Raw genomic sequence first — 57671 nt, 5'->3', positions numbered from 1 at the left:
TCCTGGCGGGCGGACCGCACCTGGAGGAGGCGTACCACGTCGCCGAGGGCGTGCTGCCGCTGCTGCGGAGCAGGCTCGCGGGCGCGGGTCGGTGACGCCGGGTGCGTAGACTGATCGGCGGCTTACGACCGGGAGACTGCTGATGGCGACGAGCGCGGCCCCGCCGGGCGCGCAGGCGGTGCAGCGCGCGCTCGGCGTGCTCCAGTGCTTCCGCCACCGCGGCCCGGAGCTGGGCGTCACCGACATCGCCAAGGCCATGGACCTGCCGATCAGCACCGCGCACCGGCTGGTGCTCACGCTGGTGGCGGCCGGTTTCCTGGAGCGCGACCCGGCCACCGCGCGGTACCGGCTCGGCACGAGCGTGGCGGAGTTGGGGCAGCTGCACTACTTCCAGCACGGCCTGCACCGGTTGGAGCCGGTGCTCGCCCGGCTCGCGCGTGCCACCAAGGCGTCCGCCAGCATCGCGGTGCGCAGCGGGCACGACGCGCTGGTGCTGATCGGCGGCACGGTCGGCGCGGAGTCGTCGGACGGCATCCGCGCGCCGCTGCACTCCACCGCCATGGGCAAGGTGCTGCTGGCGTGGGCGCCGCCGGGTGAGGACGACCTGGCGGCGCTGCCCGAGCTGGTCCGGCCGACCGAGCGGACCATCGGCAACCGCGCCGAGCTGCGTGCCGAGCTGGACCGGGTGCGCGTGGCGGGTTACGCGCTCAACGACGGGGAGAGCGAGCCCGGCGTCCGGTCGGTCTCGGTGCCGGTGCTGGACGCCGACGGCTTCAGCTACGCGGCGCTCACGCTGCGCGCCACGCCGGACGTGATCACCGACGACCACGTCCGCTGGTTCGTCGACCAGGCGTTGACCCGGGTGGACCGGGTCGCCGCCCTGCTGCTCCCCCCGCGGTAGCGGCCGACCGGTGGCCCCGCGGTAACAGCCCGAGCCGGGTGACCGGTTCGCGTCCGACCGCTCCCGGGCAACGCCGGCCCGACCGGGTGGCCCGGTTCGCCATCCGGCCGCTCACCCACAACAACAGCCCGACCCGGTCGGCCGGTTCGCCATCCGGCCGCTTACCCACAACAACAGCCCGACCCGGTCGGCCGGTTCGCCATCCGGCCGCTCACCCACAACAACAGCCCGACCCGGTCGGCCGGTTCGCCATCCGGCCGCCTGCCCACAACGACAGCCCGACTCGGGTGGCCCGGTTCGCCACCCGGTCGCTCCCCCGCGGTGCCAACCGCGTTTCCCACCCGGCGCGCCGTGCGCCGGGCTTCCACCGAACTCGCATGGAGGTTCACGATGTCCGTCCGCGTGGGGTACTTCCCGCACAACAACTCGCTGTTCGTGTTGCGGCACACCGGCATCCTGGAGCGCAGGCTGCCGGACGTCACGTGGGTCGACCTGCGGACCCTGCCGCAGGGCGAGCAGCCCGACCCCAGGTCGGGCCTGCCGACCGTCCACAGCGACCAGTTGTTCGCCGACGGCGGCTACGACGTGATCGGCACCGGGTTCACGCCGCCGATCACCGCGCTCGGCGCGGGGCGCGACGTGGTCTACCTCGGCGTGTCCGGCCCGCGGACCGAGAACGGCAGGCTGGTGGTGCGGGCCGACTCGCCGATCCGGGAGGTCGCCGACCTCCGCGGTCGCCGGGTCGGCATCGCGCACGGTTCCTGGCAGACCACGCTGCTGCTGTTCGCCCTCGACCAGGTCGGGCTGACGTGGGCGGACGTCGAGCCGGTCAACACGGGCGCCGACGCGGCACAGCTGTTCCTCGACGGTGCGATCGACGCGTGGACCGGTTCCTACCCCGAGCTGGACCGGGTCGAGGCGGAGACCGGGGTGCGCACGCTCGTCCGGACCGAGGGCCTGTTCAGCCACCCGTCGCTGTGGTTCACCCGGCGCGATTTCGCCGAGAACCACCGGGCGGAGCTGGCGGCGGTCGTCGAGTCCTTGCAGGAGTCCGACCGGTGGATCACCGAGAACCCCCGCGCCGCCGCGGAGTTCTTCGTGGCCGACGCGGAGTCCCGGGGCGTGGCCGCCGACCTGGACGCGTGGGAGCGCGCGCTGCGCAACCGGCCGTTCGGCGTGCACCCGGTGGACGAGGCGTTCCTCGCGGAGCAGCAGCGCGCGGCCGACCTGCTCGCCGCCAACGGCCTGCTGCCCCGCGCGGTCGACGTCCGCGGCGCCGTGCTGCCGTGGGTCGACGACCTGGTGGCGGGCACCGTCCCCGCGTGAACCGGTCGTCCCGGGGGCGCGGACCACCACGCCCCCGGGACGGCGCTCAGCGGAGCTTGCGGAAGAACGTCCGGAGGTCTTCCACCAGGGCCTCCGGGTCCTCCATCGACAGGAAGTGCCCGCCGCGGTCGAGTTCGGTCCAGTGCACGACGTCGTGGTCGCGTTCCGCCCATCGGCGGATCGTCACGTCGCGAGCGGACACGAGCACACCGGTCGGGGCTCCGCGACGGGGTTCGGCCGCCCAGTCGCCCGCGGAGATCTCCTCGTAGTACACCTGCGCGGCGGACGCGGCCGTGCCGGTCAGCCAGTACAGCGAGACCTCGGTGAGGATGCGGTCGCGGTCGACGCTGTCCTCGGGCAGGCCCTCCTCGGGGTCGGTGAGTTCCTTGAACTTCTCCACCACCCACGCCAACTGGCCGACCGGCGAGTCGTGCAACCCGTAGGCCACGGTCTGGGGCCGCTTGGAGTTGCACTGGAGGTAACCGTCGTTGAAGTTCCGCATCGCCTCCCACCGCCGCTGCTCGACCTCCGAGAGGCCGTCCAGCTCACCCTCCTCACCGACCGGGAACGCGATCATCGCGTTGACGTGCACGCCGATGACGTGGTCGAGGTCCTGCCTGCCCAGCTCGGGGGCGACCCACGAACCGGTGTCGTAGCCGTGCACGCCGTAGCGGTCGTACCCGAGGCGGGACATCAGGGTCGCCAGCAGGCCGGCCATCCGCGCCGCGCCCATGCCCGGTCCGGCCAGGGGCGTGGAGAACCCGAACCCGGGCAGGGACGGGATCACCAGGTGGAACGCGTCGGCCGGGTCGCCGCCGCGGGAACGCGGGTCGGTCAGCGGACCGATCACGTCCAGGAAGTCCACCACCCCGCCGGGCCAGCCGTGCAGCAGGACCAGCGGCGTGGCGTCGGGTTCCGGCGAGCGCACGTGCAGGAAGTGGAGGTTCTGCCCGTCGACGGTGGTGGTGAACTGCGGGTGGGCGTTGAGCGCCGCCTCCTGCGCACGCCAGTCGTAACCGGTGCGCCAGTGCTCGGCGAGGTCACGCAGGTAGTCGACCGGCACTCCCCGGCTCCAGCCGACGCCCGGCAGCTCGGCGGGCCAGCGGGTGCGGGCCAGTCGGTCGTGGAGGTCGTCGAGGTCGGTCTGGGGGATGTCGATGCGGAACGGGCGGATGTCGGTCATGCCGAAGACGCTAGGAGCCTCCTAGGACAGGTCTGTTCCTAAGCGCCGGCACACTGGTCGGCGTGCTGGAGACCTCGGCGAGACTGCTGAAGCTGCTGTCCCTGCTCCAGGCGCGCCGGGACTGGTCGGGCCCCGAACTCGCCACGCGCCTCGGGGTCACCACCCGCACGGTGCGCCGGGACGTGGAACGCCTGCGGGAACTCGGGTACCCGGTGCACGCCGTCCAGGGCGTCGCGGGCTACCGGCTGGGCGCGGGCGCGGCGCTGCCGCCGCTGCTGCTGGACGACGAGGAGGCGGTGGCCGTCGCGGTCGGGCTGCGCACGGCGGCGGGCGGTTCGGTCGCGGGGGTGGAGGAGCCATCGCTGCGGGCGTTGGCCAAGCTGGAGCAGGTGCTGCCGTCCCGCGTCCGGCACCGGGTCAACACGCTGCACACCGCCACCGTCCGCGCGGGTGCGCCACCCGGCCCGCAGGTGTCGCCGGACGTGCTCGTGGCCCTCGCCGACGCCTGCCGACGCCGGGAGCGCCTGCGCTTCGACTACCGGAGCCCGCGTGGCGCCGGCACGACCCGCCTGGTCGAACCGGACCGGCTGGTCAACTTCGGCCGGCACTGGTACCTGGTGGCGTTCGACACCGACCGCGACGACTGGCGCACGTTCCGCGTGGACCGGCTGACGCCCCGTACGCCGACCGGACCGCGCTTCACGCCACGGCAACCGCCTTACGACGACGTGGCGACCTACCTGGCGCACCAGCTCTCGATGCGCACGTGGCCGTGCCAGGCCACCGTGGTGCTGCACGAACCCGTAGAGGCCGTCGAGCACCGCGTGTGGCCCGGCATGGGCACGTTGGAACCCGTGGACGCCGATAGCTGCCTGCTGCACGTCGGCGCGGACGACCCGGCCGCCCTCGTCTGGATGATCACGTCGGTCGACGCCGACTTCACCCTGGTCGCCGGGCCGCCCGAGCTGGGCGCCGCGTTCCGGGCCCAGGCCGAGCGCTGCCTCCGCGCGGTGGACGTCAGTCGCGCTTGAACACCCGGCGGCCGGCGAACCACGTCTCGGTCACCGCGGTCCGGTGCACGTCCGAGACCGGACCCTCGAACGGGTCGCGGTCCAGCACGACGAAGTCGGCGGACTTGCCCGGGGTCAGGGAGCCGGTCACGTCGTCCACGCCCATCGCGCGAGCGCCGGAGAGGGTGAACGCCTCCACGGCCTCGGCGAGCGTGATCGCCTGCTCGGGCCACAGCGCGCCGGGGTGCGTGCCCGCCGGGTCCTGCCGCGTCACCAGGCCCTGGATGCCCTCCCAGGCGTTCGGCGACTCGCTCACCGGCCAGTCCGAACCACCCGCGACCAGGGCGCCGCTGTCGAGCAGTGCCCGGTTCGGCTGCATCCGGGCCGCGCGCTCGGCGGGCAGCACGTTCGCGATGGCCGCGGGGATGACGCCGGGCACCCACAGGAACGGCGAGATGTCCGCGGCCACGCCGAGTTCGGCGAACCGCGCCAGGTCGTCCGGGTGCACGAACTGGCCGTGCGCCACCTGGAACCGGGTCGCGGTGTGGCCCTCGGCACGCAGCTTCGCCACCGCGTCCAGGGTCGCGCGGACCGCGGCGTCGCCGGTGCAGTGGACCTTGGCGGACAGCCCCGCCTCGGCGGCGGCGCGCAGCCGGTCCTCCAGCTCGGCGGGCGGCATGGTCGGGGTGCCGTGGAAGCACGCCCCGTGCACGTCGTCGGGCAGGTAGGGGTCCAGGAACGCCGCCGTGCGGGTCGGCGGCACGCCGTCCAGGAAGATCTTCACGAAATCCGGCCGGTGGTGCGTGCCGCGGTACTTCCCGCCCAGTTCCAGCAGTGCCGGGCCGATCGGGTCGAAACCGAAGATCGGGTCGTTGACCAGCAGCGACGTCACGACCCAGGCGTCCAGCTCACCCGCGTCGTCGAGGCTCTTGAGCGCGTTGAGGATGTCGACCGACACGCCGGCGTCCTGGAACGCGGTGATGCCGTACGAGTGCAGGACGCCGATGGCGTGCCGCGACGCCTGCGCGTGCTGCTCCGCGGTGAGCCGGTGGCTCTCCCCCACGGCCCGCGCGACCTGCACGCCCGCGGCCTCCAGCAGGACACCGGTCGGTGCGCCGGTGACCGGGTCGCGGACGATCTCGCCACCCGCCGGGTCCGGGGTCGCGGCGGTGACGCCGGCCAGTTCCAGCGCCCGGCTGCTGACCCACCGGTTGTGCCTGCTGTCGTCGGCGAGCATGACCGGCCGCCCACCCGCCGCCGCGTCCAGCGCGTGCCGGGCGGACTCCCGCGACAGCGTCTCCACCAGGGTCGACGCCCACGCGCCGCCGATGACCCACTCGTCGGGTCCCAGACCACGCGACCGCTCGCGGACCGCGTCGAGGATCGCCTCGAACCCGGCGTCGCCGCCGAAGGTCAGCTCGAACAACGCCGCCCGCCCGGCGAGGGCGTGGTGGTTGTGCACGTCCACGAGGCCGGGCATGACGAACGCGCCGCCCATGTCGCGGACCTCGGTGTCCGGTCCGCGCTCGACCTCTTCGAGCGCGACCACCTTGCCGTCCGCGACGGCCAGCGCCGTCGCCCGGGGGCGGGTGCGGTCGACCGTGTGGACGGTCGCGTTGGTGAGGATCAGGTCGACTGCCAAGGTGCGGTCACTTCCCGGTCAAGTCGTGGGCGCCACCGCGCGCGGCGGCACCGGGCAGCCGTGCGCGCACGCCGGAGACGGGCTGGCGGAGCGCGGAGGGCGTGGTCCGGTGATCTGCTGCGCGACACCCGGACATGCGGCTCCTCACTCCCCGACGCAGGCAGTCTCGACACGCCCCGGTCTTGGCGGAACGGGGCGACGAGTGGCTGTGCGGCGCCGGACAAGAAGAATGCGCTGACGGCCAACCGGCGGTACCGGCGGTACCGCCGGCGCGCGGCTCGATCGGCACGGCGGGCGACCCGGTGTCGCGAAGCGCGCCCGGTGCGAATCGACCAGCACGGCGCGGGCGGTCCCGCCGGCGCGGAGCGCGGCCCGGCAGACGCTAAGACACCCGACCGGGCTCGTTCGAACGGCCGTTCGGGATGCGGAGAACGGAGCAACCCGATCGCGTAGGCTCCACCGGCCACCGCGAACCCGAGGAGTGCTCACATGGCCAAGGCCGCCGATCCGGCACGTGCCGAGTTGGACGCCCGCAACCGCTGGAACAGCCTCGACGCCCCGCCGCCGCCCGTGGACGACGGGACCGGGCGGAAGGTCGCCCTCCAGCCGAGCGCCCGGCTGCGGGAGATCGAGCGGCGGGCGCGGATCATCACGGCGTCCACCAGCCTGGCCGAGGCGGTGTGCGCGTTGCTGGCTTCGGCCGGGGTCGAGGCCGAGGTGGACCAGGTGCGTGCCGAGCCCGGGTCCGACGAGCAGGTGATGGCCGTGCGCTCCGGACACCGGGTGGTGCCGGTCCGGCCCGCCACGACGCCGCTGCGCGTGTGGGACGTGGCACCGGGTGACACCACGATCGACCTCGCCGGGGACGCCGCGGTGGTGGACGTCGCGCTCGACTCCGACGGGTGGGCGTCGGCCCGGGCCGTCGCCGACGCCCTGGCCCCGGTGATCGGGTCGCCGGCCACCTGATTCCGGGCGACCATGAATCCACCCTCGTGCCCGGGTGGAGGTGACCGACGTGGCGGCGGAGCCCGTGCTGGGGATCGACGCGCTGCCGCGGCTGTCCCCGATGCTGGCGAGCACGGGGCCGGTGCCGTCGGGACCGGGCCTGGCGGTGGAGTTCAAGTGGGACGGCTACCGCGCGCTGGCCTACTGCGCCGGGCACGCCATCCGCCTGCAAAGCCGCAACGACCTGCCGCTGATCGGCGCCTACCCGGAGGTCGGGGTGCTGCCCGACCTCTTGGCCGGGCGCGCCGCGGTCCTCGACGGCGAGGTGGTCGCCCTGGACGACCGGGGCCGACCGGACTTCGGGTTGCTGCAACAACGCTCAGCGCCGCTCGCCCGGCCCACCCGCGTCGCCTACTTCGTGTTCGACCTGCTGCACCTCGACCACCGCTCGCTGCTCACCGCGCCCTACACCGAGCGCCGCGCCCTGCTCACCGCGCTCGCCCTGCCCGGCGAGCACGCCGTCCAGGTGCCGCCCTACTGGCTGGACACGAGCCCCGACACCCTCCTGCACGTGGCGGACCAGCACGGGCTGGAGGGGATCATGGTGAAGCGGGCGTCCTCGCGTTACGAACCCGGCCGCCGCTCGCCGGCGTGGACCAAGGTCCCGCTGCGACGCACGCAGGACGTGGTCATCGGCGGGTGGCTGCCCGGCCAGGGCAGGCGCGCGGGTGTCCTCGGCTCGCTGCTGATGGGCGTGTACGAGGACGACGCCCTCCGGTACGTCGGCAACGTGGGCACCGGCACGGGGTGGACCGAGCGGTTCCTGGTCGACCTGACCGACCGGTTGCGGCGGCTGGCGGGCGGCAACCCGTTCGACGACGCCGTGCCCACCGCGTACGCCCGCCGCGCGCACTGGGTCCGGCCGGAACTCGTGGGCGCCGTGCACTACCGCGCGTGGACGAGCGACAACCGGCTCCGCCAGCCGTCGTTCCACGGCCTGCGACCCGACATCGACCCCGCGTCCGTGCGGCGGGCGTGAAAAAGCCCCTCGACCCAGGGGGTCGAGGGGCGCGGTCGGCTCAGATGACGCGGACGCCGGCCGCCTTCGGGCCCTTGGGGCCCTGCTCGATCTCGAACTCGACGCGCTGGTTGTCCTCCAGGCTGCGGTAGCCCGCGGCGTCGATGTCGGAGTAGTGCACGAAGAGGTCGGGGCCGTCCTCGCGGGAGATGAAGCCGAAGCCCTTCTCCTGGTTGAACCACTTCACGGTGCCCTGGGTCATGTTCCTGTTCCTCACTGGGGCTGGGTACGACCGCCGCGGACGCGGCGACCGGGTCGGTTCCAGACGGCGACTTCTCCAGCTTGTCCGGCAAGGCAAAGAAAACGGCACCCGCAACATCGTTCCACGCGCGTGGTCGACACCCGCGCGTACTTGGACGACCACACCGCACAACGACGCCGCGGGCCGAATCGTTCCCCGGCCGGGCGGCGGGTGCGCCAGATCACCCGATCAGGGTTCCCCCACCACCACGCGCCAGGTGACAGCGGGACGGCTGAAAGCCCTCACGTGGCGGCGAGTGCGCAAGATCACCCGATCAAGGTGCCGCCCACACCACGCGCCACAGTGGCGGCGAGACGGCAGAAAGCCGTCACGTGCGGGCGGTGGTCGCCCTCGCGGCGCGCGATCACGGCCTGGCTCAGCCCGGCCTCTGGTACGTCCAGGAACCTCAGCGGCGCACCGGGGGCCGGGGTCTGCGTCCGCGCGATCTCCGAGCACATCGCGATCACGCCGGGGTTGTGCGCGATGGTCTGCGCGATCTCGGGCACGGACCACGCCTCGGTGACGAACTGCGCGGGCGCGAGACCGTTGCGGAAGTCGTTGAGCAGCCAGTGGTCGCTCACGGCGGTCGGCGTGCGCGCGGGCCGCGCGGCGAGGATCGGCAGCGGCAGGATGTCCTCCAGCGCCACGGAACCGGCGTCGGCCAGCGCGTGCCGCTCGTGCACGACCACGACGCGGCGCTCCTCGTACAGCACGTGCCAGGCGTGCTGCGCGGGGTCGAGCGGCAGGCGGGTGAACGCCACGTCCACCTCGTCGCGGGTCAGCGCGGTGTAGGCGGCGGCGACCGGCAGCTCCGCGCGGAAGTGCAGGCGCACCTCGGGGAACGCCGCCGAGTAGGCCGCCAGGATGGACTGGGTCAACGCGCCCGCGGCGGCGTAGATCATGCCCACGCGGAGGTCGCCGGCGGCCTCGCGGGCGGCTTCCCGCGCGGCGCGGACACCGTCGTTGACGATCGTCATCGCGCGGGTGGCCGGTTCGAGCAGCGCGCGCCCGGCCGCGGTCAGGCGCGGACCGCCCGGCCGCCGGTCGAACAGCGGGTGCCCGATGGACCGCTCCAACGCGCGGATCTGCTGGCTGAGCGTGGGTTGGCTGATGTGCAGGCGGGCCGCCGCCCGGGTGAAGCCGTTCTCCTCGACAACGGCCAGGAAATAGCGCAGATGGCGCAGCTCCACCATGATCGCCCCCTACCCGGGCCACCGTTCCGCACCCGACAGTAGCGCTCGGGAGCGGGTAATAGTTTCGGCCTATCGGGGCATCGCGGCCGCGTCTTGGACGGCGGCCCCGGTTTCGGCGGACACTGGGCACGTCCTCGAAGTCCCGCTCGGCTCGACGCCACCGCCCGCTTTTCCCGCGGGCAGCGGGCACCCCGGTCCGCGGGACCGGATCGGGCGTGCTCCGCGGGGGTGGCACGGGTTCCGGCGGGCGTGCGGGGTCCGCCGGAATCCCGTGCGCGACCGGGGTTCGAGGCCGGTCACCGCACCGCGTTCGACGCCACCCGCTTTCCCGCGCGGCGTCGCGGGTTCGCCGGTTTCCCCCTCCCGCCGGATGACGTGTCCGGTGAACACACCGGAATATTGTTCGCATTTACCGCCGGCCACGCGGCACAACCGCCGTTCGGCCGTTCGCCTTCCACGTTCGCGCAACCTGTCACCGGCCGACAGTTCCCGAACGATGACAAGAGCCGCCGACCTCGTTAGCGTCGTTGTCATGTCAGGTCGCGTCTCCACTCATCGCCGTCCGCTCCACCCGCGTCGGGTCCGCGTGGTCCGGAGCGGTTCGACCCGGGGGACCGGCGGGTCCGCGCCGCTCCGGCGCGCCGACCGGGCATGATCGGGAGCACGCCCCGGAAGGCGTGGCGATTACCGCGAAGGGTGTGCGCGGAGACGACATGGCGGATGCTCCCGCCCGGTGGGCCGAGGTGACCGGCCCGGCCGGGTTCCCGCTCGCGGTCGAGCTGCTCGGGCCGGTGCGGGCGCGGCGGGACGGTGTGGAGGTCGACGTCGGCGCCGCCCGGCGGTCCGCGGTGTTCGCGATGCTCGCGACGCGGGCCGGGCAGGCGGTGTCCCGGGCGGAACTGATCACGGGCGTGTGGGGCGACGCGCCACCCGCCACGGCCGAGGCCGGGTTGTACAGCTACGTGTCCGGGCTGCGACGCGCACTGGAACCCCGGCGGTCACCGCGATCGGCGGACGGCCTCCTGGTATCCACCGGCGGCGGCTACTCGCTGCGGATCGACCCCGCGTCGCTGGACGTGCACCGGTTCGAGCAGCACCGCGCACGAGCGCGGGCGTTGGCCGACACCGATGTCATCGGCGCGTTGCACGAGCTGGAGCACGCGCTCGCGCTGTGGCGCGGCGAAGCGCTGGCCGGGGTGCCGGGTCCGTTCGCCGAGGCGCAGCGGGCGCGGTGGGGCGAGCTGCGGTTGGCCACCGTCGAGCAGCGCGCCGGGCTCGCGCTGGCCGCGGGCCGCGGCGCCGGGCTGGTGGACGAGCTGACCGCGTTGATCGGCGAGCACCCGGTGCGGGAGGGGCTGCACGCCCTGCTGGTCACCGCGCTGCACCGGGAGGGGCGGCAGGGCGAGGCGTTGGGGGCCTACCGCGCGGCGGAACGCGTGCTGGCGGACGAGATGGGCATCGAACCCGGTCCCGCGCTGCGCCGCGCGCACCGCGAGGTGCTGGAACCGGTCGCGGCGCGGGCGCGGCGGACGCCGCCGGCCGAGGTGGTGGGCACCGGTTTCGTCGGGCGCGCGGAGGAGCTGGGCGTGCTGCGCGACGCGGTCGCCGACGTGGCGGCCGGACGTGGCGGCGCCGTGTGGTTGGCCGGCGAGCCGGGCATCGGGAAGTCCGCGCTGCTGGCCGCGGGGCTCGCGGGCGCGGCGGACGCCGGGTGCCGGGTGGCCTGGGCCGCCGGCGACGAGCTGGGCGGGCGGCTGCCGCTGCGGGTCGTGCTCGACGCCCTGGACGTGATCGGCGGGCACGCCGACCACCTGGTGGACCGGGCGGCGCTGGCGAACGAGTGGCCGCGTGCCGTGGACCGCCTGGCCGAGCACGTGGCCGCGGTGTGCGCGGACGGGCCGCTGATCCTCGTGGTGGACGGCGTGCAGTGGGCCGACGAGGCGAGCGTCCGGTTCTGGCAGGGGTTGCTGCGGCTGCCCGCCCGGCTGCCGCTGTTGCTGGTCGCCGCGGCACGCCCGGTGCCGCGCCGGGCGGACGTGGCGCGGGTGCGGCGCGCGGTGGCCGACACCGGTGGCCGGGTGGTGGAGCTGGGCGCGTTGCCGCCCGCCGACGTGGCGGCGCTGGTGACCGGCCTGATCGGCGCGCCACCCGGACCCGACCTGCGTGCGCTGTGCGCCAAGGCGGGCGGGAACCCGCGCTACACCAAGGAATTGGTGGACGCGTTGCTGCGGGACGGCCGGATCGAGTTCCGCGACTGCGTGGCCGTGGTCGACGGCCTGCTCGACCGCGACTGCGTGCGGACGGTGCCGCCGACCCTGCTGCCCGCGTTGACCAAGTGGCTGGGCTTCCTGTCGCCGGAGGCGACCGGCGTGCTGCGGTGGGCGTCGCTGCTGGGCGACGAGTTCTCCCTGGGCGACGCCGCGACCGTCGCGGGCAAGCTGGTCTCGGACCTGGTGACGGCGGTGGACGAGGCCGCGGCGGCGGGTGTGCTGGCCGACGCGGGCGCCCGGTTCACGTTCCGGTACCCGCTGCTGCGGCACGCGTTGTACCAGGGGATGCCGGCCGCCGTCCGCACCGCGCTGCACCGCCAGGCCGCGCAGTCGCTCGCCGAGGCGGGCGCGCCGGTCGACGTGGTGGCGCGGCAGCTCGCGGCGGCGCCGACCGCCGTGGACACGTGGGCGGCGGACTGGCTGGTCGCGCACGCGCGCGTGCTGGCGGAACGCGCGCCGGACCTCGCCGCCGGGCTGCTGCGGACCGTCATCGACCACCCGTCGGTGGCCGCGGCGACCCGGGAACGGCTCGCGGCGCGGTTGGCGGACCTGCTGTTCCGGCTCGGCAGGCGGCCCGACGCCGAGGCCGGGTACGTGCTGGCCCGGTCCGACGACCCGGAGCTGACGGCCGAGATGCGGTGGATGCTGCGTTACCTGCGGCACGCGAAGGGCGGCCCGACGGCCGCGACGGCGTTGCGGGCGGCCGTGTCCGAGGAGGACGTGCCCGCCGTGTGGCGGGCACGGGTGGCGGCGTTGCTGTCCACCCCGCCGCACGCCTCGGGCGAGGAGGCGGAGCGGATGGCCCGGCTCGCGTTGCGCCACGCCGAGGAGGCGGACGACGCCTACGCGTCGGCACACGCGTGGCGGGCGCTGTGGCTGGCGCACGCCACGCGCCTGGACCACGACGGCGCGCTGGTGTGCGTCGACCGCGGCCTGTCCGCCGTGGCCGACCGCGCCGACCTGCGTGACTGGCACGCCCGGTTGACCGCCGACAAGGCCGCCACGCTGCGGCACCTCGACCGGCTCGCCGACGCCGACGCCGTGCTGCGCGCGGGTCTCGCGGCGGACGACGGGTCGGAGGCGCTGCGCACGGCCGCCGCCACGCACGACTACTGGCTGGGCCGGTGGGACGCCGTGACGGGCTGCGCCGCCGCGCTGGTCGCCGCCCGCCGGGGCGAGGTCGGCGGCATCCCGGTCATCGGGCGCGCTCCCGCCGACGGCCACTGCTACGTGTTCGTCGCCGAGGCGCTGCGCGCGGAGGCGGCCGGGCAGCCGGAGCGGGCGCTGGCCCTGGCGCAGCGGCTGCTGCCGACACCCCGGACCGCGGGCAGGCACCAGTGGCTGCCGCTGCTCACCCGGCTGGCGCTGGGCGCCGGGCGGCGCGACCTCGCGGTGCGCGTCGCCGCGATGGGCGCGGCCGACGCCGAGCTGGAGCGGCGGCCCGGCGGTGCCGCCGCCGCCGCGCTGCGCTGCCTCGGGCTGGTCGACGGCGACCCGGACCCCGTGCTGGCCGCCGCGCGGCGCTACCGCGAGGTCGGCCGCCCCGTGGAACTCGCCGAGGCGCTGGAGGACGCCGCCGCGCTGCTCGCCGCACGCGGGCGGCTCACCGCCGCGCGGACCGCGTTGGAGGAGGCGGTGGCGGGTTACCACCGGCTCGGCGCGGTGCTCGACACCGATCGGGCCCTTCACCGGGCCGCGTCGCAGGAGGGCAGAACGGGATGACGGCCTCGGCACCACCGCTCCGGGTCGCGCTGCTGGGCCAGGTGCGGGCCTGGGCGGGTGAGCGGGAGGTCGCGCTGGGCTCGGCCCGCCAGCGCGGTGTGTTCGCCGTGCTGGCGCTGCGGCCGGGCGCGGTGGTGCGCCGCGACGAGCTGATCCGCGCCGTGTGGGGCGACGACGCGCCGGCCACCGCCGAGGGCAGCGTCTACACGTACGTCTCGGTGCTGCGCAAGGCGTTGGAGCCGGAACGGCCCCGCGGCGTGCCGTCCCGCCTGCTGGAGTCGGCCGGGTCCGGCTACCGGTTGGTCATGGACGCGACCGCGTCGGACGTGGCCGCGTTCGAGGAGCTGCGGCAGCAGGCGCGGCGGCAGCTCGACAGCGGCGTGCCGGAGGAGGCCGTCCGGTCGCTGGACGAGGCTTTGGCGTTGTGGCACGGCACCCCGCTGGCCGGGCTGGACGGCCCGTTCGCGCGGGCTTACCGGGCTCGGCTCGGCGACGCGCGCAGCGCGGCCCGCGAGCTGCGGGCCGAGGCCGCGCTGGCGACCGGCGCGCACCGCGACGTGATCGCCGAGCTGGGCGCGCTGGTGACCGAGGAACCGCTGCGGGAGCACGCCCGCGAGCTGCTGATGTCGGCACTGCACCGGGCGGGCCGGGGCGCCGAGGCGCTGGAGGTGTTCCGCGAGGCCCGGCGCGTGCTGCGGGACGAACTCGACGTGGAACCCGGTCCCGGCCTGCGTGCCGCGCACGAGCGGGTGCTGGGCACGCGGCCCGAACCCCGCCGGGAGGCCGTGCGGGTGTCGGCACCGCCCGTCGCCGTGCCGGTCGAACCCGTGTTGTTCGGCCGCGCCGACGAGATCGGCGTCGTGCGGGAGCTGATCGCCGACCTCACCGCCGGCCGGGGCGGCGCGCTGTGGGTCGAGGGCGAGATGGGCATCGGCAAGTCGACCCTGCTGGACGTGGCGCTGGCCCGCGCCGCCGCCGCGGGCTTCCCGGTGGCGCACGCCGTGGCCGACGAGCTGAGCCCCCGGTTCCCGCTGCGGCCGGCGCTGGACTGCCTGGGCGTGGACGTGCGCTCGCCCGATCCGCGGCGCGCGGAGGCCGCGCGGGAGCTGCGGGACCGGCGGCCCGCGTCCGGCTCGGTGTTCGCCGGCGCCGACCCGACCGCGCAGGCCGTCGACCGGCTGGTGGCGCTGGTGGAGGAGCTGTGCGGTGACGGGCCGCTGGTGCTGGCGCTGGACGACGTCCAGTGGGCCGACGAGGACAGCGTGGAGCTGTGGCGGCGGCTCGTCGCGAGCACCCGCCGGCTGCCGCTGCTGCTGATCGCCGCGGCTCGGCCGGTGCCGCGCCACGGCGGTGTGACGCGGTTGCGGCGGGACGTGGAGCGCGGCGGCGTGGTGCTCGACCTCGCCCCGCTGAGCGACGCCGCGGTGGCGGGCGTGGTGGCCGCGCTGGTGGGCGGCGAGCCCGGTCCGGTGCTGCGCCGGATCGCGACGTGGGCGGGCGGCAACCCGCTGTACGCGCGGGAGGTCGCCGAGACCCTGGTGCGCGAGCGGGCCATCCGGTACGACACGGGGCTGGCGGACGTGTCGCCCGACGTCCTGGACCGCACGCCGCCGTCGTTGGTGTCGGCGGTGGCCGACCGGCTGGACTTCGTGTCCGCGCCGACCCGCGAGGTGTTGCGGTTCGCGGCGCTGCTCGGCGGTGAGTTCGCCGTCGGCGACCTGTCGCTGGTGCTCGACCGGCCGGTGCCCGCCCTGCTGCCGGCGTTCACGGAGGCCATCGCTGCGGGCGTGCTGCGTGACGCCGGGCCACGCGTCGCCTTCCGCCACCCGGTGCTGCGGCAGGCGTTGTACGAGAGGACACCGCCGCCGGTGCGCACCGCGCTGCACCGGCAGGCGGCGCAGGCGCTCGCGCGGGTCGACGCGCCCGCCGAGCGCGTGGCCGGGCAGTTGCTGGCCATCTCGGACGAGATCGGCGCGTGGGCGGTGCCGTGGCTGGTGGCACGCGCGCCCACGCTGGTGCACCGGGCGCCGCTGGTGGCGGTCGAGCTGCTGCACCGCTGCATCCGCTCGGCCGACGGCCAGGACGACCGGTACCCGGTGCTGACCGCCTACCTGGGCACCGCGTTGTTCCGGATCGGGCACGACGCCGAGGCCGAGGAGCAGACCCGGCGCGCCCTGCCCCGGCTGCGCGACCCGGACCGGATCGCCGAGGCGCGCTGGACGCTGGCGTACGTGCCGTTCCGCGCTTCCCGCCCGCGTGACGCGTTGGAAGCGCTGGACGAAGCGCTCGCCGACCCGGTGCTCACCGACACCTGGCGGGCGCGGCTGCTGTCGTTGCGCGCGCTGGTGCAGCGGGCGGGCGTGGGCGAGCTGGACGCGTCGGCGGCGAGCGCGCGCCTGGCCATCGAGGCGGGGCGGCGCGCGGGCGACCCGTTCGCCATCGGCCAGGCGCTGGAGGTGCTGTGGCAGGTCGACGTCGTGCGGCGGGACTACGTGCGTGCCGTCGGCTACCTCGACCAGGCGCTGGAGGTCGTCGGCACCGACCAGGGCTTCACCGACCTGCGGCTGGTGCTTTTGGACAACCGGGTGTTCACCCTCCAGTGCCTGGACCGGCTGACCGAGGCGACGGACACGCTGCGCCAGGCGTTCGCCGTGGCCGGTCCGGGCACACCGGTGGCGGGCCTGCACCTCGGCGCGGCCGTGCACCAGTTCTGGCTGGGTGGTTGGGACGAGGCGGTGGGGCGGCTGGATCAGCTGCTCGCGGACGACCCGGAGCTGACCGGGTTCGGGTTGCGCGAGGGCGGTCCGGTGCTGCTGCACGGCGTGGCCGCGTTGATCGCGGTGCACCGCGATGACGACGTCCGGCTCCGGGCGCACCTCGCGGCCGGCGGCGAGCTGCCCCTGGTGACGGTGGCGTACCTGGAGAACTGCGATTTCCTGCTGGCGGCGCAGGCGACGGCCGCCGCGCGCGCGGGCGACCACCCGGGCGCGGTGCGGTTGCTCGGCGGGATGCTGGACGCCGCGCGTGCCGTGGAGACGACGCTGCGCCACCAGTGGTTGCCCGAGCTGGTGCGCATGGCGCTGCACTGCGGCGACCGCGCCGCGGCCCGCGACGCGGTCGAGGCGTGCGAGGAGGAGGCCGGTCGGGAGACCTCGGTGGCACGGGCCGCGGCGGCGGCGCGGCGCTGCCGGTGCCTGTTCGACGAAGACCCGGACGGGCTGCTCGACGTGGCCGCCCACTACCGGTCGGTCGGCCGCACCTACGAGTTGGCGCAGACCCTGGAGGACGGCGCGGTGCTGCTGGAGCGGCGGGGTCGCGGCGCGGAGGCGGCGGACACCCGGCGGGAGGCGGTCGCGCTCTACCGCGGGCTCGGCGCCGCGTGGGACGTCCGCCGCATCACCGGCGGCTGACGCACCGGGCGGCGGAGGAGCCGCGCTCCCCCGCCGCCCGCCCCCGGTCCCCGGGCGACCCCCTGCGCCGCCCCGTCCCGGTCCGCCCGGCCCTCGCCCGGCCGGCCCGCGTCCCGTCGACCCGCACCCGGCCGGTCCACACTCGACGCACCCGCGCCCGACCGGCCCGCTGCCAACGGTTCGGACGATCCACCGACCGGCCCCCGACCGGTCGGTCCACGTCCCACGGCCCGCGTCACCGCTCGGACGCCCCCTCCGCCTCGTCGGCGGACACCGCCTCGATCACGCCGCGGTCCGACATCGTCCACTCCGCCGTCACGGGCGCGGGCCGGACCCGCGAGCGGCGGGCACGCACCACCAGGTCCACCACGTGCCGCAGCCGCGCCGCGTCGGCGGTCGGCGCGGCCACCTCAGATCACGCCCTTGCGCAACGCGTAGGCGACGGCGTGCGGCCGGTTGCGCAGGTTGAGCCGGCTGGTGATCCCGTAGAACACGTTCTTGATGGTCCGCTCCGAGTAGCACAGCGTGGAGGCGATCTCGGCGGTGTCCAGCCCGTCCGCCATCAGCCGCAGCACCTCGACCTCGCGGTTGGTGAGCTTGCCGCGCTCCGACGCGGGCGCCACCAGCTGCCGCTGCAACCTCCGCACGTGGTCGAGGAGTTCGGCCACCATGTTCGGCGGCATCACGCCGCCACCGGACGCGGCGGCGAGCACGGCGCGCAGCACCCGGTCCCCCGTCGCGCCCGCCCGCGGCAGGATCGCCACCGCGCGGCACTCCACGGCGGTCAGCACGTCCGCCTCGCCGATCTCGTCGAGCACCAGCACCACGGGTACCCGAACCTGCGCCGCCAGCCCGCGCAACCGGGCGGCGACCTCCTCGCCCAACCTGCTCACCGCCACCACCGCGACCTCGGCCTCGGCCCAGCGGTCCGGACCGACCAGGGCGACCTCGGGCCGCGCCCCGAGGAAACTGGTCAGACCCGCCATGCTGAGCTGATCCGCGGCTTGGACGACGACCCGAACTCGCTTGTCCACCACTGCCTCCCACAGTCCCGGATTGCACATCCGAGTGTGCGAGGCGCGGCTTCACGTCTTCTCAAACGCGTCTACAGCGGTTCTTCAGAAGACCTTCAGAGCCGGTTCAAGCGAACCGTGGCGAGGGTGCTGCCAGCAAACTCCGACGTCGGCGCGCGGTCAAGACCGCCATCCGCGCCGAAGCCGCTCCAGTACCGGTGCGCCGCGGCCAGCACGTCCACCAGGCCGCGGGTCGGCCGCCAGGCGGGGTAGTGCCGGCGGAAGCGGCGGGTGTCGGTGAGCCACCACCGGCCGTCCGCATAACCGGGTTCCGGGTCGTACTCGAACCGCACCTCGCGACCGGTCAGGTGCTCGTACTCGCCGATGACCTCCAGCACCGAGTGGCCGCGGTCCCGGCCGCCACCGGCGTGGTAGACCTCGCCGGGGCGCGGCGCGCGGTAGAAGTGCCAGATCATCTCCACCAGGTCGGCCGCGTCCAGCACGTCCCGCACCTGCTTGCCGCCGTGGCCGCGGATGGCGAACGGCGTGCCGCGCACGGCGTCCCGCACGAGCCGCGACACGAACCCGTGCCGGCCGGGCGGGGCGTGCTCGGCGGAGGTCAGCGGGCCGGAGCGGAACACGCCGACCGCGAGGCCGTGCCGCCGACCGTGGTCCTGCGCGGCGAGATCGGCCGCGAGCAGGGACAGCGCCGGGAGCGACCGGTCCGCGCGACCGAGCGGGACCGACTCGTCCACGCCGTGGTCGTGCCACCGGTGCACCGGGTCCAGCTCCCAGCGGGTGGGGGCTTCCACCAGCGGCAACCCGCGCGACAGGTCGCCGTAGACGTCGATCGCGGAGTCCAGCGCGAACACCGCGTCCGGGCAGTGCGCCCGGACCGCCTCCAGCAGGGCGACCGTGGTGTGCGCGGCGGGGTCGAACGCGCCCGGCGGACCGGCGGTGGGATGGGCGGGGTGCGCGGCCGTGTGGACGACCAGTCGCACATCCGCGCCGTACTCGGCCAACGCCCGGGACACCGCTTCGGGATCACGCAAGTCCACCGGGTGGTGGTGGACGCCGTTCGGCGTGCCACGACGCGGTGGGCCGCCGAGCCCGACCACGAGGTCGAACCGGGTCGACAGCACCCGCACGGCCGCGCCGCCGACCACTCCGGCCGGTCCGGTGACCACGGCGATGTCCATGTCGCCTCCTCCGCTCGCTTCGTCGTACACCTCGATGGTGTGCCTGCCGCAGGTGTCCGGGGAGGCGCGCGGGCCACCGGTGCCCGACTTGCCGCCCGCGGTGCCCGGACGGTCAGGGGCGGCGGAAGAACTCGACCTCGCCCAGCGCGACGTGCCTGCCCTCCGCCAGCCCCGCGGCGGTGCGCACGGTGAAGCGGATCTCCACCACGTCGCTGATGCCGGTGTCGGTGCGTTGCGGGCCGGGTCGGTCCTCAAGGTGCAGGGTGAGCGCGCGCGTGCCGCCGTCCGCCGTGGTGACCAGGACGTCGACCGTGGTCGGGCGCGCCTGGCCGGCGAAGCCCTCCTCCTCGGCGGACGCGCCCGTGTGCACGACCAGCGACAGCAGCCGGAACGGCGCGGCGAACGCGAACCGCACCTCGTCGCCGACGGCCGGCGCGCCCCAGTACCGGTTGGACAGCCCGTCCGCCGCGGAGGTCGCCGGGTGACCGGGGACCTCGGCGTTGGCGGTGACGCCCGCGGGTGCGACGGGTGCGGCCGTGGCCAACCGGTCCCTCAGGTCCTCCCACAGCTCCAACGCCTTCGGGTGGAACAACCACGCCGCGACCACGAGGACGACGACCGCCAGCAGGGCCGCCAACCGGCGCAGCCACCGCGAGCGGTCGCCCCGCCACCGCCACCGGCCCCGCCGCGCGGCCGGCGTCGCGGTCCCGTCCGGGTGCAGCGGGGTGGCGCAGCGGCGGCAGAACCTCCGGTCCGGCGGGTTCGTGGTGCCGCAGTTCGGGCACGGCGGCCCGACCACCGACACGTCGGCGCCGGTGGTCGGCAACGGCCGCTTCGCGTCCGGCCGACCGGGCGTCACCGGCCCGAGGTACCCGGCAGCCCGGTCCCCCGCCGCTCCACCCACCTGGCGGGGCCCGCCGGCCGACCGCTCGTCACGCCGACCCGCCGCGTCGAGGGGTGCCCCGGGCGGGCCAGGCGGGTCGACCGCACCCGCTCCCCGCGGCTCGTCGACAACGCCCGCCGCCGCGGACGGCCCGACCGCGCCGGGCGGGTCCGGCGGCCACCCGCTCTCCTCCACCGGCGGTCCACCAGTCGCACCACGCGGTCCCGGCGACCACCCGCCCTCCCGCACTGGCGGCTCATCGACCGCGCCACGCGAGCCCGGCTCCTCCACGCGTGGTCCACCGGCCGCGTCCACGTCACGCGACGACCGCTCCGCCACCGGCGCGGGCGGTGCGGGTCGAGCGCCCCACCCCAGGTAGTTGCCGCAGTTGCCGCAGAAGTCGTCGGAGGCGTCCACCGCCGCGCCGCACTGCGGGCACGACCGGGCCGTCACGGCTCCTCCCCGGACCGCACCTCCACGGTGAACCGGAGGTGCACCGGGCACACCGCGGCCACCAGCGCCGCCACGCGGTCCGGGTCGACGGGCCCGGAGCCGGGCCGCACGCGCACCACCACCTCCTCCACCGGCGAGCCGGGCAGCTCGGTGTCCGGCGTGGTCGACCACCGGACCCCCGCGCCGTCCGACACCTCCGCCCGCACGCCGAGCGCCAGCTCCAGCCGCTCCACCAGACCCCGCGCGGTGCCGCGGCGTTGGTGCAGCGCCACGGTCCGGCGCACGACCTCCCGCCGCCGCGCCACCGGCCACGCCGGGTCGACCTCCGCCGACACCCAGGACGCCAACCACACCACGAAGTCCTCCGGCGCGAGCGCCGGGTCCAGGTACGCGGGCAGGTTGTCCAAAGTGGACAGGATCGCGGACAGCACGGCGTCCAGCCCGCCGGTGAACCGCTGCGCCAGGTCGTCCGCGGCGTACAGGCCGGGCAGCATCCCGCCGAGCGGGTGGGTGCTCGGCAGCTCGGGCAGCGCGGCCCGGCTCATCGCGCGCCGACCGCGACCTGGTGCTGGTGCGAGAACACCAGCGCGTTCGGGGCGAGTTCGAGGTGTTCCACCGGTGTGCCGCGGGCCCCGGTCAACGGGTTGGCCGGGAACAACCGGACCTCCTCCACCAGCGTCACGCCCGGAACCCGTTGCAGCACCGCGAACACCTCCCCGAACTGGACCGACCGCCCGAACTCCCAACCGGTGCCGTCCGGACCGCCGCGCAGCGGGTTGAGGTACCGGTACAACGCGTCCAACGCCTCCTGGTGCACGCGGTTGCCGTCGGGCGCCGCGGAAACCAGCCGGGCCACCACCGTGATCCCCTGGTAGCGCGGCGGTTCCACGACCAGCCGCGCACCGATCATCCGACGCTCGTCCAGCCGGCGCGCCACCGTCGCCAGCACGTCCTCGGACGGCATCAACTGCTCGAACCGCAACCGGTCGCCCTCGTCGGCGACCGCGTCGGGCACCACCAGCACCCGCGCGCCGCCCGCTTCGCCGGTCACCGGCAGGCAACGCACCCTCGCCAGCGACGGCACGGCCTGCCGCGCGATCAGCTCGTGGTCCTCGGCGGTCACCGCGCGCTCCCACACCCGGAGTTGGTGCGGCACCCGGACCTTCGCCTCGTCCACCGTCTCCGCGTCGACGCCGCCGATCGCGGCCTCCCGGTTCTCCACCGACGACACGTACGGCTCGGAGCTGCGCAGCACGGAAATCGCGCCACGCGCCACGTTGCCCGCCCGACCGCCGCCCGTCCGGTAACGGGGCACGCGGATCGCCGCGCCCTTCGCCGGCACGGCGCCGTAGCGGCGCAGCGAACCGTCGGGTTCCCGCACCGCGGGCGGGAACTGGAACTCGCCGGCGCTCGCGTCCAGCACCACGTGCCGGTCGTCGGGACCGGACGAGCCGAAGTCCTCCACCGCGGTCCAGTCCACCCACCCTGCGCCGTCGGACACCTGCACCACCACCGGCTCGCCGTCGGCCAGCACCGGCGCGGTGGGCAGCCGGAACCGCTGGCCCGGCACACCAGCCGACACGCCCAGCAGGACGTCGTCCTCCACCTCGGCGTGCTCGACCGCCGTGGTGCCGCCGATGGTGAACGCCTCGGCCTCGCGCACGGTCGGCGACTCGCTGTAGAACGGCTGACCGGCCAGCGGTTCGGTCACCCGGCACCGCAGCCAGCCCGCGCGCTGCCCGGCGACGACGGACGCGGTGTGCCCGGCGGGCACGTGCAGCACGACCTCACCGGGCCGGTTCAGGCCGCCCGTGGTGTCCTCGTCCGTGGCGCACTCGACCCACGCGTGGCCGTCCCACGCCTCCCACACCAGCGGCGGCTGGCGCGGGTCGACGCCGATGCCCTCCACCTGGCTGTCCAGCCGCAGCACCACGGCGCACCGCGGCACGGCCGCGGACAGGCCGAACAGGGTGGCGTCGCCGGGCGCGGGCGCGGCCTGGAAGCACGCCACGTCCTTGCCCGCCTCCAGGTCCCTGGTGCGGTCCGCGTAATCGCCGCGCGCGGACGCCGTGACCAGGCGGGTCAACGACGACGGCACGATCGGCAGCTCGTCGGCGGTCGCGAACACCACCGGCTCGTCGGTGTCGCCACCACCCGTGGCGACCTCGGTGCCCGCGGGCAGCAGCACGGTCTCCGGCTGCGGCGCGGACAACCAGAACGTGACGTCCGCCCGTGCCGCCGTCGGCGGGAACAGCCGAACGCCCAACAGGTCCAGGAACGCCAGGTAGTTCTTCTCCGGCACGCGGTTCAGCCGGTACACCAGCTGGTCCACCATGTGCGCGAACGTCTCGATGAGGGTGACGCCGGGGTCGGACACGTTGTGGTCCGTCCACTCCGGACAGCTCTGCTGGACGTACCGCTTGGCCTCGTCCACGAGCTGCTGGAAGCGGCGGTCGTCCAGGTCGGGCGCGGGCAGCACCATCAGTTTCCGCCCCCTTCCTCGGAGGGGATCGTGTAGAACGGGAACACCAGGTTGCGCTGGTCGTTGGTGGCGCGGACGGTGTAGTGGACGTCGATGTAGAGCGTGCCGACCTCCACGGAGTCGAACGCCACCACCACGTCGGTCGTCTCGATCCGTGGTTCCCAGCGGTCCAGCGCGATGCGCACCTCGCGGGCGATGTCGCCCGCCGTCGCGTGGTCGGCCGACGCGAACACGTGCTCGTGGATGCCGCACCCGAACTCGGGCCGCATCGGGCGCTCGCCGGGCGCGGTGCCCAGGATCAGGCGGATCGCCTGCTGGATCTCCACGTCCCGGTCCACCATCGCGATACCACCGGTCGGGCCCACCCGCAGCGGGAAGCCCCAGCCGCGGCCGATGAAGTCGGGGTTCACCGCAGCCCCCCGATGAGCACCGTCTTCGCGCCGAGCACGATGGTGGCCTGGCAGACCGCGCGGTCGCCGACGACCGCCGCCGGCACGCCACCGATGAACACCGAAGGCGGTGGCACGGGTCGGGGCAGCACCACGTTCGACGGTCCCAGCAACGGGTCCGGTGGCTTGACGCAGGCGTGCACGCACCCGATCACGGCGGCGGGCGCGTTCTCGATGAGGACCGTCACCACCTTGGCCGCCAGCGCGGGTTGCGGCGGGGGCGCGATCGAACCCCCGTGGGACGTCTTGTCGCCGATCCGGGCGGCGAAGGCCATGTCGTGTCTCCTCCGGTAGTCGGGTGGCGTCAGTTGAGCCGGATGAGCCGGCCCTTGACCTGGACCACCCCGTTGCGGGCGTCGAGCGTGATACCGGTCCGGTCGACCACCAGCGAGCTGAGCACCCGCCGCCCGCCGGGGCCGCGCACGTTCAGCTCCAGCCGGCCGCGGGTCTCGTTCACCTTGACCTCCAACTGCTGGTCGCCGCTGGCCAGCCGGACGCCGGAGTTGCCGGTCGCGTCCCACAGTTCGAGCCGGTTCCCCTTGCGGGACACCAGGGAACGGCGGTTCACCCGGCCGCTGCGGCGGTCCACCAGCGCCCGGTCGTGCCGCGCGGGCTGGTCGACGCCGTTGTAGAGCCCGCCGAGCACGTAGGGCCGGTCCAGGCTGCCCTGCTCGAACCCGACCAGCACCTCGTCGTTGACGTCGGGGCTGATCACCCCGCCGCCGCCGACGCCGCCGAACTGGACCGTGCGCACCCAGTCGGTGACGTACTTGTCGTCCAGCCACGGGAACTTGAGCTTCACCCAGCCCCGCTGGCCGCCCTCCTCCTTGATGTCGGTGACGATCCCCGTCGCCAGCCCCGGCATCCTGGTCGGCGGCGAGCCGACACCGACCAGCCCGGTCAGCGAGCGGTCGGGCGACGCGCTGACCACCACCGTCGTCCGGTAGCCGACCTCCTGGTCGAGCACGTGGCTGACGGACGTCGCCGTGTACCGGCCGCTGAACGCGGGACCCGCGTTGCCCAGCGCGATCGGGACACCCGCCCGCAGCCTCGGATCGCCCAGCGCGACGGCCTCCAGCTCGGCGAAGCCCGCGCTGATCGACGCCTCCAGCGATTGCGCCGCCGCCATCGCCTCGGCCTGCGTGCCGTACGGCACGTCCGTCACCAGGTTCCTCGTCTTCGTGCGGAAAGCCTGGCTCGCCGTCAGCGAGGACACGCCCGGGATGGCGGTCTTGCTGCGGGTGTTGTTCCGCACCGCCACCACGGCCTTCTTGCGGGACACGTCCCAGCCGCGCACCTGCACGCCGTTCGCCTGCTCGGCACTGCTCAACGCCGCCCGCACGGCGACCAGGTTGCTGCCGAACTGGAGCAGCGTCGGGTTCTTCTCCGGTGACGACGCGGGCGACGGTGCTTTCGCGGCGGGTTGGAGCTTGGTGAACTCCAGCCGCCCGCGTTCGTCGACCCGCACCACCGCACCGTGTTCCCGGGCCAGCACCTGGAGGAAGTCCCAGTCCGACACACCGGGCTGGCTGAGGTGCTTGTAGGTGATCCGCGACGTCTCCACCCGGCCGACGGTCAACCCCGCGTTCCGGGCGACCTTGGCGATCACGGCGGACGCCGTCATGTTCTGGAACGCCTCCACCCGGCGGCCCCGGAACAGCCGGTGCGCCTTGCTCATCGCCCGCACCACGGTGTACGTGCCGGTGCCGTCGACCTCCATCTCCAGCCCCGTCACCTCGCCGTCGAACAACCGCTCCGGGGACGACGAACCCACCGACACCACGGACACCTTCAACGGCGAGCCGATGGTGATCCCCGTTTCCTCCAAGAACTTCTTCTTGTCGTCCAGGTAGGTGACGACCGCCGTGTCGGGCAGACCGACGCTCTCGTCCACCACGCAACTGGCCATCCGCGTGACCCACTTCGCGGGGATCGGGCGGTTGGCGACGACGATCGCGCTGGCGGCGACCGAGCGGACGGCGTTCATCGGGTTCCCCTTCGGCGGTGCGACATCGTCATCGGGAGTCCTGCTCGGCGTCCTCGGCGCCGCTCGCGCCGGGCAGCAGCAGTTCCGCGCCCGGCGTCAGCACCATCGGGTCGTCGATCCCGTTGGCCTCGGCGATGACCCGCCACGCGTTCGGGTCGCCGTACTCGCGCCAGGCGAGCTGCGGCAGGCTGTCGCCCGCCACGACGCGGTGCGCCCGCCGCGCCTCGCGGGAACCGGAGGTCGGGTTCTGCCCGGCCGTCTCGACACCCGCCTCCTCGATCGACAGCGAGCACGTCGCGCGCAGCGGTTTCCCGTCCACGTCGAACAAGGAGTACGCGACGGAGAGGCTGGACAGCACGCCGTCGAACGACACCGACTTGGCGGTGCCCCACTCGAACCGGACCCACGGGCTCGCGGGTTTCTTGTTGCCGATGCTCTTCTTCGTGGGCACGCACGCCACCATCAGCTTCTCCACGTTCTGCTCCACCGAGTTGTCGTGGGTCGCGGTGGCGTCCAGGAAGACGTCCACGCTGAGCGTCCGCGGGCCGCTGCCGACGAACTCGGGCAGGGAGGTGCTGCTCGCCATCCGCGCGGGCAGGCGGCGCCACTCCACGGACTTCTGGAGCGCCAGCGTGCCGGGGTTGAACTGGAACGCGACGGTCGACATCTTCGCCCCCGGCTTGCCGCCGACCTCCGTGGGCGGCTCCATGATCACCAGGCGGGCCTTGACCAGGCTCGCGCCGGGTTTGCGTGCCACGACGTGCTCCCCTTCCGCGTCAGGACGCCGCGAGCCCCTCGTGGGAGAACTCCAGCGTCTCCACGGCGGCCTGCGACTGGCTCGGGTCGAACGACGGGCCCTGCCAGCGGATCGGCAGCACGCCCAGCACCTGCCACCGCACGATCGGCGTCAGGTCGGGTGCCAGGGCGACGATCTCGCCGTCCTTGCGCTCGGCCCGCTGGACGACCTCGCCGAACCACTTGAGCACCTTCGCCGAGTCGGCGGTGACGGGCCGGGTCATGGTGATGTTGGACCAGGTGATCCGCGAGGGGAGCTGCCAGGTGAACCCGTTGTTGCCGCCCTCGGCGAACTGCTCGACCTCCATCTGCGCGCCCAGTCCCTCGCAGGTGTGGAACGCGCCCAGGTCGTTGCCCGCCACGGAGAGCTGGAAGAAGACGCTGCTGGCGAAGACGTCGTCGGTCATCGGTGTGCTCCTGTCGTGCCGGTGTCAGCGGCGTCGGTCGTGCAGCCGCCCGGCCCGCTCCCGCCCGCCACGCAGTTCGGCACGCAGCAGTCGGGCGATCGGTTCGAACAGCCTCCGGGCGAGGTTGTCCAACTCGGCCGGTCGGAGGTCTCTGATGAACTGCTCCGCGTCCACGGGCGCGGTGTGCTCCTGGTCGGTGTGCTGGTCGGTGGTCGCGGGTTCGGGCGACGGTGGCCCGGGGTCCGGGACGGGTGCGCTCGACGGGCCTGCGGCGGCGGTGCGGGCGGGGCCGATCCGTTGCACGGTCGGGTTGTCGATGCGGAAGTCCTGGCGCTTGGTGGTGGGGGGAGGGTTGATGGGCAGCGGCGGCGTGCTGACGCGTGGGGAGACCGGCCGGACCACCCGGTGAGCCGGGGTGCCCGGATCGTTGGCGGGATGGGGCGAGGGGTCCGCCACCGGTGCCACTCGCCGTGCTACCACCGGAGGGCTGCCCGCCGTCGCCACCGGGGTGCCGGCTCGCGCCACCGACGACACGGCATCCTTCGCCACCACCGCGGTGCCTTCACGCGGCGGACGCCCGAAAACACTTCCTCGCGGCGTCGGGGCTGATGCACTTCCTCGACGCGTCACTGCCGGGGTGGGCGGGCGCTGCACCGCCGTGCCCCCTTCCGGCGTACTGCTGCCGGCGCTGGACGGCCAGCGCGGCCGGACCACCGGGGTTCTCTGCACGGGTGCCTTGTGGGGTGTTGGGTGGGGAAAGTTCAGCTGTGGGGTCAGTGGCCGGTTTCCCAGCAGGGGCACGATCCTGCCTATCGGGCGAGCGCTCTCGGATCGGGGCTCCAAAGGTACGACGACCGGGGCCTGGCGGGGCTGTTCGACCTGCGGTACCGGTTTGGGCGCGGATGCGTTCTCACGGACGGCCGTGGCGGGCATTGCCGGGAGTTGCTGTCCCAATGTCAATCGTGGGGCGGGCGGCGTGGTGCTTCGCGTGGGCTTTCGCTGCACTGCTTTCCCGCCGCTTGGGCCACCGTCCGGCGGGATGGCGGTCGCGGGCATCCGCGCCAGGGGTTCGCCCAGCAGCGGTGAGGAAGTTCTCCGCGCCGCGGGTGCGTCGTGCTGCGCGGTTGCACCCCTCGTGGCGACCGCGGTTTCGGCCGAGCTTGGAGGTGGCTGGTCGGTGTGGACCTCTGCCGAGCGCGCGACGACAACCGGCGTGGCGCTCCGCGCGACGGGCACCCGGCGAACCGGCACGCTGGGCCGTGGAGCAGCGACAAGCGGCACCCCGATCCGCTTCAACCGCACCGGCCCCGAGTCCGGAACGTGAGCCGTCGCAACCGCCATCGCCGGTCCCGCGATGGCCTCGCTACCCAGAACCGGTCGCGAATCCCGCACCTCACTCCGCGCGGCACGCTGCACCGGCGCATCGAACGCGCCGCCCGCAACCGCGGACCGCAACACCACCGGCCGCGCCGACGGCTCGACGGAACGCGGCACCGACCGCGACACACGCACGACCGGCACGGCACTCGAAGGGGGCCGTGGCCCGGACTGCGCCACTCGCCCGGCCGACGACTCGACTACACCACCCGAGCCGGCCGACGGCACCGACCGCGACACTACCGGCCCGACCTGCGCCCCAGCCGAACCGGACAGCGGCCCGGTGCCTGTCGCCGAAGCAGGCACCGCAGTTCCCCCAACCGGTCCGACAGGCCGGGCCACCGCACCACCCGGTTCCGCCGTCCCGGCTGCGCCGCCCGAAGGCCCTGGAGTCCCCAAAACCGGCCGCACACCACCACCGCCAGCTTCGACAGACTTCCCCTCGGCCGCCCGCGACACCGGCAACGCAGAACCCGCAGCAGATTCCGCGACAGCCCCACCACCAGCCCGGTCGACCGCCCGCTGCGCAACCACCGGGGGCACCAAACCGCCACCCTCGCCGGAAGTCACGGCAGAGCCCAACACCGGCCGCGCGCCACTGCCACTCGCTCCGACCGACTTCGCCTCAGTCCCCCCTCGCGACACCGGCCGCACACCGCCGCTACCAGCTTCAACCGACTTCCCCTCGCCCACCCGCGACACCGGCAACCCAGCACCCGCAGCAGACCCGGCGACAGCCCCTCCCCCAGCCGGATCAACCGCCCGCCGCGCGACCACCGGAGGCGTCAAACCACCATTTGCACCGGGCGTCACGGCAGACCCCAACACCGGCCGCACATCACCGCCACCGGCTTCGACCGACTTCCCCTCGGCCGCCCGCGACACCGGCAACCCAGCACCCGCGACAGGCCCAGCAACAGCCCCACCTCCAGCGCGGTCGACTGCGTGCCGCGCAACCACTGGAGGCGTCGAACCGCCACCCGCACCGGACGTCACGGCGGACCCCAGCACCGGCCGCGCACTACCGCCGCGAGCTTCCACCGACTTCCCCTCGGCCGCCCGCGACACCGGCAACGCAGAAGCCACAGCAGATCCGGCGACCGCCCCACCTCCAGCCCGATCAACCGCCCGCCGCGCGACCACCGGAGGCGTCGAACCGCCGTCCACACCGGAAAGCGCAGCAGTCCCCACAACCGGCCGCACACCATCGCCGGCTTCGACCGACCTCCCCTCGGCCACCCGCGACACCGGCAACCCGGAGCCCGCGGCAGCCCCACCCCCGGCCCGGTCAACCGCGCGCTGAGCGACCGGAGGCGTCGAACCGCCGGAAACCCGTCGGGCACTGGGCGCCGGAGAACCCGCGACGGACCGGGACACCGGCGCGGAACCGGTCGGCGGGTGGTCGGTGCCCGGGTCCGGGTCCGGGTCCTCCCCCGGCCTGAACACCACCGGCAGGTACCCCCCGGCCTGGTAACCCGGCTCCGCCGCGCGCTGCACCGCGTAACCGTGCAGCACACCCGCCGGTGCGTCGGGACTGACCGCGTGGCCGAGCCCCCGCCCGAAGGTGTGGTCCTGCCAGGAGGTGAGCCCGTCCCGGAACCGCAAGCCGTCGCCGACCGCGAAGTTGTCCCGCCCGATGACGCCGGACAGCGGTGGCACCGCCGACCAGCCGCCGTCCCACGGCGGGCGCGGCGCGGGCGGTGGTGCGGACCGGGTGGGCCGGTCCTCGCGCCCGCGCAGCCTGTCCCACCAGGACATGGCTCACCTCCCCTCGTTCACCTTCGTGTTGATCCGGGCGATCTGCTCGACCCAGCGCCTGCGCTCGTGGTGCTCCAGGTCGAGGATTTCCTCGCGCGTCCAGTGGAAGTGGTAGGCCACGTACGCGACCTCCTCCAGCAGCCGTTCGGCCGCGTACGTCACGATTCCCCCAGGCGACCACCGGCGAGGTCCACCTCGAACGCGGTGCCGCACGACGGGCAGGACACCCCGGCACGCGTGTGGCCCTCGCTGTTGACGCGCCGGTAGAAGTCCTGGAGGAACGCGATGTCGGTGGCGTACATCTGCTCGACGACACCGGGGTGGATCTCGGTGACCGTGCCCAGCTCGGTGATGACCTGGCTGAGCAGCACCACGCTGAGGTAACCGGGGTTCTCCTTGACCCGCAGGTCGATCTGCGGTCGCAGCTCGTCCCGCGCGGTCGCCAGGCGCATCCGGCCGTGCCGGTGCACCACGCCGTCCTGGTCGACGTACCCGCGCGGCAGCTCGAAGTCGAACACCGTGCGCAGCCCGCCGGGTTGGGCGGCCGGGGTGGCCCTGTCCTGCTTGCGGCCCTCGTCCACCAGCTCGTCGAGCTGGTCGAGGGCGATCGTCCGCCGCCTCATTCGACCTTGATCTCCTCGAACACGAGCGTCACCTTCTCGGTGGCGGCGGTGGACTCGCCCGCCTTGAGCGTCGGGCCCTCCCACTTGCTGGCCCACGCGTTGGTGAGCTGCATCCGCCGCACCGAGTTCCCCTCGGAGTCCTTGACCTCGATGGTGATGTTCTGCCGGGCCGCGCTGACCGCGCCCTTCTCCAGGGTTTCCTTGAGCCAGTTGGTGAACTCGGAACTCTGGTCGAGGCCGCGGGTGAGGGTGACCTCGCCGCCCTTCTGCGCGCCGGGCTGCTTGCGGATCAGCGGCTTGCCGGTGGACGTCACCTGGAAGACGTCCACCACGTCCTCCTCCACGGTCAGCCCGCTGACCTCCTGGAGGGACTCGACCATGAAACCGCCGAGCTGCACGCCGAAGATGTGCGTGGAGAGAGCATCGCCTTCTGCCATGGGTGCGATCGCCTTTCTGGTTCACCCGCCCCGGGCGGGGCGGTTGATCATTCGCTGACGAGGCTGGTGCTGTCGGAGAACTGCGACAGCCGGAACACCACGAACTCGGCCGGCTTCACCGGCGCCACGCCGATCTCGCACACCACCTGGCCGAGGTCGATGGACTCCTGCGGGTTGTTCTCCGCGTCGCACTTGACGTAGAACGCCTCGGCCGGGGTGCGGCCGAACAACGCCCCCTGCCGCCACTGCTCGGTGAGGAAGGCGGTGATGTTGCGCCGGATGCTGGACCACAGGCGGTCGTCGTTCGGCTCGAACACGACCCACTGGGTGCCGATGAGGATCGACTCCTCCAGGAAGTTGAACAGCCGCCGCACGTTCAGGTAGCGCCAGGCCGGGTCGGAGGACAGCGTGCGCGCGCCCCAGATCCGGATGCCGCGGCCGGGGAAGGCGCGGACGCAGTTCACGCCGATCGGGTTGAGGAGGTCCTGCTCGCTCTTGCTGAGCCCGACCTCCAGGTCGACCGCGCCGCGGATGACCTCGTTGGCGGGCGCCTTGTGCACGCCGCGCTCCACGTCGTTGCGCGCCCACACGCCCGCGACGTGACCGGACGGCGGCACCATGATGTTCCGGCCGCCCGCCGGGTCGAACACCTTGATCCACGGGTAGTACAGGGCGGCGTAGCGGGAGTCGTAGCCCGCCTCGTCCTGCCGCCACGTGCGCACGCGTTGCGCGGACAGGCCGGGCGGCGTGTCCAGCACGGCCACGCGGTCGCCCATCTGCTCGCAGTGCGAGATCATGGCCAGCTGCACGGTCTTGATGCCCTCGAGGTCGATCATGCCGCGCTGGTAGGCGGCCATGAGGTCGGGCGTGGCGAGCATGGTGATCTCGTCGATGCTCTCCAGGCCACCGAACCCCGTGCGGGCCTCCGGGTCGCCGAGGTACTCCTGCGCGTCGACCGTCGCGGGCAGCGCGGCGCCGTCCGAACCCGGCGCGGGCAGCGACAGCGTCTGCTTGTCCGGGCGGGCGAGCGCGCCGCTGGCCTGCTCCGTGATGCCGATCAGCTTCGAGCGCTCGGAGACCTGGGTGACCACGTAGTTCTTGGCGTTCTTGCGGGTGGAGACGTCGTAGCTCTCGACCACTTTGTTGTTCTGGCGGACCACCAGCTTGAACCGGTCGTCGGCGGGGTTCTCACCGTCGGCGTCGGCCACCTCGACGGTCAGCTCGCCGTCCGCGCCCGGCAACGCGGCGATCCGCAGGCCGCCGAGCGGCACCGGGTTCAGCGCGGGCGCCTTGGGCTCCGCGTTCGCGGGCGCACCGCCGACGCGCACCACGTACGCCGCGCCGCCGCCGTTGGCGAAGTAGCCGTAGACCGAGTGCGGCAGGTAGGCGCCCTCGGTGAAGCCGCCGAAGTGCTGCACGTACTGGTTCCAGTTCGCGACCAGGGTCGCCTGGTGGAACGGTCCGCGCTCGGTGAAACCGACGAAGGCGGCCACGGCGGTGCCGACGCCCTCGATCGGTCGCGCCCCGGACTGGACCTCCTCCACGTACACGCCGGGTGAGAGGTACTGCGGCATGGTCGCTCCTGTCTGGTGTGCGGTGCTCCGCTGCTGGTAGCCACAGCTTTGCGCGCACGGGTGACGTGCGGGGAGGTCCACCCGCCCTCCGCGCGGGGCAGGGCGTTGCCCGATCGGGCAACGTCCTAAGGGGATGGTTTGGCGGTGCGGGGCGGGGCGGCACAGCGACACGGCACAGCGGCACAGCACAGCGCGGCACGCGGGGAGGGCGGCGGTGGGAACCCGGTTGAGGCGCGGTTGAGGCGCGGTCCGGAGACGCGGTCCGGGGGCGTGATGGGGGCGACCGGTACGAGGAATCGGGGCAGCGCGGCCCGCGGGGCGAAACTATCAGGGAGCCTGCCTGAAAGTTTCGGCCGGTGGGAATGCGTGGCGTGGTCGGCACCGCGCCGTGAGCCGGACTCCCGACCGCCGCTGCTCGACCGGACGACGCCGAGCCAAGGCCGCTGCCTGCCATCCGGTCGGACCTCGGGACACCGCGACCCGCGGCTCGGCCCCCGGCTGACCAAGGGCTGAGGCCCTGGCTCACCAGCGGCTCAGCCCTTGGTCAAGCCAGGGGCCGAATTCGTTCTCCAGTACGAGGCGGCCCAGTTTGCGGTACTCCTGGTGGACCGCGGTGATCACGTCCGCCATCCGCAACGGGCGGTCGGCGGCGGCGGCCAGGTAGGCCGCCGTCACCGCGCACGCGCGGATCGAGCCGCCTGCCAGCTCGAAGCGCTCGGCGCAGAACGCCAAGTCCAAATCATCCCCCCGGGGCAGCGCCGGGCCCAGGCAACGGTCCCAGAGGGCTTCGCGTTGCGCCACGTCGGGCAGCGGGAACTCGGCGATCACGTCGAGCCGCCGGGTGAACGCGTCGTCCACATTGGACCGCAGGTTGGTGGTCAGCACGGCGATACCGTCGAACGACTCCATCCGCTGCAACAGGTAAGCCGATTCCACGTTGGCATACCGGTCCCGGGCATCCTTGACCTCCGACCGCTTGCCGAACACGGCATCCGCCTCGTCGAACAACAACACCCCGTGCACGCCCGCCGCCTCGGTGAAGATCCGCTCCAGGTTCTTCTCCGTCTCGCCGACGTACTTGTCCACCACCGTCGACAGGTCGACCACGTACAGCTCCATGCCGATCTCGGCCGCGACCACCTCGGCCGACATGGTCTTGCCGGTACCGGACTCGCCGGCGAACAACGCCACCACACCCCGGCCACGCCCACCACCGGGCCGCATACCCCACTGGCCGAGCACGCGCTCCCGGTGCCGCGCCCGCAACACGAGTTCCCCGAGCTGCCGCCGGGTCGGTTCGGGCAACACCAGGTCGTCCCACCCGACGGACGGCGTGACCCGGCGCGCCAACCGGTCCAACCCGGCCCCGTTGCGCGCGCGGACCCCGGCTCGCAGGTGCTCCGGCGCGACGGGCCGCCCGTCCAGCACGGCCAGCCTGGTCGCGACGGACACGGCCCGCTCCACCTCGTCCGCACCGATCCGGTAACCACCGAGCACGGTCAGCAGCTCGGGTTCGGGCGGCACGCCGGTGGCGGCGGTCAACGCGCGTGCCCACCGGTCGGACCGGCGGTCGGCGTCCAGCGGCGGCACCGGCACGGAGACCGCGGCGCGACCGGTCCAGCGCGGGTCCCAGTGCTGCGTGCCGTGCAGCACGAGCGGCAGGTCGCCGGCCAGCGCCACCGCCGCGCGCAACAACCGCACCCGCTCGGGCACCAGGCGCTCGACGGGCCCCAGCACGAGACCCGCGCCACGCAGCCGCGCCTCGCGCACCACCGCGTCGAGCGCGGGCCGCTCGCGGTCGACCAGGGCGGCGACGTCCAGCACCACCGCGTCCAGCCCGGCGGCGGCCAGCGCGCCGGTCGCCACCCGCTCGCCGTCGCCGTCGGCGTCCCGCAGGTGGACCAGGCCGACACCGGACCGCAGCGCTTCGCCGACCCGCCGGGCGAACCCGTCCTCCGGTTCGCCGGTGACGACGCGTGCCAGGTCGGCCGTCTCCTGGTCCGGCACGTCGTCGCCGAGCAGGTGCGCCACCACGCGGTCGGGCACGCGCAGCACCCGCGACAACGCGGGCAGCTCCGGCTCCCGCACCTCCACCAACCCACCGGCGACCAGCGGCGCGCCGGCGGCGAACCGGAACCGGCCGGCACCCGCGGGCGGCAGCCCGCACAGCTCCAGCGCCAGACCCGCGGTGGCGCGGCGGCGGGTCACGTCGTCGTTCAGGTAGCCGTACAGGCGCTCGAACCGGACGTCCACGTCCGGCGCCATGGCCACCAGCAGGAACTCCACGTCCAGCCGGTCGAGGTGGAAGTCCCGGGCCAGCGCGAGCAGCCGGGGTCCGGGCGGCGGCACGGTGGCGGCCAGCTCGTCCAGGTGCGGGTCCTCGGTCGGCGGCACGCCCGGGGGCCGGGGCGCGTCCAGCACCCGCCGGACCGCCTCCGGTGTCAGGTAGAGGCCGCGGAACGGGTCGTCGGGCGACGGGTCGCCCGCCAGCCGCGCCTCCACGGCCCGCCGCACCCGCTGCTCGACGGCGGCCAGCCGCCCCCACAGGTACGCGAGGTCGGCGACCGCCGGGTCGACGGACTGCGCCGTCATCGGATCGGCTCGCCGCGCCGCCGCCTGCCACCGGGCAGCGGTCGGGGCCTGGCCACCGCGAAACCCTCGCCCTCGGCGGTGGTCGGGCCTTCGTAACGCAGCCTGCGCGCATCCGGCGGCGGAGTGCTCACCAGGGTGGCCCCGTCCGCGGTGCGCAACACCATGCCCTCGGTCACCGGCGGGCCGGTCGGCGTCCACTCGCCCGCCAGCGGCGCGGTGATCTTCAGCGTGATGGCGGGCTTCAGCTCGCCGCCGAGCGCCGACCACACGTCGGGCGCGGCCCGGCCCTCCGGCGCCGGTCCGGCGACCTGCATCCCGACCGCCAGGCCGAGTTCGGCCAGCGACCCGGTCAGGAACCGCGGCGCGAGCCGTTCGGCGCGCACCAGGCAGGCCAGCGCCTCGGACAGCAGCCGGTGCTCGTCCTGCGGCCGGTTGGTCCAGGCGGTGACCAGGTAGGACAGGTCGAACCAGCGCGCCGGGCCACGCCACCCGACCAGGACGCCGTCCTCGTCGTGCACCTCCGTCGCGCCCGCGTTGCGCCGGGTCAGGTCTTCCCGGATGTCGTAGAGGAACACGTTGACGGTGGGCGCGTTGCGCCGCGCCGACCAGTCCGTGGTGGGCGCCTCGAACGCCAAGTCGCCCCGGTCGCCGGGCACGCCGCCGGCGACCAGCAGCCGGCGGATGCCCTCGTCCACCTCGTGGATCACGGATGTCTCCTCGTCGTCGTGGTCAACGCCGCCGCACCACGTCGGGCGGCGCGACGGAGCCCGCGACGACGAGGAACGGGGTGGTGGCCGGCCGGAAGCCGGGCCCGGTGGCGGTGATCGTGCGTGGTCCGGTCTGGTCCTTGACCAGGATCAGCAGCTGCGCGGCGAACCCGCCGTCCGCACGGGGGAACGCGGGCGCCGCCGCCGCGGTGATGCCGGGCGACCAGGTGAGCCGGACCGGCACGCCGGGCGGGAAGTCCACGCCCCGCACGGACGTCACGAACCCGGGCTCGCCGATCGGCGGCACGGCCACGATCCGGGGCAGCAGCACGCGCATCGGCGCCGCGGCGGTGTTGTCGCCCGGGTCGGCGTCCGTGCCGGTGGTCCGCAGCGTTGCGCCGACGCTGGTCTCCAGCGGCGCGTCGGGTGCGAACACCACCTGGAGGACCAGTTCACCGCCGGGCGCGAGGTCGGGCAGCACGCACCCGGTCGTGACGCACCCCGGTGGCCGGGCCGACACCGGAACCCCTTGCGGCAGCGCGAGTTCCAGTCGCAAGCCGGTGGCGAGCGAACCGCCGCCGTTGCGCACGGTGTACGTGGCGGTCGCGTTGCCGCCGACGTACGAGGGGTTGGGCTGCACCACGACGGCCACACCGGGACCCGCCGCGGGCGGCACCGGCGCGGGTGGTGGTGGTGGTGGCGGTGGGGGCGGAGGCGGCGTGGAAGGCGGCGGCGTGGTGGCCCGTTCCCGCACCGGGACGTCGGTGCGCGCGGTGTTGTCGCCGGGCCGCACGTCCAGCACGTCACCCGCCGCGGTCCACGTCACCCGCCGCCGACCGGGCGTCAGGCCGACCAGGTCCACGGACACCCGGACCGACGACCCGCCACGCAACTCGCCGAGATCGCACCGCGACACCGAGCACGAGCCCTGACCGGGCCGCGCCACGTCCACCCGCACCCCTTCCGGCACGCCGATGGTCAGCGCCGTGCCGGACGACGTGCCCGGCCCACGGTTCGTCACGGTCACGGTCACCGTCGTCGAAGCACCGGTGTCCACGACCGGCAGCGCGGGCGGCGCTTCCACCGCCAGGTCCACCGACGGCTGCCAGGTCGGTTCCTTCTGCCTGCCGGGCAGGCCGGCGGTGATCCGGTCCAGCCGGCCGCCGGCGAGCACCACCAGCTCCTCCGGTGACGCCGCCGGACCCTCCCGCCGGGTGGTGAGCACCAGGCTCCCGCCGTCCGGCGCGTACGCGGCGTCCCGGGGCTGGTACGGCCCGGCGGGCGGCGCGGTCAGCGGCGTGGAGCACGCGCGCTGCCCCGGCGGCAGCAGCACCCGGCACCCGAGGTCCGCCGTGGAGACCTCCACCAGCCCGTCGAACTCGCGGTTGAACACCAGCGACCGGCCGTCCGGGCGGAACGCGGCGCTGTCGTCGGTCACCTCGCAGGCGAACCCGCACACCGCCGCCGACACGTCGCGCTGCTGGTCCAGGGTGCGGGCGCGGGCGGTCCAGATGTGGTTGCGGCGGACTTCCACGCCGTTCCCGTCCTTGGACACCACGCCCCTGGTGAACGCGAGGGTCGCGCCGTCCGGGGACCACGCGGGCTGCGTGTCCTCCTGGCCAGGCACGTCGACCGGCGGGCGCAGGTTCCCCACCACCGCGCCGGTCGCCACCTCCACGACCACCACCCGGCTCAGCCCGCCCGCGTCCGGCCGCACCCCGCCGGGCGAGCGCCGGGCGAAGGCGATGAACCGGCCGTCCGGCGACCACGCCGGGTCGAACTCCCAGTCGGTCGTCTGCCGGTCGGCCACGGGGATGCGGCGCGGGTCGCCGCCGTCGGCGTCCACCACCCACAGCCGCTGCGCCCGGACCCCCTCGACGTCCTCGAACCGGGTCACCACGATCCGCCGCCCGTCCGGCGAGTAGCCCTGCCGCTGCGTCCACGGGTCGTACCCGGCTCCCGGGTGGAACAGCCGGTTCGGGTCCTCGGCGATGCCCGGGTCCTCCCGCAGCACGGGCAGGCCGAGGTCGCGCGGGTCGACGCCGTCCGGGCGCACGTCCTGGAGCGTGGCGGTGTTGCGGGTCGCGGCGGTGGTCCGCGCGATCAGCAGCCTCGGCCGCCCGACCACCGACCACGCCGGTGCGGACACCTGGCGGTCCTCGGCGAGCAGGAGGCCCGGCACGGCGGTCACCGGCAGCCCGGTCCCGGTGTCGACCCGGTAGACCTTCTCCACCTTCGGATCGGCCGTGCAGTCGCAGGTCTGGTCGTAGCTGAGGAACAGCAGGCCCGACCCGTCGGGCAGCCACGACGGCCAGCGGGCACGCCACCCGGCCTGGCCGCCGCCCAGCACCGGGGTGCCGACGCCCGTGCCGTCGAGGACGCGCAGCCGCGGTTGCCCGTTCGTGGTGAGGGTGTAGGCGATGCGGCCGTCCTCCGGGTTCCAGGCCGGTTCACCGGCCGCGCCCGTCGGTTCGTCGGTGAGCCGCACGGCCGGTCCGCCCGCCACCGGCCGCCGGTAGACCTCCGGCTCGCCGTCCCGGTCGGTGGTGTACGCGACCTGCGTGCCGTCCGGCGAGAACGTCGGCCAGCTCTCGTTCGCGCCGCCCTCGGTGAGCCGCCGCAGGCCGTTCCCGTCGACGCCCACCAACCACAGGTCGCGTTGCCCGTCCTCGGCCGAGTCGAACACCACGGTCCGCAGGTCCGGTGAGAGCTGCGGGTGCCCGGCGTCGCGGCCCGCGGTGAGCCTGCGCACCGAGCCGTCCGGCCGCCGCAGGTACACCTGGGGCCGCCGCTCGTCGCGCAAGCTGGTGAACACCACCAGGTCGCCGCGTGCCGACACGTGGTCGTCGAAGTGCGCGGCGCCCTCCGCCAGCGGCTCGCTCGGCGGCATCTGCTCGGGCACCGGGTCGATCACCTCGCCGATGCTGCGGTGACCGGTGCCCGCGAACGCGATGCGCCCGGCGACGTCCGCCTCGTCCTGCCGCGCCGCCGCGGGCGCGGTCTCGGTGCGCGCGACCACGACGATCCCGCACAACGCGACCGCCGCCGCGATCACCGCGACCATCCGGTTCCTGGGCCTGGTGGACAACTTCACGACACCTCCGTGGCTCTCCGCGGGAATCGTCGCCGCGAGCGGCGGGCGGGCACGAGGCCCGCGGGGGCAGGACCGGGGCAGACCGCGGGGTCGGTTCGGGCAACCCGCTCAGATCAGGCCGTGCCGCATCACGTAACCCACGGCGTGGGCGCGGTTGCGCAGGTTCAGCCGCGTGCTCACCTCGTGCAGGACGTTCTTCACCGTCCGCTCCGAGAACGACATCCGCACCGCGATCTCGGCCGTGTCCAGGCCCTCCGAGATCAGCCGCAGCATGTCCGCCTCGCGCGGGGTGAGCGTGGACAGCGTGGGCGCGTTGGGGTCGAGCACGCTGCGCTGCAACCGGCCGACGTGGTCGAGCAGCCTGCCCACCAGGTCACCGGGTAACACCGCCTCGCCCTTCGCCAGCGCCAGGACCGTCGCCACCAGGCGGTCCTGGTCGGCTTCCACGCGCCGCACCACGGCCGACACACCGCAGTCCACGGTGACCTGCAACGCGTCGTGGTCGAACCGGCTCACCACCACACCGGTGCGCGCCGTCGACGAGCGGCGCAACCGGCGCAGCAACCGCGCCGCCGCTTCGTCCACCTCGTCGACCACCACGAGCGCCACCAGCGCCCGCGACTCCTCCGCGGTGGTGAGCACCTCCACCTCGGGGCGCGGGCGGAGTTGGTGGGTGACACCCGTGCGCAGGACCGGGTCCTCGGCGTAGACCGCGACCGGGATTCTCGTCGTCATGCGGACCCCCTCCGGATCAGCCGGGCCGCGCCGGCCCTGGTGGCACCATGGTGGTCGCGCGGGGTGCTCCGGGGCACCGGCCGCGGTCCGCCCGTGCACTGGTTTGCCCGCACAGTGCCCTTTTCTCCCTGCCAGGCCGCCACCCGCGTACCTACCGTTGCGTGCCGTGACCGCAACGACGGAATTCGGTCTCCCCACGGTGGTCGTGACGCCCGGCCAGGAGACCAGCACGACGATGACGGTGCGCAACGACAGCGACATCGTCGAGGCGTACGAGTTCGAGGTGGTCGGCGAATGCGCGCCGTGGACGGTGGTCGAGCCGGAGCGGCTCTCGCTGTACCCCGGGACCACCGGCGAGGTGGCGGTGCGGCTGCGCCCGCCCCGGTCGCCCGCGGTGCGCGCCGGCGAGATCCCGCTGGGCGTGCGGGTGCTGCCCGCCGAACGCCCCGAGTCGGTGGTGGTGACCGAGACGACGGTGGTCGTCCAGCCGTTCGCCGAGCAGCGCGCCGAACTGGTGCCGGAACGCCGCCGCGCCTGGCGCAGCGCGCGGTACCACGTGGAGCTGCACAACGCGGGCAACACCCCGGTCTCGGTGGCGTTGAGCGCGCCGGAGACCGACGACCGGCTGACGTACACCCTGCCGCGGGAGGCCGCCCGGGTCGAGCCCGGTGACCGCGTGGAGCTGGAACTGCGGGTGCGGGTCGGGAAGGTGCTGTGGTTCGGCAAGCCCGAGCAGTGGCCGCTGCGGCTGGACGCGACCGCGACCGGTGGCGACGACACCACGCGGCACGAGCTGGAGGGCGAGCTGATCCAGCTGCCGGTGTTCCCCCGGTGGCTGCTCGCGCTGCTCGCCGCCCTGCTGGCGTTGCTGCTGGCGTGGCTGCTGCTGGTGCGCCCCGCCGTCCGGTCCGCCGCCCGCGAGGCCGCCGACGACCGGGCGCGGGAGATCGCCCAGGCCGAGCGCGTCGAGCCGTCGCCCGAGCAGCCGTCGCCGGAGCAGCCCGGTGGGGAGGACGGTCGGCAGCCCGGCGGCCAGGGGCAGGGCCAGGGTCGGGGGCAGGGCCAGCCGGGCACCGGGATCGGTGGCGGGCGGCAGAGTTCGGAGACCGTCGAGGTGCACACGGGTGCGGGCGCGGAGGGCGTCGGCGCTTACACCGTGCCCGACGGCAAGGTCTTCCGGATCACCGACCTGCTGGTCGGCAACCACCAGGGCGACGAGGGCGTGCTGGTCGTCGCGTTCGGCGAGCGCAAGCTCACGCCGATCGCCCTGGAGACGTTCCGCAACCAGGACTACCACTGGGTGACGCCGATCGACGTGCCGCAGGGTGCGTCCGTGACGGCCACGGTGACGTGCGGCAAGCCCGGCACGCCGGCCAACGGGCAGCAGGCCCCGGACTGCTTCCAGGTGGTCCACGTGAGCGGTGAACTCGGCGACCTGCCGGACGACAACTGATCCGCGAGTGCGGGACCGGCGGTGCGGCGCGGCACGGGCGGCGCAGCACGGGCGGCGCGGGGCAGGCAGCGCGGGGCAGGCAGCGCGGAGGGCGATGACGCGTGGCCGGCGGAGCGGCGGGCGCGACACGAGGGTGCGGCGGACGCGGCGCGACAGGACGGCCCGGGGCCGGGGTTCGGGCGGCCGGGGCCGGCGGGGAGCGGCGCGGGGTTGGCCGGGAGCGGCGCAGGGCAGGCAGGAGTCCTCGGCGCGACCCCAGGGCTGACGCGGTGTTCCGCGCCGGCCCCGGGTCCCGGCGACTCAGTTGGCGGGTACCGCGTTGCGCGCCACCACGTCGGCGAAGAACCGGCCGCTGTCCTTGACCGTCCTCCGCTGCGTGTCGAAGTCCACGTGCACCAACCCGAACCGCTGCGTGTAACCGAAAGCCCACTCGAAGTTGTCCAGCAGCGACCACGCGAGGTAGCCCCGCACATCCGCACCGCGGGCGATCGCCGCGTGCACGGCACGCAGGTGCTCGGCCAGGTACCGGGTCCGCCGCACGTCACGCACCCGGCCGTCCGCGTCGACCACGTCGGTGAACGCGGCGCCGTTCTCGGACACCACCAGCGGCACGCCGGCGCAGTGCTCGTCCAGCCACACCAGCAGGTCCGTCAGCGAACCGGGGTGCTGCTCCCAGCCGATCGACGTCAGCGGCCCCCGGGGTGGCAGGACGTCCACCCCGCGCAGACCGGGCAGTTCGCAGTTGCTCGGCGTGTGCGGGTCCGAGAGCGGGACCACCCGGGACGGTGCGTAGTAGTTCACGCCTATCCAGTCCACGGACGCGCCGACTGTCGACAGGTCGCCGTCGTGGATCGCCGGTTCCAGCGCACGCAGGTGCGCGAGGTCGGCGAGCACGTCCTCCGGGTACCCCCGCCCCAGCACCGGGTCGAGGAAGAACCGGTTGTGCAGCCCGTCGAACCGGCGGACCGCGTCGCGGTGCGCGTCGTCGTCGCGGTCGGCCAGCGCGGGCGAGAAGTTCAGCACGATCGACAGCCGCTGCCCGGCGCCGCCGAGTTCACGCAGCGCCCGCGTCGCCGAGCCGTGCGCCAGCAGGTGGTGGTGCGCGGCCACCAGCGCGGCCCGCTCGTCCTGCACGCCGGGTGCGTGCACGCCGAGGCCGTAACCCAGGAACGCCGAGCAGAACGGCTCGTTGAGCGTCGTCCAGTCCGCCACCCGGTCGCCGAGCCGTTCGTGGACGGTGCACGCGTAGTCGGTGAACCGCGCCGCGATGTCCCGCCTGCCCCAGCCGCCGACGTCCTGCAACGCCTGCGGCAGGTCCCAGTGGTAGAGCGTGACCAGCGGCCGGATGCCGCGGTCGAGCAGGTCGTCCACCAGGCGGTCGTAGAACGCCAGCCCGCGCGGCTCCACGGTCCGCCCGTCCGGCATCACGCGCGGCCACGCCGTGGAGAAGCGGTAGGCGGGCAGCCCCAGTTCCCCCATCAGCGCCACGTCCTCGCGGTACCGGCGGTAGTGGTCGCAGCCGGGATCGCCGTCCGCGCCGCCCAGCACCGCGCCCGGAACCGCCGCGAACGTGTCCCATATGGACGGTCCTCGACCATCGACGTGCAACGAACCCTCGATCTGGTAGGCCGCCGTGGCGGCGCCCCACAGGAAGTCCGACGGGAAGACTTGTTCCACCAGCCACCTCACGGGTTGACCCGACCCCCCACGAGGCCGGTGACCAATTTCCTTGCCAGGAGTGCGAACAGCACGACAACCGGGAGCGTGCCGAGCACGGCCCCGGTCAGCACGAGCGGGTAGTCGGTGTAGTAGCCGCCCGCGAGGTGGGACAGGGCGAGCTGCACCGTGGGCGACTCGACCGGGTCGAGCACCACCAGCGGCCAGAAGAAGTCGTTCCAGGACGTCAGGAAGGTCAGCATCGCCAGCACCAGGGCGTTCGGGCGCAGCGCGGGCAGCACGACGTGCCAGTAGACGCGCGGCAGCGAGCAGCCGTCGACCCGCGCGGCGTCCACCAGTTCGCGGGGCACCGCCTCGCGGCACGCCTGGCGCATCCAGAACACGCCGAACGCGCTCACCAGGCCCGGCACGATCACCGCTTCCAGCCGCCCGTACCAGCCCAGTCCGCTCACCAGCTCGAACATCGGCACCACGCCCAGCAGCGCGGGCACCAGCACGGAGCCGAGGACGAGGCCGAACAACACGCGGCGACCCCGGAACACCAGGTGGGCGAACGCGAAACCGGCCAGCGTGGACAGCAGCACGTTCGACACGGTCACCGTGCCCGCCACGATCGCCGAGTTCGCCATGGCGGCCTGGAAGTCCACCGCCTCGAACACCGCGTGCGCGTTGTGGCCCAGCTCGCCGCCGGGCAGCAGCGGCGGCACGCGGGCGGACATGGCCGCGTTGTCGTGCGACGCCACGACGATCGACCAGTACAACGGGAACAGCGAGCCCACGACGACGAGCAGCAGTGCCGCGCGAGCGAGCACACCGGGAGCGCGGCGCACGCCTCACCCCCGCCCGACGAGCCGGCGCACCAGCACGGCGTTGACCGACGCGAGCACCGCGCACAGCGCGAACAGGACCCAGGAGATCGCCGCGGCGTAACCCGCGTCGAAGCGCTCGAAACCGTTCTCGTAGAGGTACATCACGAGGGTCTGGAACTGCCGGTCGTTGCCGCCCGAGCTGCCGACGCCGAACAGGCGCGGCTCGGTGAACAACTGCAACCCGCCGATCGCGGACACCACCACGGTGAACAGCAGGGTGGGCCGGATGCCGGGCAGGGTCACCGACCGGAACACCCGCGCCCGCGACGCGCCGTCCAGCGCGGCGGCCTCGTGCAGCTCACGCGGCACGGCCTGCATGGCGGCCAGGTACAGCAGGGCGTTGTAGCCGGTCCAGCGCCAGATCACCATGACGGCGACCCCGAGGTGCGCCGACCAGGCGTGCGCCTGCCAGTCGAACGGGTCCGCGCCGAACCACGTCAGCACCCACGTCACGAAACCCTGGTCACGGCCGAACAACTGGGTGAACACCAACGCCACCGCCACCACCGGCACCAGGTTGGGCAGCAGCACGGCGCCGTGCCACGCGGTGCGCCCGCGCAGCGGGCGGTCCAGCAACGCCGCGATCCCCAGCGCCGCCGCCAGTTGCGGCACGGTCGAGACGACGAAGATGCTCGCCGTGTTGGCCAACGCGTTGTAGAACAGCGGGTCGGTGAACAGGTGGGCGTAGTTGGCCAGGCCGGAGAACCGGACCGGACCGGTGAGGAGGTCCCAGCGGTGCAGGGACATCCACGCGGTGCGCGCCAACGGGTACACCCCGAAGGTGGCGAACAGCACGAAGAAGGGCGCGACGAACAGGTACGGCGTGACCTTGCGGTCCAAGCGGGCGAACACGACGGCTACCGGACGGCGTCCCGCGCTTCGCGGACCGCCTGCTCCCACGCCTGGTCGATGCTCTGCGAGCCCTCTTCGACGCGGCCGAGGGCGCGGCCGAACACCGGTCGCACGTCGGCGTCGCGGACACCCCGGTAGTTGGGGCGGATGGTGTCGGACGAGGCGGCGAACAGCCTGCCCACCGGCGCGTCGCTGAAGTAGGGGTCCTTGTGCTCCAGCACGACCGGGTCCCGGTACACCTCGGGTTGGCTGGGCAGGATGCCGTCGTCCACGAACAGCTTCCGCTGCTGCTCGGGCGCGGTGAGCCACTCCGCGAGCTGGTACGCCTCGCGCTGGTGCGCGCCCTGCGCGGGCACCGTGAGGTAGGAGCCGCCCCAGTTGCCGCCGCCGCCCGGGATCGCGGTGACGTCCCACTTGCCCGAGTTCGCCGGTCCGCCCGCGTCCTTGATCTGGGCGAGCATCCACGCCGGGCAGGTGAGGGTGGCGAAACCGCCCTGGTTGATGGCGACGTTCCACGGCTGCGTGAACGTGTTGACCTTCGCCGTGCGCCCGCTCGCGCCGAGCGCGCCGGCGATGTCGAACGCCCGCTTCACGTTGGGGTTGGTGTCGGCGATGAAGGAGTCGCCCGCGCGGGCGAAGTAGCTCTCGCCCGCCTGGTTGAGCACCGCCGTGTAGATCGACCTCACCGAGTCGACGAACGCGGCGCCCGGCGCGTCGCGGGCGAACCGGTCGGCCACCTCGGCGTACTGCTCCCAGGTCGGCCACAGGGCGGCGACGGCGTCCCGGTCGGTGGGCAGCCCCGCGCGCTCGAACAGGTCGCGCCGGTAGCACATGGCGAGGCCGCCCATGTCGGTGCCGAGCCCGAGCACGACCTTCCCGTCGTCCGCGACGCCCTGCTCCCACTTCCACGGCGCCCACCGGTCGCGCAGCCCGCTCGCGCCGAACTTCGCGAGGTCGGCGAACCCGGCCGTGGACTCGCGCAGCCGGGGCATGTACTGCTCCTCGACGGCCACCACGTCGGCGGCACCGTTCCCGGTGGCCAGCGCGGTGATCAGGCCCTTGTGGTGTGCGTCGAAGTCGGCGACCCGGCCCACCACGTCCACGCCGGGGTGCGCCCGCTCGTACTCCTCGAACAGCGACTCGTAGCCGAACTCGCCGAACGTCGCCACGGTGAGCCGGAGCCGCCCGTCACCGCTCGTGCCACCGCCGCACCCGGCGACCAGGACCAACGCCGTGACCAGCCACAGCGGTCGATACGAACGCCGCATCTTCCGACTCCTCCGCCGACCTGTCAATGCGCCCATCGTGGTACCGGGCGGGGTGTTCGCGAACCCGGCCGGGCGGCGTCTGCCCTTCGTTGCGGAACAGTTGCCCGAAAGGGCAACTCGGCCGTGCGCGCACGGGGGTTCGGGCACCGGACAGCTCTGCGCGAGCGCGGCGCTCGCTCGCGCGGCACGCGCACACCGGCCCCGACACCACACAGCCCCACACGAGCACGGCACCCACTCACCCGGCACGCGCACACCGGCCCCCACACGACACAGCCCCACACGAGCACGGCACCCACTCACCCGGCACGCGCACGCCGGTTCCACTCGTCGAGCAGGGCGTCGATCCACGCGGCGAGCAGCCCCGCCGTGTCCGCGTCACCGCACGCGAGGGCCGACCGCCGCTCGGTGCACGCCGCGTCCAGCTCGCCGCTCAGGTCGAGCACCCGCAGTTCCTGCCTGGTCACCGGCGCCCCGCCGCGATGCGGAACGCCTCGATGTACTTGGGCAGCTCCACCAGGGCGCGTTCCCACGTGTCGAACGCGATCTGCCCCGCGAACACCGCGTCCACCGCCAGGCGGTCCACCGCGGGCTCGATGTCGCCGTCGGCCACGTCACGCAGCCGCCGGGACAGCTCGGCCCGGCGGACCCGCGCGCGGACCACCTCCAGCGTGCGCTCCAGCTCCGCGACGACGCGCCGGGCCTGTTCCGGCGACACCACGAGCCACCCCTCCCGGGCCAGGCGGAGCAGCAGGTCCCCGGCGAACCGCTCGCCGGTCGCGCCGCGCGGTCCGGGACCCGCGTTCCCTTCGGATCGCATATCCACCGCACCTCCGCACGGGAACGAGGACGTTCTTGGAGCCCACCACGACGTCGGCGCGCCGCCAAGGCGCACGGCTACGGTTTGCCCGTCCGTACCCTCGATCTGCCTGCGTGACGGGAGCAGCGTGCTCCGGTCGAGTGGTCGCCGGGCGGGTGCCGCGACCGGGTTGAGTAACCTGCGTGCTGGATCTCGGGGGTGTGCTGGTGCCGACCACTACTGCCGGCGGACTGCGGGTCAGCGTGCTGGGACCGGTGCGCGCCTGGGTCGGCGACGAGGAGCTGCCGCTGGGCCCGGCCCGGCAGCGCGCGGTGCTGGCGGTGCTCGCGGCCAGGGCGAACCAGGTGGTGTCCCGGCACGAGCTGGTCGACGCGCTGTGGGGCGCCGAACCACCCGCGAGCGTCGTCGGCAGCCTGCACACCTACGTGTCGGGTCTGCGGCGCGTGCTGGGACCGCACCGCGAAGCACTCGAATCACGCTCCACCGGCTACGTGCTGCGGGTGGCGGACGACGCGGTGGACACCGCGCTGTTCGACCGCGCGCGCGAGGAGGGCGGTCGGCTGCTGGCGGTGGGCCGGTGGGAGCAGGCCCGGGACGCGCTGGGCGACGCGCTCGCGCTGTGGCACGGCGCCGCGTACGCGGGGCTGCCCGGCCCGTTCGCCGAGCTGGAGCGGCAGCGGCTGGCGGAGCTGCGGCTCGGCGCGGCGGAGTCGCGTGCCCGCGCGCGGCTGGAGCTGGGCGAGCACGCCGAGGTGGTCGCGGACCTGACCCCGCTGGTCGCCGAGCACCCGTGGCACGAGTCGTTGCGCGAGCTGGTGATGCTGGCGCTGCACCGCTCCGGCAGGCAGGCGGAGGCGCTGGAGGCGTACCAGGAGGCGCGTCAGGCCCTGGTGTCGGCGCAGGGCGTCGAACCGGGCCCCGCGCTCCGTGCCCTGCACCGCGAGATCCTGGCCGGGCCGCCACCGCCACCACCGCGGCGAGCGCTGCTCTCGGTGCCGCCGCGCGTGACGCTGGCGGCCTCCGCGCCCGGCGGGTACGTCGGGCGCGACGACGAGACGGCGCAACTGCGCGAGCTGGTGTCCGACGTGCTGGTCGGGCGGGGCACGGCCGTGTGGGTGGAGGGCGAGGCGGGCATCGGGAAATCGGCCCTGCTCACGGCGGCGCTGGCGGACGCGGGCGACCGGGGCTGCCAGGTCGCCTGGGCCGCCGCCGACGAGCTGGGCAGGCGCAACCCGCTCCAGGTGGCGATGGACTGCCTGGCCGTGCACCCCGACTCGCCGGACCCGCGGCGGGCGGAGGTGGCGGCGCTGCTGCGTGGCGACCCCGGCGCGGCCGACCCGGTGCCCGTCGCGGTGGACCGGCTGCTGGCGCTGGTGGACGAGGCGTGCACGACCGCGCCGCTGGTGCTGGTCGTGGACGACCTGCACTGGGCGGACGACGCCAGCGTGCTGCTGTGGCACCGGTTGGCCGCCGCGACCCGGCAGCTCCCGCTGCTGCTGGTGGCCGCGACCCGCGCGGACCCGGGCCGGCCGGAGCTGGCGCAGGTGCGCCGGGCCGTGGAGGCGCGCAACGGGCACATCGTGGCGCTGGGCCCGCTCGCGCCGGCCGCCGCGGAGGCGTTGATCGCGCACACCGTGGGCGCACCGCCCGGCGACGTGCTGCGCGACCTGGTCCGCCGCAGCGCGGGCAACCCGCTCTACCTGACCGAGGTGGCCCGCGCGCTGGTGCGCGGGTCGTCGGTGCGGGTGGTGGGCGGTACCGCCGAGGTCGACCCGGCCGCCGCCGCGGAGGTGCCGAGGTCGCTGCTGGCCGCGGTGGAGCGCGCGCTGGAGGTGTTGTCCGACGACGCCCGGGAGGTGTTGCGGCTGGCGGCGCTGCTGGGCGTGGAGTTCCGGGTGGCGGAGCTGACCGCGGTGACCGGGCGGTCGGCGCTGGAGCTGGTGGGCGTGCTGGAGGAGGCGCTGGCCGCGGCCGTCGTCGTGGAGGCGGGCGACGACCTCGCGTTCCGGCACCCGTACCTGCGGCAGGCGCTGCACGAGGGCATCCCGGCGTCGGTGCGCGCGGCGTTGCACCGGCACGCCGCGGAGGCGCTGGCCGAGGCGGGCGTGCCGGTGGAGCGGATCGCCGAGCACCTGGTGGCCGAGGAGATCCCGGTGGACGGCTGGGTGGTGCGCTGGCTGGCCGAGCACCACGTGGCGGTGGCCAACCGCGCGCCCGCCGTCGCCGCCGAGATGCTGCGTCGCGCCGTGGACACCGACCTGCCGACACCGGCGCAGCGGGCGAGCCTGCTCGCCGCGCGGGTGCGGGTGTTGTTCCGGATGGGCGCGAACCCGGAGGCGGAGGCGGAACGGGCGCTGGCGTTGACCGCGGACCCGGCGGAGGCCGCGGAGATGCGGCACCTGCGTGCGTCCATGCGGCACCGACGTGGCGACACGGCGACCGCGATGGCCGTGCTGGGCGAGGCGTTGAACGCGCCGGACGTGCCGGGCCTGTGGCGGGTGCGCCACGTGGCGTTGCTGGCCGAGTTCCACCGCGGCGACCTGGCGGACCTGGGCGAGGCCGAGCGCTCGGCGCGGCGGGCGCACGCGGAAGCCGCCGCCCTGGGCGAGCCGTACCCCATCGCGTACGCGTCGCAGACGTTGTGGCTGCTGCACTCGATCCGCCGCGACCACGAGCGGGCGCTGCACCACGTGGACGACGCGCTGGCCGCGGTCGGCAACGTGCCGGAGCTGGCCGAGCTGCGGTTCGACCTGCTGGACAACCGGGTGTTCAGCCTCCAGAACCTCGATCGCCTGGCGGAGGCGGAGGACGCGGTGCGGGAGGCGCGGGTGGTGGCGGCCCGGCACGGCCTGCCCACCGGCCTCCAGGTGACGGCGGCCGTGCACCACCACTGGACGGGCCGCTGGGACGAGGCGCTGGCCGAGTTGGACACGGTGACCGAGGACGGGCCCGCCATCACGTTCTTCGGCCTGCGCGAGCCGGGGCCCGCCACGTTGCTCATGCACGGCGTGGCGGCTCTCATCGCGGGGCACCGCGACGACCGCGTCACGGCCGGGGCGCACCTGGACGCCGCCGAGGCGCCTGCCACCCGCTCGGAGCGGGAGAGCTGCGACTTCTACCTGGTGGCCGCGGCGTTGGCGGCGGAGCAGCGGGGCGCCGTGGATGAGGCGGTGGCCCGCCTCGCGCCGGTGCTGCGGCCGGACTACGCCCGGATGATGTTGCGTCACCAGTGGTTGGCCTACGCGGCCCGGCTGGCGCTCGCCGCGGGTGACCGCGCGACGGCGCGTGAAGCGCTGGCCGTGTGCGAGGAGGAGGCCGCGAAGGAGGTGCGCCCGGCTCGCGCGCACGCCGCCGCCGCGCACTGCCGGGGCCTGGTGGCGGGCGACCCGGACCCGGTGCTCGCGTCCGCCGCGCACTACCGCGTGGTGGGGCGCGTGGTGGAGTGCGCCGCGGCGTTGGAGGACGCGGGTGTGCTGCTGGCCGGGGTGGACCGCGCGGACGAGGCGGCGGAGGCGTTCGCCGAGGCGGTGAAGCTGTTCATGTCGCTCGGCGCGCGTTGGGACGTCCAGCGCGCCGAGAACCGCCGCCGCGCGGCGGGCGTGCGGCGCACGGGCCCGGCGGTGCGCGGCCCGATGTCCGGCTGGCTCGCCCTGTCGCCGCTGGAGGTCCGCATCGCGCGGCTGGTCGCGGCGGGTCTGTCCAACCCGGACATCGCGGACGAGCTGGCGCTGCCGAGGCGGACCGTGCAGTCCCACGTGTCGCGGCTGGCGGTCAAGCTGCGCACCGACTCCCGCGCGGGCATCACCGAGCACGTGCGGGCGAACCTGCGGACGCCGCGGTAGGCGTCAGGCCGTGCCGAAGCGCCGGATCTCCTCCTCGGTGCGCTCGGTGGCGGTGGCGAGGAACTTCCGCAGGACGGCCAGTTCGCCGTCGTCGAGCGCGTCGAGGTCGGCGCGGTGGCGGGCGTTCAACTCGTCGTAGAGGCGGCCGACCCGGTCCACCGCCCCGGGTTCGGGCTCGATGAGCACCCGGCGGCGGTCGTGCTCGTCGGGCACGCGGCGCACGAAACCCGCCCGCTCCAACCGGTCGATCATGCGTGACGCCGAGCCGCTGGTGAGGTTCACCCGCCGCGCGAGCCGGCCGGGTGTGGCGGGTCCCTCGTTGGCCAGCACGTACAACGCCTGAAGGTCCGTCCACGTCATCCCGAGGTGTTCGGCGACCATCCCGCCGAACTGGACCACCGGGATCTGCCAGCGGGCGATGGCCCGCAGGACCTCCGAGCGCGCGTCTTCGGGTGATCGGCTCATCACGCTCCCTCCACGCCGAGGAGCATACTGCGTCGCACATAAACTGTGCTACACAGTTACTGTGTCACGCAGCGAATCTCCCGAACCGCCCGAGAGGACCACCATGTCGCCCTTCTCCGCCCGAGTCGGCTCCATCGGCGTGCCCGACCCGCACCGGGTGCCGTCCACCGAGCCCGTGGTCCGGGTCGAGGCGCAGGCGGGCGGCCCGGCCTGGGTCGTCACCGACCCGGACCTGGCCCGCGTGGTCCTGGCCGACCCCCGGTTCGCCAAGGACACCGCCCTCGCGCCGGCGCACTGGGACCGCCGCACGGCGGGCCTCGAACCCGCGGCGGCCGAGCAGATGTCCGTCACCACGCTCGACGGCGAGGCCCACACCCGGCTGCGCCGCGCGTTCGCGCCGCTGCTGGGCGCGGCCCGGATGCGTGCGGCGTACCCGCGGCTGCGCGCCACCGCCCGACGCCTCCTCGCGGACCTCGGTCCCGAGGCGGACCTGGTGGAGGACTTCACCACCCGGTACCCGCTGACCGTCCTGTGCGACCTCCTCGGCATCCCCGCCGAGCACGTCGACACCGCGATGCACGCCTGCCGGCTGATGCACACCGACTACCCGGACCACGTGCCGCCGGCCATGGCCGCCTTCGCCGCCCTCGCGGACGCCGCGCTGGAGGACGGCCCGACCGCCGAACTCGCCCGCCGGATGCCGCCGGGCAGCACCCGGCGGGACCTCCACTACCAGATCTTCACCCTGCTGTTCGCCGGGCAGCTCACCACCGACCTGTCCGTCGGTTTCGTCGTGGCCCGGTTGCTCGGCGACCCGGCGGCACCCGCCGACGACGACCTCGTCGACGACACCCTCCGCGCCCACCCACCCGCCCCGTTCACGCTGTGGCGCTTCACGTCGACCGAAGTGGAACTCGCGGGACTGCGGCTGCCGGCCCGCTCCCCCGTGCTGGTCGACGTCGTCGGCGTCAACCGGCAGCTCGGCCGGAACGCCCACGACCTCACGTTCGGCGCGGGGCCCCACTACTGCATCGGCGCCCAGTTGGCCCGCCTGGAACTGCGCGCGGTGGTCGAGGTGTTGCGGGCCGAGCACCCCGGAGCCCGCCTCACCACGCCGTTCCACGAACTCCGCCACCACACGCCGGGCGGCATCATGGGCGCACGCCTGCTCTCGCTGCCGGTGCGGTTGCGGTGACCGCCGCTGCCCGACGTCCCGGACCGGGTCCACCCGGCGGGCTGAGAGCGTGATCACCGGGCGCGGGCGGCGGCGTCCCGCGAACGCGGCTTGCCGATCCGTCCCCGCGGCTACAGTTCCGGCCATGACGAACCCTCAGCCCGGTTGGTACCCGGAGACGCCCGACTCCCCGGTGCTGCGTTACTGGGACGGCGCCCAGTGGACGGCGCAGACGCGGCAACGCCCGCCGAAGAGCGATGCGAACCCGTGGGAGCTGTCCCTGGACGGCGCGCCGGACCCGAACCGCATCCGCGAGCAGCAGCGCAAGGCCGGGGTCGGGCAGGTCGGGCAGGGCGGCGGGACGTTGTTCACCGAGCCGGTCCTGGTGGTCAACCAGCGGGTGAAGCTGGTCGAGGTCGCCAACGAGTACGCCGTCTACGACCAGCACGGCGGACAGCTCGGCAGCGTCGTGCAGGTCGGCCAGAGCACGTTGAAGAAGATCGTGCGGTTCCTCGGCAGCTACGACCAGTTCTTCACGCACAAGCTGGAGGTCCGGGACGCCCACGGGCAGACCGTGTTGCGGCTGACCCGGCCCGCCAAGATCCTGAAGTCGCGGGTGATCGTGGAGCGCGGCGACGGCGCGGTGGTCGGCGAGATCCGCCAGGAGAACGCCATCGGCAAGATCCGGTTCGCGTTCGAGCTGAACGGCAACCGGATCGGCGGCATCCAGGCGGAGAACTGGCGGGCGTGGAACTTCTCCATCAGCGACCACACCGGCGCCGAGGTCGCCCGCATCACCAAGACGTGGGAGGGCTTCGCGAAGACGATGTTCACCACGGCCGACAACTACGTGCTGCAAATCCACCGGCCGCTGGCCGATCCCCTGCTGAGCCTGGTGGTGGCGTCGGCGCTGACCGTCGACACCGCGCTCAAGCAGGACAGCCGCGGCCTCGGCTGAACCGCCCACCGGCGCGGGAACCACGAGGGGTTCCCGCGCCGCGACCGTCAGAAGTCGCAGTTCGCCTCGAACGGGAGGTTCGCGAACTGGTCGCCGGTGAAGTACACCGCGCTCGCCATCCACCGCGCGCCGTCCTGCCGGTTCAGCAGCAGCCAGATGTTGTTCGTGATGCCCGCGTCGGTGATCGTCTCGCCGAACGTCCAACACCACGCGGTGGTGGTGGCCCCCGCCGGGAGGTAGCCGACGACGTCGCACGACGTGGCCTCGCAGGACCGGATGTTGACGTAGTGCCACGTCGACACCTGGTACCGCGGGGTGGACGCGGCCTGCTCCGCCGGCGCGGCACCCGCCGTCATGGTCCCACCCAGCATCGCCGCCATCGCGAGCACGACCCCCGCCACTGCCTTGACGAACCTCACGTTGAACCCCTCCAAGGATCTCTCGACCGCGTTCCAGTCGATCAGTAGATACACGCGCGAGGCCCCGTGCTCGTTGCTCTGGAGGTTCACTCGACTACGGACCGAAGTCTTCGCGGGCGGGTTCGCCGGACCGGTTCAGCGGAGGCAGGTGATGTGGTAGTCGCCCGCGGTGCTCCGGGTGACGCCGTGGGTCTCGCTGGGGAAACCGGGGAACTCCCGGTCGAACGCCTCCAGCGCCCGCAGGTAGCGCAGCACCGGGCCGCCCGCCTCACCCGTGCTCTCGCCCGGCATGAGGACCGGGATGCCCGGCGGCGTGGTGACCACCATCGTCGCCGCGGTCCGGCCCGCGATGTCCGCGAGCCGCACGGGTTCGGTGCCGCCGCGGATCAGCCGCTGGTACGCCTGGGCCGGGGTGAGCACCGCGGGCGTGGGGTGCGTGAACGCCTCGTCCAGCAGCCCGGTCAGGTCACTGCGGCCGAGTTGGGCGTGCATCCGGGCGGCGAGGTCGGGGAGGGTGAGCCGCGCGTACTGCCCGGGGTGCGCCCGCACCAGGTCCGGCAGCACCTCGGCCAGCGGCGCGTTCGCGTCGTAGAGCGCCTTGAAGTCCAGCATCGCGTCGAGCAGCGTGCCCCACTTGCCCTTGGTGATGCCCATGGAGAACAGGATCAGGCAGGTGTACGCGTCGGTCTTCTCCACGACGATCCCCCGCGTCTCCAGGTACATCGTGAGGATGCGCGCGGGGATGCCCGGGTCGGAGACCTCGCCGGCCGCGTTGACGCCGGGGCAGGTGATGGTGACCTTCACCGGGTCCAGGAGGCAGAAGCCGTCCTCCATTCCCGCGAAACCGTGCCACGCCGCACCGGGGGCCAACACCCAGCAGGACGGCTCGGTGCGCAGCAGGTCCAGCGGGGCGTCGAGGAACGCGTGCACCTCGCCGGTGGCGGGGTCGGTGACCTCGGTCGGCTGCCAGGTGCCGAAGAACCAGTCGGGCCGGTCGGCCGCTTCGCGGATGCGCCTGCCGATGCGCGCCACCGCCTGGCGGAAGCGGATCGCCTCGGTGATCGCCTCGTCGGTGAGCCACCGGCCGTCCGGCCCGTCCATCATCGCGGCGGCCACGTCGAGCCCCGCGATCATGGGGTACATCGGTGACGTGGTGGCGTGCATCATGAACGTCTCGTTGAACTGCCGGTGGTCGACCGGCGACCGCGGCGAGTTCTTGACGTGCACCATGGAACTCTGCGACATGGCGGCCAGCAGCTTGTGCGTGGACTGCGTGCTGAACACCGTCGGCCGCACGTCGTCGGGCAGCGCGGCGGCGTCCACGGACATCCCGTAGCGGCGGGCGTAGATCGGGTGGAACCGCGCGTAGGCGAACCACGCCTCGTCCAGGTGCAGTCGTGGCACGGTGGCGCCGAGCAGTTCCGCGACGCGGACGGCGTCGTAGCACAGCCCGTCGTAGGTCGAATTGGTGATCACCGCGTACACCGGACGCCGGCCGGCCGCGGAGGCGGTGAACGGGCTGCGGTCGACCCGCGCGGCCACCGCGTCCTCCCGCATCGCCGCCGGCGGTACGGGCCCCATCAACCCGTACCCGTTGCGGGTGGGCACGAGGTAGACCGGCCGACCGCCGGTGAGGGTGAGGCCGTGGTAGATCGCCTTGTGGCAGTTGCGGTCCACGAGGACCAGTTCGTCGGTGGCGATGCTCGCGTGGCAGGCGATCCGGTCGGCGGTGGAGTCGCCGTGCAGCACGAAGTACGTCAGGTCCGCGCCGAAGACACGCGCGGCGTTGCGCTCGGCGTCGCCGATCGGGCCGCTGTGCTCGAACAGGGAACCCAGTTCCCCCACGGAGATCGAGAGGTCGGTCCGGAACAGCCGCTCTCCGTAGTAGTCGTAGAACGCCCGCCCGACCGGAGACTTGAGGAACGCGACACCGCCCGCGTGCGCCGGGGTGTGCCACGAATACTCGTGCGCGTCGTCGAACCGGCGCAGCTCGCGGAAGAACGGCGGCAGCAGGCCGTCGAGGTACCTCCGGGCGGCGACGCCGATCCGGCCCGCGATGAAGTCCGGCGTGTCCTCCAGGAGCCAGACGTAGCCGGAGATGACCTGGGAGACCCACAGCGGCAGGTCGTCCACGGAGGCCGCCGTCGTCACCAGGAAGACCGGGAGCTTGGTGAACCGCCCCATGAGCGCCTTGAGCACCGCTTCCGGCGCGTCGAGGTCCCAGGACACCACGGCCACGGAGAGGTCGGCCCTGCTCTGCGTCAACGCCAGCGCGTCGTCGGCGCCGCGTGCCCGGACGACCTCGTGCCCCTCCGCGCCCAGCCGCTCGCAGATGCGTGCGAGCTGGTCGCGGGCGACCGGGCCGGTCTTCTCGGTGTCCAGTGCCACCAACACGGTTGAACGCGTCACGATCGACCCCTTCCGCCGGCTGCGCTGCCAGGGTCGAGTCTCAAGCCTGTGCGCTTCCCTGTCGATGCCACGAACGCGTGACGACCCCGCCGGCAGGTCGGTCCACTTTGGACACCAGAAGGGCGCACGCCGCGTACCCGGCCCCGAGAGCGCTCGACGCCACCCACCCCGCGGCGTCGTAGGCGGCGGTGGTCGTGATCGCGCCGAGGGCCGACCCGAGGGAGTAGAAGACCATGTAGCCGCCGATGACGGTGCTCGTGCGGTGCGGATGAGCGGTGGTCAAGCGGTGCTGGTTGGTGACGTGCACGGCCTGGACGGCGAAGTCGAGCACGAGCACCCCGACGACCAAGGGCCACAGCGACGTGCCGGTCATCGCCGTGAGCGGCCACGAGGCGAGCAGGGCGGCGAGCGACCAGCCCGTCACGCCGGGCGCGCGACCCCGGTCGGCCCACGCGCCCGCCCGCGCCGCGCCGAGCGCGCCGACCAGCCCGGCCAACCCGAACAGACCGGTCCAGACCGGTTCCAGGTGCCACGGCGCCGCGCCGAGCGGCAACGCGAGACCGCTCCACAGCGTCCCGAACGAGGCGAAGGTGAAGAACGCCACGAGACCGCGGCCGAGGAACAGCCGGTCCCGCGCCAGACCGGCGAACGCGCCCGGCGCCCGCCGGTGGTCGGGCCTCGCGGTGCGTTCGTCGGCAGGCAGCACGAGCAGGACCACGACGGCCAACGCGGTCGACGCGATCGCCAGTGCGAAGTAGGTGCTGCGCCAGCCCCAGAGCCCGGTGAGCGCACCGGACACGACGCGTGCCCCGAGGATGCCGACCACCACGCCCGAGGTCACCACGCCGATGTTCCCGCCGCGCTCGGCGGGCGCGGACCGCGACGCCGCGTACGCCACCGCGGTCTGCACGACGACCGCGAACAACCCGGCGACAGCCAGGCCGGCGAACGCCTGCGTGCCGCCGCCCGCCGTCGCGGTGACCGCCGCGCCGACCGCGGTGAGGGCGAGGTGCGCGGCGATGAGGCGGCGGCGGTCGAGGACGTCGCCCAGCGGGACCAGCACCACCAGGCCGACCAGGTACCCGAGCTGGCCGACCGCGACCAGCCACCCCAGCGCGCCCGGCCCGAGGCCCAGGTCCCCGCCGATGGCGTCGAGCACCGGTTGTCCGGCGTAGACGTTCGCGACCGCGACTCCGCACACCACGGCGAGCAGCAGCCGCTGCCGCTTCGGCAACGAGGGCACCGGGCACTCCAATCAGTAGCACTTTGCAACCATTTGGACGGTACGGCAGAATAGTTTCAAAACGCAACCTACGAGGATGACCCGATGCCCGACTGGACCGACCCGCACTGCCCCACCGCCCGCGCGCTGGACATCGTGGGAGACCGGTGGAGCATGCTCATCGTCCGCGACGCGATGGACGGCGCGAGCGCGTTCACCGACTTCCACGCGCGCCTGGGCATCGCCCGCAACATCCTCACCGACCGGCTCCGCAAGCTGGTCGACCACGGCATCCTCGAACGCACCACCGCGCCCTCCGGCAGGCGGCAGACCTACGCGCTCACCGAAGCCGGTCGCGACCTGTTCACCGTCGTGGTCGCGCTCCGGCAGTGGGGCGAGCGCCACGCGTTCGAGGAGGGGGAGCCGCACTCGCTGCTCCTCGACGCCGAGGGCAGGCGGCTCCCCGAACTGCGCCCCCTCGGCCCGACCGGCGAGCCGCTCACCGCCGACACCACCCACGTCCGCAAGGTGACCGCGCCCCCTCCGCGAACGTGATCGCTCGGCGTGTCACCCTGCGCCCGACCACAACATGTAGTAGGAATTCCATCCAACTACCCAACAGGTTGGGCCTGCCTCAGCCTGGCGTCGGTGAAGAGGGGCGATGACGGAGACAGCGGGGACGTCGGCGACCGGCCGTTCGAACGGGGAAGCGGCCGGCCGCGGAGTGCGGGTGGAACGCGTCTACACCACCGCGGGT

Annotated in this window: 47 protein-coding genes (1 of these 47 running past the window's edge); 13 read left to right on the top strand and 34 right to left on the bottom strand. The window is 74.2% G+C overall.

Going from position 1 to position 57671, the window contains the following annotated elements:
- The 3 genes from KZQ38_RS24160 to KZQ38_RS24150 all read left to right on the top strand — a co-directional run.
- Positions 1 to 95, top strand: partial view of an LLM class flavin-dependent oxidoreductase gene (locus tag KZQ38_RS24160; RefSeq protein ID WP_219444767.1) — the end only. It extends 1045 nt beyond the left edge of the window; only the last 95 of its 1140 coding nucleotides appear in the window; its start codon lies beyond the left edge, outside the window; its stop codon occupies positions 93 to 95.
- A 47-nt stretch (positions 96 to 142) separates the two neighbouring features.
- Complete coding sequence (locus tag KZQ38_RS24155; protein WP_219444765.1) at positions 143 to 901, top strand: IclR family transcriptional regulator; 759 nt, start codon at positions 143 to 145, stop codon at positions 899 to 901.
- 390 nt (positions 902 to 1291) lie between these two features.
- Positions 1292 to 2227, top strand: coding sequence for an ABC transporter substrate-binding protein (locus KZQ38_RS24150; protein WP_219444763.1), 936 nt, complete (start codon positions 1292 to 1294; stop codon positions 2225 to 2227).
- A gap of 46 nt (positions 2228 to 2273) precedes the next feature.
- Here the strand turns inward: KZQ38_RS24150 and KZQ38_RS24145 are convergent, their stop codons facing one another.
- Positions 2274 to 3410, bottom strand: a complete 1137-nt coding sequence (locus KZQ38_RS24145) for an epoxide hydrolase family protein (RefSeq protein ID WP_219444761.1) — start codon at positions 3408 to 3410, stop codon at positions 2274 to 2276.
- A gap of 62 nt (positions 3411 to 3472) precedes the next feature.
- Here KZQ38_RS24145 and KZQ38_RS24140 point away from each other — a divergent pair, with 62 nt between their 5' ends.
- Positions 3473 to 4441 carry a helix-turn-helix transcriptional regulator gene (locus KZQ38_RS24140; RefSeq protein WP_219444759.1) on the top strand — a complete coding sequence of 323 codons (969 nt, stop codon included), beginning with the start codon at positions 3473 to 3475 and terminating at the stop codon, positions 4439 to 4441.
- Here the strand turns inward: KZQ38_RS24140 and KZQ38_RS24135 are convergent.
- Entirely contained in the window at positions 4428 to 6062 is a 1635-nt protein-coding gene (locus tag KZQ38_RS24135; RefSeq protein WP_219444757.1) for an amidohydrolase, read from the bottom strand. The two genes, KZQ38_RS24140 and KZQ38_RS24135, sit on opposite strands and share 14 nt — an antisense overlap.
- A 489-nt stretch (positions 6063 to 6551) precedes the next feature.
- Between KZQ38_RS24135 and KZQ38_RS24130 the strand changes: the two genes are divergently transcribed.
- Both KZQ38_RS24130 and ligD read left to right on the top strand, forming a co-directional pair.
- Positions 6552 to 7028, top strand: coding sequence for a hypothetical protein (locus KZQ38_RS24130; protein WP_219444756.1), 477 nt, complete (start codon positions 6552 to 6554; stop codon positions 7026 to 7028).
- Between the two features lie 49 nt (positions 7029 to 7077).
- A complete protein-coding gene (gene ligD, locus KZQ38_RS24125) occupies positions 7078 to 8046 on the top strand; it encodes a non-homologous end-joining DNA ligase (protein ID WP_308258567.1) in 969 nt (322 codons plus the stop codon).
- A 40-nt stretch (positions 8047 to 8086) separates the two neighbouring features.
- Here ligD and KZQ38_RS24120 read toward each other — a convergent pair whose 3' ends face one another.
- The gene (locus KZQ38_RS24120; protein ID WP_219444755.1) at positions 8087 to 8287 is read right to left on the bottom strand and encodes a cold-shock protein; all 201 of its coding nucleotides are present in this window, start codon (positions 8285 to 8287) and stop codon (positions 8087 to 8089) included.
- 305 nt (positions 8288 to 8592) lie between these two features.
- Positions 8593 to 9519 carry a LysR family transcriptional regulator gene (locus KZQ38_RS24115; protein ID WP_219444753.1) on the bottom strand — a complete coding sequence of 309 codons (927 nt, stop codon included), beginning with the start codon at positions 9517 to 9519 and terminating at the stop codon, positions 8593 to 8595.
- 713 nt (positions 9520 to 10232) lie between these two features.
- On the opposite strand from KZQ38_RS24115, the gene KZQ38_RS24110 reads away from it, so the two are divergent.
- A complete protein-coding gene (locus KZQ38_RS24110; protein ID WP_219444751.1) occupies positions 10233 to 13511 on the top strand; it encodes an ATP-binding protein in 3279 nt (1092 codons plus the stop codon).
- Entirely contained in the window at positions 13508 to 16921 is a 3414-nt protein-coding gene (locus KZQ38_RS24105; protein WP_219444749.1) for an ATP-binding protein, read from the top strand. Before KZQ38_RS24110 ends, KZQ38_RS24105 begins: the two co-directional genes overlap by 4 nt.
- Positions 16922 to 17156: 235 nt before the next feature.
- On the opposite strand, the gene KZQ38_RS24100 is transcribed toward KZQ38_RS24105, so the two are convergent.
- From KZQ38_RS24100 to KZQ38_RS24005, 20 genes are all read right to left on the bottom strand, one after another.
- Positions 17157 to 17330: a hypothetical protein gene (locus KZQ38_RS24100; protein ID WP_219444747.1), complete on the bottom strand. Its 174-nt coding sequence runs from the start codon at positions 17328 to 17330 to the stop codon at positions 17157 to 17159.
- Between the two features lies 1 nt (position 17331).
- Entirely contained in the window at positions 17332 to 17955 is a 624-nt protein-coding gene (locus tag KZQ38_RS24095; protein WP_308258566.1) for a helix-turn-helix transcriptional regulator, read from the bottom strand.
- Positions 17956 to 18050: 95 nt separating this feature from the next.
- On the bottom strand, positions 18051 to 19133 hold the full coding sequence (locus tag KZQ38_RS24090; RefSeq protein WP_219444744.1) for an NAD-dependent epimerase/dehydratase family protein: 1083 nt from the start codon (positions 19131 to 19133) through the stop codon (positions 18051 to 18053).
- A 112-nt stretch (positions 19134 to 19245) separates the two neighbouring features.
- Complete coding sequence (locus KZQ38_RS24085; protein ID WP_219444743.1) at positions 19246 to 20469, bottom strand: zinc-ribbon domain-containing protein; 1224 nt, start codon at positions 20467 to 20469, stop codon at positions 19246 to 19248.
- Positions 20466 to 21014, bottom strand: coding sequence for a phage tail protein (locus tag KZQ38_RS24080; protein ID WP_219444742.1), 549 nt, complete (start codon positions 21012 to 21014; stop codon positions 20466 to 20468). Before KZQ38_RS24080 ends, KZQ38_RS24085 begins: the two co-directional genes overlap by 4 nt.
- Positions 21011 to 22951, bottom strand: coding sequence for a putative baseplate assembly protein (locus tag KZQ38_RS24075; protein WP_219444741.1), 1941 nt, complete (start codon positions 22949 to 22951; stop codon positions 21011 to 21013). The genes KZQ38_RS24080 and KZQ38_RS24075 overlap by 4 nt, the downstream gene beginning before the upstream one ends.
- Entirely contained in the window at positions 22951 to 23361 is a 411-nt protein-coding gene (locus tag KZQ38_RS24070; protein ID WP_219444740.1) for a GPW/gp25 family protein, read from the bottom strand. The genes KZQ38_RS24075 and KZQ38_RS24070 overlap by 1 nt, the downstream gene beginning before the upstream one ends.
- On the bottom strand, positions 23358 to 23675 hold the full coding sequence (locus KZQ38_RS24065) for a PAAR domain-containing protein (protein ID WP_219444739.1): 318 nt from the start codon (positions 23673 to 23675) through the stop codon (positions 23358 to 23360). Before KZQ38_RS24065 ends, KZQ38_RS24070 begins: the two co-directional genes overlap by 4 nt.
- Before the next feature lie 29 nt (positions 23676 to 23704).
- Complete coding sequence (locus KZQ38_RS24060) at positions 23705 to 25387, bottom strand: VgrG-related protein (RefSeq protein ID WP_219444738.1); 1683 nt, start codon at positions 25385 to 25387, stop codon at positions 23705 to 23707.
- Between the two features lie 28 nt (positions 25388 to 25415).
- Complete coding sequence (locus KZQ38_RS24055; protein ID WP_308258565.1) at positions 25416 to 26144, bottom strand: CIS tube protein; 729 nt, start codon at positions 26142 to 26144, stop codon at positions 25416 to 25418.
- 19 nt (positions 26145 to 26163) lie between these two features.
- On the bottom strand, positions 26164 to 26589 hold the full coding sequence (locus KZQ38_RS24050; protein ID WP_219444737.1) for a phage tail protein: 426 nt from the start codon (positions 26587 to 26589) through the stop codon (positions 26164 to 26166).
- Positions 26590 to 26613: 24 nt separating this feature from the next.
- Positions 26614 to 26991 carry a hypothetical protein gene (locus tag KZQ38_RS24045; protein WP_219444735.1) on the bottom strand — a complete coding sequence of 126 codons (378 nt, stop codon included), beginning with the start codon at positions 26989 to 26991 and terminating at the stop codon, positions 26614 to 26616.
- A gap of 2736 nt (positions 26992 to 29727) precedes the next feature.
- Complete coding sequence (locus KZQ38_RS24040; protein WP_219444733.1) at positions 29728 to 29886, bottom strand: DUF6760 family protein; 159 nt, start codon at positions 29884 to 29886, stop codon at positions 29728 to 29730.
- The gene (locus KZQ38_RS24035; RefSeq protein ID WP_219444731.1) at positions 29883 to 30347 is read right to left on the bottom strand and encodes a hypothetical protein; all 465 of its coding nucleotides are present in this window, start codon (positions 30345 to 30347) and stop codon (positions 29883 to 29885) included. Before KZQ38_RS24035 ends, KZQ38_RS24040 begins: the two co-directional genes overlap by 4 nt.
- Complete coding sequence (locus tag KZQ38_RS24030; RefSeq protein WP_219444729.1) at positions 30344 to 30784, bottom strand: phage tail protein; 441 nt, start codon at positions 30782 to 30784, stop codon at positions 30344 to 30346. Before KZQ38_RS24030 ends, KZQ38_RS24035 begins: the two co-directional genes overlap by 4 nt.
- Positions 30785 to 30831: 47 nt before the next feature.
- Positions 30832 to 32358 carry a phage tail sheath family protein gene (locus KZQ38_RS24025; protein ID WP_219444727.1) on the bottom strand — a complete coding sequence of 509 codons (1527 nt, stop codon included), beginning with the start codon at positions 32356 to 32358 and terminating at the stop codon, positions 30832 to 30834.
- A 522-nt stretch (positions 32359 to 32880) separates the two neighbouring features.
- Positions 32881 to 34950 (bottom strand): ATP-binding protein, encoded by a 2070-nt coding sequence (locus KZQ38_RS24020; RefSeq protein ID WP_219444725.1) that lies wholly within the window; start codon positions 34948 to 34950, stop codon positions 32881 to 32883.
- Entirely contained in the window at positions 34947 to 35657 is a 711-nt protein-coding gene (locus KZQ38_RS24015) for a Pvc16 family protein (protein ID WP_219444723.1), read from the bottom strand. Before KZQ38_RS24015 ends, KZQ38_RS24020 begins: the two co-directional genes overlap by 4 nt.
- A gap of 22 nt (positions 35658 to 35679) precedes the next feature.
- Positions 35680 to 38751 carry a hypothetical protein gene (locus KZQ38_RS24010; RefSeq protein WP_308258564.1) on the bottom strand — a complete coding sequence of 1024 codons (3072 nt, stop codon included), beginning with the start codon at positions 38749 to 38751 and terminating at the stop codon, positions 35680 to 35682.
- Positions 38752 to 38859: 108 nt separating this feature from the next.
- Positions 38860 to 39486 (bottom strand): helix-turn-helix transcriptional regulator, encoded by a 627-nt coding sequence (locus tag KZQ38_RS24005; protein WP_219444721.1) that lies wholly within the window; start codon positions 39484 to 39486, stop codon positions 38860 to 38862.
- Positions 39487 to 39652: 166 nt separating this feature from the next.
- Here KZQ38_RS24005 and KZQ38_RS24000 point away from each other — a divergent pair, with 166 nt between their 5' ends.
- Positions 39653 to 40939, top strand: a complete 1287-nt coding sequence (locus KZQ38_RS24000) for a COG1470 family protein (protein WP_219444720.1) — start codon at positions 39653 to 39655, stop codon at positions 40937 to 40939.
- A gap of 300 nt (positions 40940 to 41239) precedes the next feature.
- On the opposite strand, the gene KZQ38_RS23995 is transcribed toward KZQ38_RS24000, so the two are convergent.
- The 6 genes from KZQ38_RS23995 to KZQ38_RS23970 form a co-directional block, all read right to left on the bottom strand.
- The gene (locus KZQ38_RS23995; protein ID WP_219444718.1) at positions 41240 to 42616 is read right to left on the bottom strand and encodes a GH1 family beta-glucosidase; all 1377 of its coding nucleotides are present in this window, start codon (positions 42614 to 42616) and stop codon (positions 41240 to 41242) included.
- 8 nt (positions 42617 to 42624) lie between these two features.
- Positions 42625 to 43446, bottom strand: a complete 822-nt coding sequence (locus KZQ38_RS23990; RefSeq protein ID WP_219444716.1) for a carbohydrate ABC transporter permease — start codon at positions 43444 to 43446, stop codon at positions 42625 to 42627.
- 3 nt (positions 43447 to 43449) lie between these two features.
- On the bottom strand, positions 43450 to 44337 hold the full coding sequence (locus KZQ38_RS23985; RefSeq protein WP_308258563.1) for a carbohydrate ABC transporter permease: 888 nt from the start codon (positions 44335 to 44337) through the stop codon (positions 43450 to 43452).
- 5 nt (positions 44338 to 44342) lie between these two features.
- Positions 44343 to 45605, bottom strand: a complete 1263-nt coding sequence (locus tag KZQ38_RS23980; protein ID WP_219444714.1) for an ABC transporter substrate-binding protein — start codon at positions 45603 to 45605, stop codon at positions 44343 to 44345.
- A 299-nt stretch (positions 45606 to 45904) separates the two neighbouring features.
- On the bottom strand, positions 45905 to 46072 hold the full coding sequence (locus KZQ38_RS23975) for a hypothetical protein (RefSeq protein WP_219444713.1): 168 nt from the start codon (positions 46070 to 46072) through the stop codon (positions 45905 to 45907).
- Positions 46069 to 46425 carry a hypothetical protein gene (locus tag KZQ38_RS23970; protein WP_219444711.1) on the bottom strand — a complete coding sequence of 119 codons (357 nt, stop codon included), beginning with the start codon at positions 46423 to 46425 and terminating at the stop codon, positions 46069 to 46071. The genes KZQ38_RS23975 and KZQ38_RS23970 overlap by 4 nt, the downstream gene beginning before the upstream one ends.
- Before the next feature lie 182 nt (positions 46426 to 46607).
- On the opposite strand from KZQ38_RS23970, the gene KZQ38_RS23965 reads away from it, so the two are divergent.
- Positions 46608 to 50267: an ATP-binding protein gene (locus tag KZQ38_RS23965; RefSeq protein ID WP_308258562.1), complete on the top strand. Its 3660-nt coding sequence runs from the start codon at positions 46608 to 46610 to the stop codon at positions 50265 to 50267.
- 3 nt (positions 50268 to 50270) lie between these two features.
- On the opposite strand, the gene KZQ38_RS23960 is transcribed toward KZQ38_RS23965, so the two are convergent.
- Positions 50271 to 50732 carry a MarR family winged helix-turn-helix transcriptional regulator gene (locus tag KZQ38_RS23960; RefSeq protein ID WP_219444709.1) on the bottom strand — a complete coding sequence of 154 codons (462 nt, stop codon included), beginning with the start codon at positions 50730 to 50732 and terminating at the stop codon, positions 50271 to 50273.
- A 103-nt stretch (positions 50733 to 50835) separates the two neighbouring features.
- Here KZQ38_RS23960 and KZQ38_RS23955 point away from each other — a divergent pair, with 103 nt between their 5' ends.
- Together KZQ38_RS23955 and KZQ38_RS23950 are read left to right on the top strand one after the other, a co-directional pair.
- Positions 50836 to 51927 (top strand): cytochrome P450 family protein, encoded by a 1092-nt coding sequence (locus KZQ38_RS23955; protein ID WP_219444708.1) that lies wholly within the window; start codon positions 50836 to 50838, stop codon positions 51925 to 51927.
- Between the two features lie 124 nt (positions 51928 to 52051).
- On the top strand, positions 52052 to 52864 hold the full coding sequence (locus tag KZQ38_RS23950; protein ID WP_219444706.1) for an LURP-one-related family protein: 813 nt from the start codon (positions 52052 to 52054) through the stop codon (positions 52862 to 52864).
- Between the two features lie 47 nt (positions 52865 to 52911).
- On the opposite strand, the gene KZQ38_RS23945 is transcribed toward KZQ38_RS23950, so the two are convergent.
- From KZQ38_RS23945 to KZQ38_RS23935, 3 genes are all read right to left on the bottom strand, one after another.
- A complete protein-coding gene (locus tag KZQ38_RS23945; RefSeq protein ID WP_219444704.1) occupies positions 52912 to 53283 on the bottom strand; it encodes a hypothetical protein in 372 nt (123 codons plus the stop codon).
- 135 nt (positions 53284 to 53418) lie between these two features.
- On the bottom strand, positions 53419 to 55692 hold the full coding sequence (locus tag KZQ38_RS23940) for an Orn/Lys/Arg family decarboxylase (RefSeq protein ID WP_219444702.1): 2274 nt from the start codon (positions 55690 to 55692) through the stop codon (positions 53419 to 53421).
- Between the two features lie 40 nt (positions 55693 to 55732).
- Positions 55733 to 56935 carry an MFS transporter gene (locus tag KZQ38_RS23935; RefSeq protein WP_308258561.1) on the bottom strand — a complete coding sequence of 401 codons (1203 nt, stop codon included), beginning with the start codon at positions 56933 to 56935 and terminating at the stop codon, positions 55733 to 55735.
- Between the two features lie 84 nt (positions 56936 to 57019).
- Between KZQ38_RS23935 and KZQ38_RS23930 the strand changes: the two genes are divergently transcribed.
- Positions 57020 to 57469 carry a winged helix-turn-helix transcriptional regulator gene (locus tag KZQ38_RS23930; RefSeq protein ID WP_219444700.1) on the top strand — a complete coding sequence of 150 codons (450 nt, stop codon included), beginning with the start codon at positions 57020 to 57022 and terminating at the stop codon, positions 57467 to 57469.
- The last annotated feature ends 202 nt before the right edge of the window (positions 57470 to 57671 follow it).

Origin of the sequence: Saccharothrix obliqua (genome assembly GCF_019375475.1) — a bacterium.
In the GTDB taxonomy this organism is placed as follows: domain Bacteria; phylum Actinomycetota; class Actinomycetes; order Mycobacteriales; family Pseudonocardiaceae; genus Actinosynnema; species Actinosynnema obliqua.
This window is presented reverse-complemented; position numbering and strand designations above follow the sequence as displayed.

Coding starts and splice junctions, on each gene's coding strand:
- KZQ38_RS24105 (WP_219444749.1), top strand. CDS start 13,508: ATGACGGCCTCGGCACCACCGCTCCGGGTCGCGCTGCTGGGCCAGGTG.
- KZQ38_RS24020 (WP_219444725.1), bottom strand. CDS start 34,950: ATGACGGCGCAGTCCGTCGACCCGGCGGTCGCCGACCTCGCGTACCTG.
- KZQ38_RS24145 (WP_219444761.1), bottom strand. CDS start 3,410: ATGACCGACATCCGCCCGTTCCGCATCGACATCCCCCAGACCGACCTC.
- KZQ38_RS23980 (WP_219444714.1), bottom strand. CDS start 45,605: ATGCGGCGTTCGTATCGACCGCTGTGGCTGGTCACGGCGTTGGTCCTG.
- KZQ38_RS23960 (WP_219444709.1), bottom strand. CDS start 50,732: ATGAGCCGATCACCCGAAGACGCGCGCTCGGAGGTCCTGCGGGCCATC.
- KZQ38_RS23950 (WP_219444706.1), top strand. CDS start 52,052: ATGACGAACCCTCAGCCCGGTTGGTACCCGGAGACGCCCGACTCCCCG.
- KZQ38_RS24120 (WP_219444755.1), bottom strand. CDS start 8,287: ATGACCCAGGGCACCGTGAAGTGGTTCAACCAGGAGAAGGGCTTCGGC.
- KZQ38_RS24155 (WP_219444765.1), top strand. CDS start 143: ATGGCGACGAGCGCGGCCCCGCCGGGCGCGCAGGCGGTGCAGCGCGCG.
- KZQ38_RS24090 (WP_219444744.1), bottom strand. CDS start 19,133: ATGGACATCGCCGTGGTCACCGGACCGGCCGGAGTGGTCGGCGGCGCG.
- KZQ38_RS24030 (WP_219444729.1), bottom strand. CDS start 30,784: ATGGCAGAAGGCGATGCTCTCTCCACGCACATCTTCGGCGTGCAGCTC.
- KZQ38_RS24075 (WP_219444741.1), bottom strand. CDS start 22,951: ATGGTGCTGCCCGCGCCCGACCTGGACGACCGCCGCTTCCAGCAGCTC.
- KZQ38_RS24060 (WP_219444738.1), bottom strand. CDS start 25,387: ATGAACGCCGTCCGCTCGGTCGCCGCCAGCGCGATCGTCGTCGCCAAC.
- KZQ38_RS24025 (WP_219444727.1), bottom strand. CDS start 32,358: ATGCCGCAGTACCTCTCACCCGGCGTGTACGTGGAGGAGGTCCAGTCC.
- KZQ38_RS24035 (WP_219444731.1), bottom strand. CDS start 30,347: ATGAGGCGGCGGACGATCGCCCTCGACCAGCTCGACGAGCTGGTGGAC.
- KZQ38_RS23970 (WP_219444711.1), bottom strand. CDS start 46,425: ATGCGATCCGAAGGGAACGCGGGTCCCGGACCGCGCGGCGCGACCGGC.
- KZQ38_RS24005 (WP_219444721.1), bottom strand. CDS start 39,486: ATGACGACGAGAATCCCGGTCGCGGTCTACGCCGAGGACCCGGTCCTG.
- KZQ38_RS24150 (WP_219444763.1), top strand. CDS start 1,292: ATGTCCGTCCGCGTGGGGTACTTCCCGCACAACAACTCGCTGTTCGTG.
- KZQ38_RS24050 (WP_219444737.1), bottom strand. CDS start 26,589: ATGACCGACGACGTCTTCGCCAGCAGCGTCTTCTTCCAGCTCTCCGTG.
- KZQ38_RS24130 (WP_219444756.1), top strand. CDS start 6,552: ATGGCCAAGGCCGCCGATCCGGCACGTGCCGAGTTGGACGCCCGCAAC.
- KZQ38_RS24080 (WP_219444742.1), bottom strand. CDS start 21,014: ATGAGCCGGGCCGCGCTGCCCGAGCTGCCGAGCACCCACCCGCTCGGC.
- KZQ38_RS23955 (WP_219444708.1), top strand. CDS start 50,836: ATGTCGCCCTTCTCCGCCCGAGTCGGCTCCATCGGCGTGCCCGACCCG.
- KZQ38_RS24115 (WP_219444753.1), bottom strand. CDS start 9,519: ATGGTGGAGCTGCGCCATCTGCGCTATTTCCTGGCCGTTGTCGAGGAG.
- KZQ38_RS23930 (WP_219444700.1), top strand. CDS start 57,020: ATGCCCGACTGGACCGACCCGCACTGCCCCACCGCCCGCGCGCTGGAC.
- KZQ38_RS24065 (WP_219444739.1), bottom strand. CDS start 23,675: ATGGCCTTCGCCGCCCGGATCGGCGACAAGACGTCCCACGGGGGTTCG.
- KZQ38_RS24110 (WP_219444751.1), top strand. CDS start 10,233: ATGGCGGATGCTCCCGCCCGGTGGGCCGAGGTGACCGGCCCGGCCGGG.